This window comes from Micromonospora sp. B11E3 (assembly GCF_039871625.1).
Classification (GTDB): Bacteria; Actinomycetota; Actinomycetes; order Mycobacteriales; family Micromonosporaceae; genus Micromonospora.
In genome coordinates this window covers 1-56,216 of the sequence record NZ_JBDPMC010000010.1, presented here as the reverse complement: position 1 = coordinate 56,216, position 56,216 = coordinate 1, and the positions used below count along the sequence as shown (strand labels likewise).

Sequence of the window (56,216 nt, the reverse complement as noted above, 5' to 3'; positions counted from 1 at the left end):
ATGGACAGCAGGGTGAGGAAGCCCTTCGCGACCCCGGCGCCGGTGTTCATGGCGAACGGGTTGCTCGTCTCCGGCAGCGAGTACGGCGCCAGCACGGAGACGTACGCGTTGATGGCGAACCCCGCCCCGTAGGAGGCGACCAGGCCGCCGGCCATCACGCCCAGCCAGCCCGGCCGGCGCAGCAGCACCGCCAGGACGACGGCGGCGAGCCCGAGCACCCAGGCGCACCCGGCGTCGGGGCGCAGCAGCCCGACCGCCATCGACAGCGTGGTGGTCTCGCCGGCGCCGTTGGGGCCGAGCAGGCCCTAGAACGAGCCGGCCGGGACGTCGAGGTCGACGCCGGCCACCGCCGCCTTGCCGTCGAACCGCTTGGCCAGGCCACGCAGCGCCAGCGCGGGGTGCTCACCAGTCATGCCCCGACCGTATCCGCCCGTGACCGGCACCCGCTCCCGCCGCAGCACGATCCGGCGGCGCTTCCCCTGGACGGACGCCCCCATCCGCGGGCCCCACCCTACAAGCGGAGCGTCTCGGGGGCGTGCAGGCGGAGCATCGTCGCCCCGACGCCGGGCGGGAGGCGGCGGCGGGTCGCCACCGACACCGCCACCATGACGGTGAACGCGAGCGGGACGGTCCACGCGGCCGGCTGCGCGGTGAGCGTGGCCGGCCAGCCGGTCAGCGGCGCGCCCAGCACCGTGAGCAGTACCGCGCCGATCGCCGCGCCGCCGCCGACCAGCACCCCGGCGGCGGCCCCCACGTCGGTGAGCCCCCGCCACCAGATGCCGAGCACCAGCAGCGGGCAGAAGCTGGACGCGGCGACCGCGAACGCCAACCCGACGACCTGCGAGACGTCCATCCCCGAGACGTTCAGCGCGAGCACCGTCGGGACCCCGCCCGCGATCAGCGTGGCCAGCCGGAAGCCGCGTACGGAGCCGTGCCCGAGCACGTCGGTGGAGATCACCCCGGCGACGCTGGTGACCAGCCCGGACGAGGTGGAGAGGAACGCCGCGAACGCCCCGGCGGAGACGAGGGCGGCCAGCAGCCGGCCCGTCGGCCCGTCCCCGAGCGCCGCCCCGGGCAGCAGCACCACCACCGCGTCGGTCTGCCCGGCGACCAGCAGTTGCGGGGTGTAGATCCGGCCCAGCACCCCGTACAGGGTGGGCAGCAGGTAGAACGCGCCGACGAGGGCCAGCACGACCAGGGTGGTGCGGCGGGCCGCCGCACCGTCCGGGTTGGTGTAGAACCGCACGAGCACGTGCGGCAGCCCCATCGTGCCGAGGAACGTCGCCAGGATCAGCGAGTACGTGGCGAACAGCCCCCGGTCGTCGTCCCCGGCCACGTTCGGCAGCAGCCAGTCGGCGGCGTCGGTCGCCGTACCACTGACCTGCGGCACCGGGTCGCCGGCGGCGAAGTCGAGGCGGTCCCCGGGGCGTACCTCCCGGATGCCGCCGTCGCCGAGGGTGAGGGTCGCGCGGTGCTCGACCACGACGGTGGTCGCGGTCCGGAACGCCGGCCCGTCGGGCGGGGTCACCGCCGGGCGGCCGTCGGCCTGCCACTGCAGGATCAGGAAGATCGCGGGTACGGCGAGCGCGGTGAGCTTCAGCCAGTACTGGAACGCCTGGACGAACGTGACCGCCCGCATGCCGCCCAGCGCCACGTTCGCCGTGATCACCCCGGCCACCACCAGCGCCCCCACCGGGTACGGCGAGCCGGTCACCGTGGCCAGCGTCAGCCCCGCCCCCTGGAGCTGCGGCACCAGGTACAGCCAGCCGATGAAGATCACGAAGACGGTGGCGAGGGTGCGCAGCCGGCGCGAGCCGAGCCGCAGCTCACAGAAGTCGGGCAGGGTGAACGCGCCGGAGCGGCGCAGCGGGGCGGCCACGAAGAGCAGCAGGGCCAGGTAGCCGGCGGCGAAGCCGACCGGGTACCAGAGCACGTCCACGCCGTACTTGAGGATCAGGCCGGCCACGCCCAGGAACGACGCCGCCGACAGGTACTCCCCGCCGATCGCGGCGGCGTTCCAGGTCGGGCTGACCGTCCGGGAGGCGACCAGGAAGTCGGAGGTGGTCCGGGCCAGCCGCAGCCCGTAGAAGCCGATCCCGAGGGTGGCCAGGGTGACGGCGACGATCGCCGGGACGACGTACCCGTTGTGCATCTCAGCACTCCGGCCGCTGGACCAGGTCGGTGAAGTCCTGCTCGTTGCGCTCCGCCAACCGCACGTACGCCCAGCCGACCGCGATCAGGAACGGGAAGGCCGCCACCCCGAGCAGCAGCCAGGGCAGGTTCACCCCGAACGCGGTGACCCGGCCCACCGAGGGAGCGATGGCGAACAGCCACGGCAGGCCGCCGAGGCCGATCGCCACCACCAGGCTCAGCCGCAGCGCCAGCGCGAGCTGGGCCCGGACCAGGCCCCGGACCAGCGCCTCACCGACCTGGGTCTGCTGGGTCAGCTCGACGCGGGTGCGATCGGCGCCGGTGTCCCGCCGGGACACCTCGGCCAGCACGATCCGGGTGCGCCCCGGGGCGACGGCCGCCGGCCCGTCGGCCGGAGCCGTGCCGGCCGGCCTCCGGGGCGGGGCCGGTGGCGTGTCTGCCGGTGTCCGGCGTGGGGCTGGTGGCATGTCTGCCGGCGTTCCGGGCGGGGCCGGCGTGCGGGGGGCCGGTATGGGGTCGTCGGGTGCGGCCACCCCGGCAGTCTCGCCGGATTGCCGGGAATGTCAAGGGCCGGCGTCACCAGTAGAGGAAGCCGGGGCAGTCATGCGTGCTCGTCACGACGGGCCTCTGGACGAGCAGGTCGCGGGCGGTGGCGCGGCCCCGGTTGGCCGTCCGGAACCCGTCGTCCGGCAGTTCGGCGGCGATCTCCCGCAGCACGCAGGAGCGCATCGGCTCCGGCAGCCCGGCCAGCGCCGGCACGGCGTCGGCGGAGAGCCGGGAGAGGTACTGCACGTCGATTCGGCCCGTCTCCCGGTACCGGTCGACGTTGCGCTCGGCGATCAACCGGTCCGGGTTCACCGCCGCGAGGCCGAGCAGGGCGAGCACCGCCGTGCCCACGACCAGCCCGGGCAGCCAGCCGGCGCGCAGCCGTACGATCGCCGCCCCGACCAGCAGGAAGAGCACCCCGAGCCACACTTCGGCGGTCGCCACGACCAGCCGGAGCCGGGTCGCCCCGTACGCGTCGGCGTACACCTGCATCCGGTACAGCGCCGACGCGACGACGACCAGGCTGAGCGCGGTGAGCGTACCGAGCAGGAACCGGATCAGCAGCCGGTCCACCCAGGTGGACCGGGGCGCCCACCGGGCCGCCCCGGCCAGCACGAGCAGGGTGAGTGCCGAGACCGCGAGGAGCTGCCAGAAGCCGCTGCGGGCGTACTGGGCGTAGCTGAGGCCGGCGGTGTGCAGCACGTGGTCGGATCCGCCGAACAGCACGGTGAGCTGCACCAGCACGAACGCGGCGAAGAGCGCGTCCAGTAGGGCCAGCGGGACCGCCCACTCCAGCCGGCGGACGGGCCGGGCCGGGGCCGCCCGCAGCCCGTCCAGGTCGGCCGGCGCGGCCAGCAGGTACGCCCCGCCGAGCAGGCCGCCGCCGACCAGCCCGAAGCGGAACAGCCAGCCGATCGTGCCGCCGGCGGAGAACTCGGGCAGCGCGCTGGCGAGCAGGTCGGCGAAGACCGCGTCGGCCGAGGAGAGGAGCAGGCCGAAGACGGCCAGCAGGCCCACCGAGGCGGCGGCGGTCGCCAGCCCGCGCCCGAGCGCCGACGGGCCGGGCCCGGAGCGGGGCAGCCCGCGCTTCGCCCACGGGAGCGCCCGGAACGGCGCGGCCGGGGTGAGCACGGCCGCCGCCAGCATGCCGAGCGGCGTCCGGCCGCCCGTGACGGCGAGGGCGCCGGTGACCAGGGCGGCGAGCAGGCAGAGCACGAAGAGCCAGCCGGCGGCCCGGACGTACCCGACGGAGACCAGGGCGATCGTTGCGGCGGCCCAGACCAGCCGGCTCGCCGTCCGGCCCGGCACCCCCGTGGCGTCGGGACGGACCGCGACCCGGATGCCGCCGTTCTCCGCGCTGCTCCTGTTGGTGGATGCGATGTCGGTGCTGCCCGCGGTGATGGCTGCGATGTCGGTCGGCGAAGCCTTGTCCTGGCCGGTCTTGGTTGATGCGGTTCCGGCGGGCCCGGCGCCGGTCTTGGCCGACGCGGAGGCGCGGGCTGCCGGGATGAGGGCGGCGGTGGCGGCTAGCGCGGCCAGCAGCCAGCCGAGGCCGGGACGGTCGAGCGGAACGACGGACGCCGCCACCGCGGCGGCGACGGCCACCGCGCCGAGCGCGACGGGTCGGGCGGCTGCCGTCGGACCCGGCCAGCGGCGCTGCCAGACGGACGGTTGGCGCGGCGGCAGCCCCGGCCGGTACGGCCCCGGCGCGACCTGCCCGGCGGGCCACGGTGCAACCTGCGGGCCGGGCGGCGGTGCGACAGGCCCGGCCGGCGCGACCGGCCAGCCTGGCGGGTGCGCGACGGATCCGCCCGGCGGTGCCGGCGGTGCCTGCCCGCCCGGAACCCCTCCCACCTCACCGGTCCCGGCCTGGCGTGCGGGCGGCTCGGTCGACGAACTCGAATCTTGGTACGAAAGTGCCCCTCCAGGGGCCGTTTCGCACCAAGATCTCGCGCCCGCCTTGTCCGCCGCCGCCTGGCGGGAGGTGTCTCCCGGCCCGCTTTGCTCTGCACCCGTCGGCGCACCGGTTACCGCCCGTGCCTGCTGCATGGGTGGGTGCAGAGCAAAGGGGCTGTCGGTGGTGGGCTTCTCCGAGCCTGATTCTGCTGGCATTTCGCCTTTTTCGGGCACGACAACTCCTCGATGGGTCCACGGAAGGACGCGATCGGTCCACGGAAGGACGCGATCGGTCCAAGAAGGAAGGGAAGAGGAAGAAAGGAGGTCAGGCCGGGGTGGTCACGGGAAGGGTGACCTGGATGCGGCAGCCCGGGTGGGAGCCGCCGGCCCCCGGGTGAGGGTCGAGGACGGCGATGCTCCCGCCGTGCAGCTCGACCACCCAGCGCGCGATCGCCAGGCCCAGCCCGGTCCCGCCACCGCCGGATCGGTCGCCCCGGGTGAACCGCTCGAACACCCGGGACCGCTCGGCGACCGGGATGCCCTCGCCCTCGTCGTTCACCTCGAAGTGCAGTTGGCCGGCCCGCTCCTCCGCGCTGACCAGCACCGTCCCGCCGGCCGGGCTGTGCCGCGCGGCGTTGTCCAGCAGGTTGGCGAAGACCTGGTGCAGCCGCCACGGGTCGGCGTACACGGTGAGCGGGGCCGGCAGGGGCCGGAGCCGGAACCGGACGTCCCGCCCGACCCCGGTGGCGGTCGCCGCCGCCTGCTTCACCGCGTCCTCGAGGAAGTCGTCGAGGTCGATGGCCACCCGGCGCAGCGGCACCACCCCGGCGTCCAGCCGGGACAGGTCGAGCAGGTCGGCGACGAGGTGGCCGAGCCGCTCGGTCTGGGCCAGCGCGGCCCGCAGCGCGGCCGGCTCCGTCGGGGCGACGCCGTCGACCAGGTTCTCCAGCACGGCCTGCAACGCGGTGATGGGCGTACGCAGCTCGTGCGAGACGTTCGCGATCAGCTCGCGCCGGCGTTGGTCGGCCGCGGCGAGGTCGGCGGCCATCTTGTTGAACGCCTGGGCCAGCTCGCCCACCTCGTCCCGCGAGGTGGCCCGCACCCGCCGGGAGTAGTCGCCCCGGGCCATCGCCCCGGCCGCCGCCGTCATCTCCCGCAGCGGCGAGGTCATCCCGTGCGCCAGCACCTGCGAGGTCAGCAGCGCCACGCCGATCGCGGTCGCGGAGGTCATCGGCGGCAGCCAGCCGATGGCGTACCAGAAGTAGCCCATCCCGGCCGCGCCCGAGGCGACCAGCAGGAGGCCGAGCTTCGCCTTGATCGAGCGGACCGGGTCGAGGGGACGCGGCAGCACCCGGTTCAGCCACGTGACCTGGCGCTCGATCACGGCTGCACCTCCAGCGCGTAGCCGACGCCGTGCACCGTGCGGATCAGGTCGGCGCCCAGCTTGCGGCGCAGCGCCTTGACGTGGCTGTCCACCGTACGGGTGCCGGAGCCGTCGGCCCAGCCCCAGACGTCGGCGAGCAGCCGCTCGCGGGGCAGCACCGTACGGGGCCGGCCGGCGAGATGCACCAGCAGATCGAACTCGGTCGGGGTCAGGTGCACCTCGACGCCGGCCCGCAGCACCCGCCGTTCGGCCTGGTTGATCTCCACGTCGCCGACGGTAACCGTGGCGGGCGGGGCGGCGGCGGCCCGCTCGACCCGGCGCAGCAGCACGTGCACCCGGGCGGCCAGCTCGCGCATCGAGAACGGCTTGGTGAGGTAGTCGTCCGCGCCGACGGCGAGCCCGACCAGCAGGTCTGTCTCGTCGTCCCGGGCGGTGAGCATGAGGACGGGCACCGGCCGGTCGGCCTGGACGCGCCGGCACACCTCCAGCCCGTCGAACCCGGGCAGCATCACGTCGAGGACGACGAGGTCGGGCTGCCACGCCCGGAACCGGGCCACGGCGGCGGGCCCGTCCGCCGCGATCTCCACGGCGAAGCCCTCGGCCCGCAGGCGGGTGGCGACCGATTCGGCGATCGTCCGCTCGTCCTCGACCACCAGCACCCTGCGCTCCTTCATGGGAAGTGACTGTAGGCAGCGGCCGTGGAGATCGGTGGGGCGCGTTGTGAACAACCTGTGGAGAACTCTCCACACCTGTGGATAACCCGGTGGACAACGCTGTGGGTGGCCGGGAACGTACGCGGGTCAGCGGTTCCAGTCCTGCTTCGCGGCGCGGACCAGCTTGTCCTTCAGCTCCCGGGTGTGCCGGCGGCTGACCGGCAGCTCGGTGGAGTCGACCACCACCACGTACCCGGAGTTGACCAGCCGCAGCTCGGCGATCAGCTTCAGCTGCACCAGGTACGACCGGTGGATGCGGACGAAACCGGCGTCCGCCCAGCGCTCGGCCAGGGTGGCCAGCGACACCCGGACCAGGTGTGAGCCGTCGGCGGTGTGCAGGCGGGCGTAGTCGCCCTGCGCCTCCACCCAGCGCACCGCCGAGCGTGGCAGCATCCGGGTGGTGCCGGCCAGCTCGACCGGGATCGTCGGGTCCTCCTCCGCCCGGGCCAGCGCCGCCGGGTGCGTCGGCACCACCCGGGAGCCGATCACCCGGCGCAGCGACTCGGCCAGCCGCTCGGCCCGCACCGGCTTGCGCACGTAGTCCGTGGCGCCCAGGTCGAAGGCGTCCACCGCGCCGTCGTCGTACGCGGTGACGAAGACGATCGCCGGGGGCCGGGCGAACCGGCGCAGCACCCGGGCCAGCTCCATGCCGTCCAGCCCGGGCATCCGGATGTCCAGGAAGACCACGTCGATGTCGCCGTCGCGGAGCACCCGCAGCGCCTCGGTCGCGTCCCCCGCCGTGTGCAGCCGGGCCACCCGGGGGTCGGCGCGCAGGTGGTACGCCAGCTCGTCCAGCGCGGGCGGCTCGTCGTCGACCGCCAGCACCCGGAGGAAACCGGGCGGGGCCGCGGTCACGAACCGGCCCGTACGCCGGGGTGGAACTTCGGCACCCGCAGGCTCACCCGCGTACCGGAGCCGAGCCCGGTCTCGACGATCAGGCCGAACCGGTCCCCGAACGCCGAGCGGAGCCGCTCGTCGACGTTCGAGAGGCCGACGTGCTGGCCCGGGTCGTCGGTCGGGTCGCTGCCGGCGCCGGCCAACTCGGCGATGCCGGCGGTCAGCGTCGTCGGGTCCATGCCCACTCCGTCGTCCTCCACCGTGATGTGGCACTCCGCGCCCGCGTCCCGGGCCTCGATGCTCACCATGCCGGTGCCGGGCTTGCGTGACAACCCGTGCCGGACGGCGTTCTCGACCAGCGGCTGGAGGCAGAGGAACGGCAGCGTCACCGGCAGCACCTCCGGGGCGATCTGCAGCCGCACCTGGAGCCGGTCGCCGAACCGGGCCCGTTCGATGGTCAGGTAGCGGTCGATCGACCGCAGCTCCTCGGCCAGCGTGGTGAACTCCCCGTGCGCCCGGAACGAGTACCGGGTGAACTCGGCGAACTCCAGGATCAGCTCCCGGGCCCGCTCCGGGTCGGTGCGGACGAACGAGCCGATCGCCGTCAGCGCGTTGTAGATGAAGTGGGGGCTGATCTGGGCGCGCAGCGCGCGTACCTCCGCCCGGGCCAGCCGCTCGCGGGAGCGGTCCAGCTCCGCCAGGGCGAGCTGGTTGCCGGCCCAGTGCGCGGTTTCCAGGGTGGCCTGCACCAGCCCCGGGGCGGGGGGACCGTCCGCGACGGCGACCAGCGCCCCGACCACCCGACCGTCGGCGCGCAGCGGGGCCACCACCGCCCCGCGGACGGGGCAGTCGACCCGGTCGCAGTGCAGCTCCGACTCCCCCAGCACGGCCGACCGCCCGGCCGTCGCCGCCCGCCGGGCCGCCGCGAGCAGCTGGTCGCCGTGGTGCCCGCCGCGCCCGTCGAGGGCGAGCAGCCGGTCCCGGTCCGTCAGGGCCAGCCCGACCGCCCCCACCAGGGCCCGCAGGTGGCGTACGGCCTTCGCCGCGCCCGCCTCGGTCAGTCCGGCGCGTAGCGGATCGGCGGCCAGCCCGGCGGTGTGCAGCACCTCGTACGTGGCCCGCTGGGTGGCCGTGGCGATGCCCCGCCGGGCGCGCAGCCGGACGACCGCGTACACGGCTGCGGCCAGCGCCGTGCCGAGGGAGAGCACGCCGACGACGGCGGAGAGGTTGCCTGCCACCCAGCGATCCTGACGGCTGCGCCCCTCCGCGCGCTAGTACGCGCCCTTGCGCGCCAGCACCACGCCCACCGTGCGCCACAGGATGCTCAGGTCGTATGCGAGCGACCAGTTGTCGACGTAGTAGAGGTCCAGCCGGACCGCCTCGTCCCAGGACAGGTCGGAGCGGCCGGAGACCTGCCACAGGCCGGTCATGCCGGGCCGGACCAGCAGGCGGCGGCGCACGTCGCCGAGGAAGTCGCCGTCGTCGGCCGGCAGCGGGCGCGGCCCCACCAGCGACATCTCGCCCTTGAGCACGTTGATCAGCTGGGGCAGCTCGTCCAGCGACGAGGCCCGCAGGAAGCGGCCCACCGGGAACACCCGCGGGTCCTGTTTCATCTTGAACAGCATGCCGTCGGTCTCGTTCTGGTCGACCAGGCTGGCCAGCCGCTCCTCCGCGTCGACGTACATGGTGCGGAACTTCCACACCCGGAACGTGCGCCCCTCGTGGCCGACGCGCGGCTGGCGGAAGAAGACCGGGCCGCGGTCGGAGAGCCGGATCGCGATCGCGATCGCCAGGAACACCGGGATCAGCAGCACCAGGCCGAGGCCGGCGGCGATCCGGTCCATCAGGTTCTTGGCCAGCAGCGCCGGACCCGACAGGGTCGGCTCCTCGACGTGCAGCAGCGGCAGGCCCTCGATCGGACGGATGTGCACCCGGGGGCCGGCGATGTCCGTGAGCTGCGGGGCGACCACCAGGTCGACGCCGGAGCCCTCGAGCTGCCAGGCCAGTCGGCGCAGCTCGCCCGGCTCGGCGCTGGCCGAGCCGCAGACCGCGATCGTGTCGCCGCCGACCTCGCGGACGAGCGCGAGCACGTCCCGGCCCGCGTACACGGGAACGGGGGTCTGGATGCCGCGCGCCGCCGCGTACCCGTCGGTGATGTGGATGGCCACGGGCACCAGCCCGGCGGTCGGGTTGCGGGTGACCGCCGCGTAGACCTCCAGGCACTCCGGCAGGGTGCCCACGAGGACCATCCGGTGGCCGGCGTGGCCGGCCCGGCGGCGGATCAGGTGCAGCGTCAGTCGCGCCAGCAGCCGGCCGAGCAGGATCAGCAGCAGCGCGCCGAGCAGGGCGAAGCCGACTGTCCACCGGGAGAGGTCGGCTTTGAGGGCGAACGCGAGGAAGGAGACGGTGGCGGCGACGGCCACCCCGCCCCGGATCACCCGCTTGAACTCGTCGGGGCCGAGGCCGAGGTACCGCCGGTCGTACGCCCGGTTGCCCCACAGGATGATCAGCCAGCCGAGCGGGAGCAGCGCGAACGCCACCGTGTAGAACCACGACTCGTGTGAGCTGCTGAAGCCGGCGGCGGCCTGCTCGAAGATCTGGATGGCCAGGAAGCTGGCCAACGCCGCCGCGCCGAAGTCGAGCAGCAGCAGGACCGCGGTGTAGGGGCGGTGCCAGCGGGAGACGCGCCGGCGGGCACGGGCCCAGGCCGACCGGGGTACGCCGTTGTGCGACGGCGGTGTCGGCGGCTGGATCTCGAAGCTGTCGACGTGCCGCACGAGTTTGCTCCGGCCTGTGTTGGTTACCGGGCGCTGGAGGCTTGTCGTCACCTCACCCATGTCCTCCCGCATGACGCGCGCCGCTCACTCGCAGTGAGGGCCCGGGTCGCCCACCGTTCAGTTTCCCACGCGGAGCCCGCACCGGACGTCGACCCGAGGGACGCGGGCCGGTGTGGCCGCTGGGATCCGGCCGGCTCCACCTCAGGTGCGAAAGCCGGGGACCGAGCCACTATACCGATGGATGAGGGTCCGGGTAGAGGTGTCGACCGGGAGGATCGGCGCGCGACCGGTCATTCCGCGCCGTAACCCCCGAGTGGCGTTACTCACCGTACGAGTCGCGACAACCGTCGGTCAGCCAGCGGCTTGCCGCCCGTCTGGCACGTGGGGCAGTACTGGAGGCTGGAGTCGGCGAACGACACCTCCCGTACGGTGTCCCCGCAGACCGGACAGGGCAGCCCGGTCCGGGCGTGCACGGTCAGGCCGGAGCGCTTCTCGCCCTTCAGTTCGGCCGCCTTCTGCCCGAGCGACCGGGCCACCGCGTCCCCGAGCACCCGCCGGGTCGCCTCGTGCAGTGCGGCCAACTGCGCGTCGGTCAGCCGGTCCGTGAGCGCGAACGGCGACAGCCTCGCCGCGTGCAGGATCTCGTCCGAGTACGCGTTGCCCACCCCGGCGAGCACCGCCTGGTCGGTCAGCACGCCCTTGACCTGGCCCCGCCGGCTGCGGATCCGCTCGGCGAAGGTGGGCAGGTCGGCGGCGAGCGCGTCCGGCCCGAGCTTGGCCACCCCGGGCACCTGCGCCGGGTCGGTGACCAGGTACGCGGCCAGCTTCTTCTGGGTGCCCGCCTCGGTCAGGTCGAAGCCCGAGCCGTCGTCGAGCCGGACCCGCAGGGCGATCGGCCCCTTGCCGGGACGAAGCGGGGCGGCGGAGGGGAACGACTCCCGGTAGTGCAGCCAGCCCGCCCGGGCCAGGTGCACCACGAGGTGCAGCTCCCCGTCGAGGACCACGTCGAGGAACTTGCCGTGCCGCCGGGCGTCGGTCACCGTCCGGCCCGACGCGGCGCCGGGCGCCGGGTCGTACGTCTTCAGGGCACTGATCGCGGCGACCTCGATCCGGTCGACGCGCCGCCCCGCCGCGCGCTCACGCAGGTAGCCGGCGAGCGCTTCCACCTCCGGTAGCTCTGGCATCAGCCAACGGTAGCCTTTCCACCCGTGAAGATTGTGGTGGCGCACAACCGGTACCGGGAGGCTCAGCCGTCCGGCGAGAACACCATCGTCGACGTGGAGATCGCCCAGCTCACCGCCGCCGGGGTGGAGGTGCTGCCGTTCCTGCGCAGCTCCGACGAGATCCCCAGCCTGCCGAAGACGGCGAAGGCGCTGCTGCCACTCTCCCCGATCTACGCCCCGCGCGCCCAGCAGGAGCTGAGCCGGCTGATCACCGAGCACCGCCCGGACGTGCTGCACCTGCACAACCCGTACCCGCTGCTCTCGCCCTGGGTGGTGCGGACCGCGCACAAGCACGGCGTGCCGGTGGTGCAGACCGTGCACAACTACCGGCAGGTCTGCTCCTCGGGCCTGTACTTCCGGGACGGGACGATCTGCCAGGACTGCCGGGGTCGGGCGCTCGGCGTGCCGGCGATCGTGCACCGCTGCTACCGCGGATCGCGGGCGCAGAGCGCCCTCATGGCCACCACGCTGGCCGTGCACCGGGGCACCTGGCACTCGGTCGACCGGTACATCGCGCTCACCTCGGCGGTCGCCGACCACCTGCGCGACTACGGCGTACCCGCCGACCGGATCGTGGTGAAGCCGAACGGCATCCCCGACCCGGGGCGCCCGGCGCCGCTCGGCGACGGCTTCCTGTTCATGGGCCGGCTCACCCCCGAGAAGGGGCTCGGCCTGCTGCTGGACGCCTGGCGGCGGCACCCGGACGGCGCGCTCGGCCCGCTGCGGATCGCCGGGGACGGCGAGCTGCGGCCCCTGGCCGAGGCCGCCGCCGCGGAGCGCGCCGACGTGACCTTCCTCGGGCCGCTGGACCGCGCCGGGGTACGCGCGGCGATCGAGGCCAGCGCCGTGGTCGTGGCCGCCTCCACCTGGCACGACGTGCTGCCCACCGTGATCATCGAGGCGTTGGCGAGCGGCCGGCCGGTGCTCGGCACCGCCCTCGGCGGCATCCCGTACCTGGTGGGTATGGACGATCCGGCCGGCCCGGTCGGCTGGGTGATACCCCCGGAGCCGGCCGCCATGGCCGCAGCGCTGCCGGAGGCACGCGCCGGCGCCGCCGGCCTCTCGGTGGCCGCCCGTCAGCGCTACGAGCGCACCTTCCACCCCGACGTGACCACGGCCAAGCTCATCGACGTGTACGCCGGGGTCGTGGGCAGCGGCACCCCGACCCCACGCTGAGCTGACGCGTTCTCGCTACCACCGCCACTGTTCCCTTTTTCCGCCTTTGCTCTGCACCCACCCGCGCAGCGGGCACGGAATGTAGCCGCTGCTTCGATGGGTGCAGAGCAAAGGCGCGGGGCAGGGTGAGGCGGCCCCGGGGAGCGAGGGCTCGGGGTGACGGGGCGGGGCCGGGTAGGGCGGGGGTCAGCGGAGGGAGGCGCGGGCGGAGAAGGCGATGCTCGCCAGCAGGAAGCCGCCGTTGACGACCGTGAACGCCACGATCACCCAGAAGGTGAGGGCGGGCGCGAGCATCAGCACCAGGGCGGCGCCGAAGATCACCGCGCCGTAGTCGCGGACCAGCTTGACCAGCCGGACCGGCAGGCTGGTCGAGGTGACCATGCTGGCCGCGTTCGGGCCGGCCTGCATCACCGAGGTCACCAGGTTGACCATCCACGTGCCGGCGAAGACCGCGACCAGCCAGGCCGGGGTCGACGGGCGCTGGGCCACGGCCGTGGCGGCCAGCGCGGCCACCAGGGCGATCTGGGCGGCCACGTCGCAGAGCACGTCCACCCGGGCGCCGGCCGGGTTGCCCTGCCCGGTCACCCGGGCGAGCTGCCCGTCGGCGCAGTCCAGGGAGTACGCGACCTGCCAGCCGACCAGCGCGGTCAGCCCGACCACCCAGGCCGGTACGTCCCCCGCGGCGACCGGCCCGGCGAGGGCCACCACGGTCAGCGACGTGCCCAGACCGAGCACGAGGTTGGTGATCGTCAGCGCGGTGGGGCGCAGCCCGAGCCGCTGCGCGACCAGCGCGAACACGGCCCCCAGCCACTGGCTGAGCGACTCACTGAACAGGCCACCGCCCCGGTTGACCCGGTGGAAGTCGGCGACGGAGGGGCGGGACGGCTCAGCCAAGGTGGTCGCGGAGTGCATCGGCGTAGTCTGCCAGCCGCTCCCGCGTCTCGGAAGGCGACATCGCGAGGTGTTCGAGGATGGTGTAGCGGTCCGGCCGGGTACGCGGCGCGTACTGAACCGCCTCGATGAACTGCTCGTCGGCCAGTCCCACGTCGGCGGGCAGCCGGGGCAGGCCGTGCCGGGCCAGGCAGGCCGACATCTCGGCGAACCGCCGCCGCTCGCCGCGCAGGAAGGTGCAGAAGAGCGCCCCCAACCCGGCCAGCTCACCGTGCGAGGCGGTGCCCGGGTAGAGCGCGTCCACGGCGTGCATGATCTCGTGGCAGCCGCCGCTGGACGGGCGGCTGGTGCCGCAGACCGCCATCGCCAGGCCGCTGGAGACCAAGGCCTCGGCCAGCACCGTGACGAACCCGTCGTCGCCCATGTCGCCCTGGTGGGCGAGCACCGCCTCGGCGCCCATCCGGGCCAGCGAGGCGGCCAGCCCGTCGACCGGCTCGCCGCGGACCCGCCGGGCCAGCTCCCAGTCGGCCAGCGCGCTGATGTTGCTGATCACGTCGCCGATCCCGGCGCGGTTGTGCCGTTCCGGTCCGGCCTCCACGAAGTCCAGGTCCACGATCACCGCGATCGGGATGTGCACCCCGTACGAGCCCTTGATCCCGTCGGTGATCAGGCTGGCCACCGGGGACGCGATGCCGTCGTTGGCCAGGCTGGTCGCCACGGAGACCATCGGCAGGCCGCGCCGGGTGGCGGCGTACTTCGCCACGTCGATGGTCTTGCCGCCGCCGATGCCGACCACCGCGTCGTACGACCGGTCGCGCAGCTTGGCGCCCAGGTCGTCGGCGGCGTCGAGGGTGCCCCCGGCCACGGTGAACACGTCCGCCGAGCGCAGCGACGGGCGGATCAGCTCGGCGATCTGCTCGCCCTGCCCCGGGCCGACCACCACCGCCACGTCGCCCCCGGCGGAGATCCGCCCGTCGGCGAGGATCGCGGCGAGGTCGGCCACCGCGCCCCGCCGTACGTCGATGTGCAGCGGGGTGAGGACCGTCCGGGCTAGTAGCGGCACGCGATCTCCCGGGCGCGGGCCAGGTCGGCGTGGTTGTCGACCTCGACCCAGGGGACGTCCCCGATGGGCGCCGCCCGCACCTCCCCGCCCCGGTCGGCGAACTCCTGGTAGCCGTCCTCGTAGTAGAGGTTCGGGTCGCGGCGCCAGGTCGCCTCCAGCGCGTCGGCGAGCGCCTCGGCCGCCTGCGGCTCGATCAGCGTCGCGCCGATGTACTCCCCGTACGCCTCGGCCGGGTCCATCAACTTGGTGATCCGGGTGAGCTGGCCGGCGGCGTCGAAGGTGGTCTTCATCTCCTCCTCGGCCAGCACCTTGATCGTGTCGACGGCGAGCAGGATGGCCGGGCCGCGTTCGGCCAGCAGCGTCTTCTCCACGCTCACCGGGTGCACGGTGTCGCCGTTGACCAGCAGCACCCCCCGGGCGAAGTACTCGCGGGCCAGCCAGAGCGAGTACGCGTTGTTCCACTCCTCGGCCCGGTCGTTGTGCACGAGGGTGATCCGTACGCCGTGGCGCTTCTCCAGCGCGGCCTGGCGCTCGCGGACCGCCTCGGCGGCGTATCCGACGACGACCACGACCTGGGTCAGCCCCACCTCGGCGAGGTTGTGCAGCGCGATGTCGAGGATGGTGGTCTCGCCGTCCACCGGCACCAGCGCCTTCGGCAGTGTGTCGGTGTACGGGCGCAGCCGGCGTCCCGCTCCGGCCGCGAGCACCATCCCGATCATGCGGCGTCCTCCCTCGTACGACTCCGGGTCACCGGTGGAGGATAGCGCCGGGAGAGATGGCACCCGCCGTCAACCGGCGCTCGACGCCGCCGAGGGCGGAAACGTGACGGCCCCAGCCAGGGCGGAAACGCGACGGCCCGGCCCCCGCGCGGGGGCCGGGCCGTCGAGCTGTCGGGTCAGCGTGCGGGACCGGTGAAGATCGCCTTGGCCCGCCAGTCGACGGAGTCGAGCGTCGGGCCGCTGCGCACCGTCCAACTGCCCGACGGCGCCCCGTTGACCCAGCCGGTCGACGAGAGGTTGCCGGTGAGGCGGTTGACCAGGTAGAGGCTGGAGCCCGAGACGAACACCCCGGCGGAGTCGGCGAAGCCGGTCGAGCCGGCGACGGTGAACTTGTCCGCCCCGACGGCGCCGCTGTCCGGGTTGAACCAGCGCCAGTACAGGCCGCTGGAGCCGCTCAGCGTGTAGTAGAGCCGCCCGTTGCTGTAGAACATGGCGGTCACGTTCGCGATCTCGGCGTAGAAGCTCGTCGTCGAGCCCGCGTACGTCTGGCCCGCCGGCCCGGAGTCGGTCACCACCGTGTCCCAGAGCGCGTCGTGGTACGGGTCGACCTTCTTCGCCGTGCCGAAGGTGGTGCCGTCGAAGGTGCGCCGCCACAGCGCGCCGCTCATCCCGTAGAACAGCGTGCCGCCGACCCAGAAGCCGCCCCGGGCGGTCGACCAGGTGGTGCCGTCGGTGCTGGAGACCGTCGTGGCGGCGCCCACCGCGCGGACCCCGTCGTACGTCCGGGTGCGCACCGCGTTGACGGTGCCGGAGCTGAACCCGGCGAGGTAGACGTTGCCCGGCAGGGTGGCCGTGCTGGTGGAGTGCGGGGCGACGCCACCGGTCAGCGGGAAGAACGCGATCCGCTCGCGGCGGTACTTGAAGTTGCCGATCCAGGACTGGTCCGAGCCGAGCCAGAGGCCCGCCGGGGTGACCAGCAGCTTGGCCACGCCGTACCCACGGGGGTGCCGGCCCGGGTTCCAGGACAGCGGCAGGCCGCTGACCGGGTCGAGCGCGGCGATGCTGGGGCGGGCCACCGCGCCGGGGAACGCCGAGTTGGTGGCACCGGTGTTGTTCAGCCAGCGGAAGTGGCCGCCGACGTAGACGGCCCGCTCGCTGATGCCGACCGAGAGGAACGTGTCGCCACCGCTGTAGTTGACCCAGGTGGGCTGGACGGTGGTGCCGGTGGACGAGGTCTCCCATCGGGCGACCGCGTCGCAGAGCGTCCCGGCGTACGGCGCGCCCGTGGTGGCGACCACGAAGTACTTCCCGTCCGGGGAGAAGCTCACGTCCCGCACGTACGAGTCGAACGACGTCCACTTGCACCGGTCCTGGTAACGGGTGGTGTTCCAGGAGGAGACGGTCGCCGCGGTGCTGCCCAGGGTGAGCCGGACGATCTGGTCGTGCAGCGTCCCGTTGGCCTTCCGGAAGTTGCCGATCACCACGAGCTGGGTGCCGTCCGGCGAGACGGCCAGCTTCTCCGCCCCGACGCCGGCCTTCGCGCCGCCGGTCTCGGAGGAGCGGTAGTTGTGGTTCTCCGTCAGCGCGGCGGTGAGGAAGCTGTCCACCGCGCCGGTGGTGGCGTTCAGCGAGGCCAACCCGTTGCGCGGGAGCGTGGCGGCCTTGGTGAAGATGCCCCCCACCAGCAGCCGGCTGCCGACCTTCTCGATGTCGTTGACCAGACCGTCGAACGCCAGGTTGGGGAAGCTGGTGACCAGGCTGCCGTTGCTCACGTTGACCAGGGCGAGCTTACGGCGGGTGGTCGTGCCGACCGTGTTGAACTTGCCGGCGAGGTAGACCGTCCCGGCCGTGGGGCCGGCGGTGATGTCGAGGACCTCGCCGTCGACCTTGGGGGCGAACGCGGTGTCCACCGTCCCGGTGGCCTTGTCGAAGGCCAGCACGTACCTGCGGGAGATCGTGACGTCGGAGTTCCGGTTCTGCACGCCGGTGAACGAGCCGCCGACGATCACCTTGGTGCCCGCGTCGTGGATGGCGAAGACGGTGCCGTCGATGATGTCCGGGGTGAGGGTGGAGGGGACCGCGGCGACCACGGTGCCGTGGCCGGGAGCGGCCGATGTCGGGTCGGCGACGAGGACGCCGCCGACGGTGAGCGCGGCGCAGGTCAGGGCCGCGAGGGAGCGGCGGCCGAGCGCGGGAGAGTGAACCACGGGCAACTCCGGGGATACGACGGAGCGAACGATGTGAGCTGCCTCCACGCGACCGGACACGGGCCGGTCGGCTGCCCGCCGGCTGTGGAGGCGCGCGGCCGGGGACACGAACGTCAGGAAACCATGTCGCAGTCTACGCGCGGTGTCCACCCCCACCGGCTCCCCTTTGTCCGTCCATCTTGTCGCCGGTCCGACAAAAAGCAGGCACGGTCACCGCGGGCCGGGTGCCGGTACGGGCGGGGCGATCGGGCGTGGTCACCGCGGGCCGTGCGGCGGCACCGGCGGGGGCGGCGCGGCGAACCACGGGTCGGCGGCCAGTTCCCGGAACGCCGCCAGCCCCTCCGGGTCGGCGTCGAAGGTGCTGTCGTACGCCGGTTTCCTCGTCTGCTTCGCCGCGAAGTAGACCACCGCCTTGATCCGCGGGTGCCGCTTGACGTACTCGCCGGCCTCGCGCAGCCACGCGCCGCGCTGGCCGGGCGCGCCCTCGGTGGTGACCCCGAACTCGCCGATCACCACCGGCCGGGGCCGCTGGGCCGCGAACGCCATGAAGGTGTCCATCTGCGCGGCGAAGCCCTCGAACTCCCGCCCCGGGTACACGTCGGTGCAGAGCCAGTCGACCTGGTCGTCGCCCGGGTAGTACGCCGCCGCGTCGCGCGTGCTGTCGACGAACCCCTGCACGTGCGGGCACCACACGAAGGCGGCGTTGGTCGCGCCGACCTCGGTGAAGATGCCACGGATGCGCTTCCACGCCGCGACGTAGTCCTCCGGCGAGTGCACGCTCTGGGCCAGGTTGGGCCGGTCCATCTCCCACCGCCAGCGCAGCAGCAGCGGCACCCCGAACTGCTTGATCCGCTCGGCCCGCTGCCGGATCAGCTGGTCGTACACGCCGTTGCGGATGGACCGGGTGTCCGCGCCGGACCAGGAGATCATCTGGAGCCGCCCGCTGGCCTGGAACGCGTGCTCCGTCGGGCCGGGGAAGTCGTCCTCCCACTCGTGGAACATGTGCGCCAGCGTGATCTTCCCGCCGGTCTGCTCGGCGAACGCGGCCAGCGCGTCGACCCGGCCGGTCGGCGTCTGCCAGCCCGGCTTCACCCAGGCGCCCAGCCAGACGCCCCGCTCGGGCAGCTCCGGACCGCGCCCGGTGGTGCGCAGGCCGTCCGGTGGGCGGGGGCTGACCGTGGGCGCGGAGCCGGCCGTGGATGCGGAGCTGGCCGGGGCCGGCGGCGGCGCGGGTGCCGGCTCGGAGCACGCGGCCACCCCCAGCGCCGAGCCGAGCGCGAGGGCCAACGCTGTGTGGACCCGCTTCATCGTGCGTACCTCCCCATGCGATGGCCACCGGCCGGGCCGGTGGTGGACGTGTTCCGTGGCCGACCTCAGCGCCTGCGGGCTCGGCGCAGCGTCCGCAGCGCGTCGAGCTGGAGCACCCGGCGCAGCCGCCAGGCCGCGGCGGCGTAGCCGGCCGCGCCGAGCGTGGCCAGCGCCGCGAGCGTCAACGGCCCGACGTCCAGCAGCGTCCGGGCGAGCAGCGCGGGTACGCCGAAGCAGGCCAGCGCCAGCCCGGCCGCCGTGAGCGTGCCCCGGCCGAACGGGTGCAGCCGGTACGCGTGGTACAGCTGGGCCAGCGGCACCAGATTGGTGACGAGGATGGACGCGGACCAGGCCGTCGCCGCGCCCATGATGCCGAAGCGCGGGATGAGCAGCACGTTCAGCACCACGTTGAGCGCCGTGCCGGCCAGCGCGTTGTAGAACGTCCAGGACGTGCGCCCGGCCATGTTGAGGACCGTGTCGACCATTCCGCAGCCGGTCGCCACGAGCATGACGAGGGCGAGCAGGACGGTCACCCGCTGCCCGGCGGCGTACCCGTCGCCGAACAGGTGCAGCATCGGCCCGGCGAAGACCGCGAAGAGCAGGTACGCCGGCCAGGCCAACAGCACCAGCCAGCCGGTCGCGGCCTGGTACAGCCGGCCCGCCGCGGCCCGGTCGTCGCGGACGAGGTGCCCGGCCAGCCGGTGCTGCACGGCGGTCGACAGCGCCTGCCCGGAGAGCTGCCCGAGCGCCAGGAACCGGGTGGCGGCGGTGTAGAGCGCCGCGTCGGCGAGCCCGCGCAGCGCGCCGAGCAGCACGATGTCCAGCCGCTGCACCGCCATCTGGGCCAGTCCGCTGAGCGCGCGCGGCCCGCTGTAGCGCCAGTACGGGGCGAACTCCTCGCGCAGCCGCACGGGCGGGGCCTCGGCGGCCCGCTCGGCCCGCCGGACCAGTCGGGCCAGCCAGACCGTGCCGAGCAGGGCCGCGGGCAGGTAGGGCAGCGCCCAGGCCAGCGGCAGCGCGGTGGTGGCCGACAGGCCGAGCAGGGCGGCCAGGCCGACGCCGGCCAGTTGCAGCCCGGTCCGGCCGAGCCGCTCGACCAGCAGCAGCGGCCGCATCTTGCCGAAGCCCCGGCAGGCGGCCAGGGCGAAGTCGCAGAGCGCGGCGACCGGCACGAACAGCAGCAGCGCCCGCAGGGCTTCGACGGCGCCGGGCACCGGCTCGGTGAAGGTCAGCGCGACGATCCGCGGGGCGGCCCACCAGCCGGCCACCGCGATGACGGCGCCGACGAGCACCACGGGCAGCAGCCCCACCAGCACCGACGCCCGGATCCGCTCCGGCTGCCCGAGGGTGCGGTACCGGCTGATGAAGTACACCGAGCCGACGCCGGTGCCCAGCCGGGCCGCCGCGTACGTGATCATGAAGGCGCTGGTGGCGGCGAAGAAGAGGCCCGCGTCCGACATGGACCAGCCGCGGGTGACGACGATGTTCAGGCCGAACCCGGCGACCGCGGCGACGGCGACGCCGAGCAGGTTGGCCACCCCGTGCCGGGCGGCCCCGCCCAGCTCGGCGGCGTCCGACCGGGTCGCTACCGTCGCCACGACGGCACGCGTCCCCACCAGGTGCTCAACCGCTCGTCGTACGGGGCGAAGTGCTCCTCCAGCCGGGCGCGCAGCGCCGGGTCCATCGGCGAGCGGGAGCGCGAGTTGTGCTTGCCGAACGAGATGTCGGCCCAGTGCGGCAGGCCGAGGAAGTCGCAGACCGCGTCGAACGCCGGCCGGGGCTCGGCGAAGAAGTCGTCGGCGTCGATCACGTGCAGCCGCTCCCGGCCGAAGATCGACTCCAGCCGTTCGAGCTGCTCGACGTACCGCCCCCGGGTCAGGTACGCGTTGTGCTGGTAGTGGTGGCTGTGCGCGGCCGGGTCGGCGAGCAGCCGGTCCCGCTCCCCGGCGATCCGCTCCTCCTCCAGCTCCAGGGCCCGCTCGAAGCCCTCCGTCTCGAAGCCCCGGGCCAGCTCGTGCGCGTGCGCCGAGTACGCCCGCTCCACCGGGTCGCGCAGCAGCACCAGCAGCCGGACCTCGGGCAGGTCCTGCGCGATCCGCTCGCCGGCCAGCGGGTGGAACATGTAGTACGGGCTCGACTCGCCGGTCACCGCGCGCACCCCGATCCGGTCCCGGACGGCCTCCGCCCGCCGCACCGTCGGGAAGTGCCCGAGGTACCAGTCCATCCCCCGGTCGTAGGCGACGTCGAAGTAGTGCACGCCCTTCTGGTAGTTCGCCGGCAGCACGCCCGGGTGCTGGGACAGGGTCTTGAACAGGGACGTCGTGCCGCAGCGCTGGGCGCCCACGATGAGGAAGTCGGGCGCGAGCCGCGACCCGGACGTCCACCGCCCGTACGTCCGGCTCACCGACCGCACCGCGCGGCGCGCCTTCGTCTTGACCAGCGTCACTTCGCCATCCCTCCCGCGCCCGGCCGGCCGGCCAGGTGATCCTCGACCGCCGGCAACAGCCAGGCGGCCACGTGTCCCAGCCGGGCCCCCGCCTCGGCCTGCCGGTCGCGCAGGTACCGCGCCCCCAGCTCCACCAGATAGAGCACCGCCACCAGGTCGGCGACCCCGGCCGGCTGCCCGAACGGGGCCAGCGCCTCGCCCGCCCCGGCGATGAGCCGCGCCGCCGCCTCCCGGGGCTCGACCCCGGCCCGGGTGATCGCCGTCTGCACCCGGCGGTGCAGCGCGTCGAAGCCGACCGGCACGTCGCCGGCGAACCGCTCCCAGTCCCAGACCAACGTCCGGCCGTCGGCCAGGGTCGCGCTGTTGCCGCCGTTCCAGTCCCCGTGCCAGGCGCCCAGGTCGAACACCGGGTCGGCGCGGCGGACCGCGGCCAGCGCGGCGCGCAGCCGGGCCACCTCGGGCCGGTCGTCGAGCGCCGCCAACTCGTCGGCGAGCCGCCGGGCGTGCGGGCTGTCCGCGTACGGCACGCGGTCGACGCCGAGGCAGCGGCTGACCGCGACCATGGCGGCCCGTTCCGCCTCGGCGGCCCGCGGCGGCGCGGCCCGGGGCAGCCCCACCGGCAGGGCGCTCTGCACCAGCAGGGCGTGCCCGCCCCAGGCGCCGTGGTGCAGCACCTCGGCCACCTGCACGCCGGGCAGGTCGAGCGTCGCCAGCCGGGCCAGCGCCGCCGCCTCCGCGTCGACCAGGGCGCGGGTCAGCGGGTCGACGCCGAGCTTGGCGTACCCGATCGGGGCGCCGGCGTCGTCGAGGAGCTGGACCACCGGCTTGCGGTTGGCCCGGGCCGGGCCGATGTGGATGCTCAGCAGCGCCGGGCGGCCGAGCACGGCGGCCAGGTGCGCGTCGAGCGCGCCGTCCCCGCCGTCGACCACCAGGCGGTCCCGGAAGGCGAGCCCGCCCAGCCCGGCGCGGAACGCCGTCGCCAGCACCGCGCGCCGCAGCCGGGCCTTCGCCCCCTGGGCCTCCGTGGAGTGCCGCACCGCGCTCGCCGCCGCCCGCCGGGAGCCGACCGGGACGAGCAGCCGGGGCCGGGCCGCCGACGGGACCACCGCGAACCCGACCCGGCCGCCGCGCCGCAGGGCCGGTCGGCCCGGCGCCGGCCAGACCAGGCCGGCCAGCTCGGGCAGGTACGCGCCGCGCGCGTCGGCGCCGGGGGGCGGGGTGAACATCAGTGCGTCCGCCGTTCCGTCAGGGGGGCGTGCGGGGCCGCCGCCTCGGCGGCGAGCCGGGCCTCGCGGCGCTGCGCGCGCAGGTGTCGGTCGTTGCGGGCGAGCAGCGCGACGCTGATCAGCCCGTACGCCAGGGTGGTGTTCAGCGAGCCGTAGAGGAACTGGAAGAACAGCATCAGGATCAGCACCAGGCTGCCGGCGATGCCGATCGGGGTGTGGTCGTGGCGGAACCGCCACAGGCACCACAGGAAGAACGCGCTGTAGCAGAACGCCCCGACGTAGCCCTGGCCGACGAGCAGGTTCCACAGCTGGCCGTTGCTGCCCAGCTCCCGGTTGCCGCACTGGCGGCAGTCGGCCGACTTGCCGATCGCGATCGACCGGTTGCTGCCGATCAGGGCCCGGTTGCCGCCGTAGCCGAGCACCGGGGAGTGGTTCGCCGCCGCCACGGCGCCGCTGGACAGCGTGGCCCGGATGTCGTCGCTGTGTCCGTTGGACATCCGCTCGTCGAGCAGCGTGCCCAACGGCGAGGCGAGCACCGCCACCCCGACCAGCGCGGTGGCCAGCGACAGCCCGACCAGGACGACGATCCGTCCGCGCAGCGCCAGCCGCACCGCCACGTAGACCGCCCCGATGACCAGGCCGATCCACAGGCCCCGGTTGAGGGAGAAGACGATCGGGAACACGGCGGCGAGCACCACCACGTACCCGAAGAGCCGGCGCGTCCCGCGGCCGAGCACCACCCAGCCGACGATGAACCAGATGAGCAGGATGGCGAGGTTCTCGCCCCACGTGTTCGTGTACTCGAAGGGCGCGGCCGGGCGGGGCGAGCTGGCCTCGCCGGCGAGCACCGCCTGCACCTGGGCCACCTCGACGTGCATGAGCCGGTGGACGAACGGCTCCTTGGCGATCACGTCGGGGAGGATGTGGTTGAGCGGTGCGACGAACTTCAGCTGCGGCATCAGCGCGCCGACGTACCCGCCGATCACGGTGACCACGGCCATGAACCCGAACAACCGCAGCAGCCGCGCCCGGGGCAGCTCCCGCTCGCTCAGGTTCAGCACGTAGAGCATGGTCACGGTCAGCGCGGTGTAGTTCATCACCCGGATGCCCCAGCCGACGTACCGGCCGAACCCGTTCGGGGTGAGCGTGTTGGGGGCGGTGATGTCGAGCATCAGCCCGGACAGGACGACCCAGGCCAGCAGGATCAGCCAGAGCCCGAAGCCGGGGGGAACCCGGACGGTGCCGCGTCGGAAGAGCTGCACGGCCATCGGAACCGCCAGGATGGCGAAGATGAACGAGGGCAGGCCGAGCGCCCACCAGAGCGGGTAGAGCACGAAGAGCGCGGTCACCGGCCAGGCGGTGGGCAGCCGCATCGACCAGCGCCGGGTCGTCTCGGGCGGCGGGTCGGCCGGATGGCGTCCCGCTGGCTGCGGCTCCGGCCCCGGCGTGGGCCGGAGCGGGGCGACGGTGCTCATGCCACGTTGACCCGGGCAGTCTCGGGGGCGTAGATCACCCAGGCGGTTCCGGGCTGCGGCCGCACCTGGTAGCCGCCCGGGTCGATGACGTTGCAGACCAGTCGCTGCCCCGGCTTGCGCCACGTCGCCGCCACACTGGACGGGCCGGACACCACCACGGCGGTGCCGGAGCCGTAGACCTTGGCTCCCGGCAGTGAGCGTGGGCTGGGCTTGCGGACGTTCAGGGTGCGGTACTCCATGGTCAGCACCACGACCGCCGCCGCGCTCACGGTGGCCTTGCCGACCTTCCCCCGCCAGGTCGAGCTGGCCTCGTCGTACGTCCAGGTCTGCGTCGGGTGACCCGGCGCGGCGACGGTGAGCCGGCTGGCCGGCGTGACGCCCTGACTGGCCAGGGGCGTGCCCGCGTCGGCGTGGTCGAAGACCTGCGTCGGCGCCTGCCCGCCCTTCGGGGCGGCCTGCCGCAGCGCGGCGGTGGACGCCTGGCCGGACGGGAACGCGGCCTTGCGTTGCGCCGGGGTCACCCCCGGCACCCCGGCCCCGGCGAGCTGATCGAGGAAGCCGGTCGGCCCGCCCGCATACCCGACGAACGGGTGCAGCACGCCGACGGTACGGATGTCCACCGGCCGGATCTCGGCCACCGGCCCCACCCGGGCGGCGTCCCGGGACTGGTAGACGGCGGTCAGGTGCAGGCTCTCCGACTCGGCGAACTCCTGGTAGACCAGGTCGGCCTCGGCCAGCCCGACCGGGGTGGTCCGGGCGGTCACGCGCAGCGGCACCGCGACCGCCTGACGGGTGGCCACCGCCTCGGGAACGGGCTTCCCGGACAGGGGGGCCGCCGGCAGACTGGGGGTGGGGCTGGGCTGGGCCGCCGGGGACCCCGGGTCGACCACGTCGGTCGCCCCGGGCGGCTGGCCCTCGGTGCAGCCGGCCCCGAGCGCGGCGACGAGCGCTGCGGCGACCGTGGCTCCCAGGGCCCGGCGCCGGGTCACTCCCGGTCCTCGAACGTGTCGCGGCTCGTCGAGTACCGGCCGGGCTCCGCGCCGTCGGTGTCCCGGGCGGAGCGGTACACGGTGGACATGCCGCCCGCCCTCGCCTGGTTCGTCGGCTTCCCGGCGACGGGCATCCCGGTGTGGCCGGTCGGGGCGGAGCCGGCGGTGGGCATCCCGCTGTGGCCGGTCGGGGCCGGGCCCGCGGAGGGTGTCCCCGCGTTGCCGGGCGCGGCGGCCGGGACGCCGTCGCGGGCCGAGGCGGCGGTGCGGGGCAGGATCATCGTGGTGTCGATGTTCGGCACGCCGGGCTGGGGCTGACCGTTCGGCGTGGGCCGCGGCCGGGGCGACGGCGGGCCGTCGCGCCGCGCCGCCGGGGCGCTGCCGGAAGCGGGGGCGGACACCCGGGGAGCCAGCACCGAGCCGAGCACCGGCGCGTCGACCTGCTCGAACTGGCGCATGGCGACGGTGATCTCGCTGCTGCGGGTCTGCCCGCCCTCGATCACCAGGATCACCCCGTCGACGTGCCGGGCCAGTGCCTGCGCCTCCACGGCGAGGGTCGGCTGGGCCGTCTCGATCAGGACGTGGTCGAAGCGGGCGGCCAACTCGGCGAGGACCGTCAGCATGGTGGCGACCGGCAGCTCCACCTCGGTGTCGAGGTCGCCGGGGAGCAGGACCCGCAGCTGGCTCAGGCCGGGGACCGGGGTGAGCGCGGTGAGCGCCGACACGTCACGGCGCAGTACGTCGGCGAGGGTGTGCCGGGGCTTGGGGTTGCCGAGCATCGCGCCCAGCGGGGAGTCCGCCTTGGTGGTGACCACCGCGACCTGCGCGCCGGTGCGGGCGTACGCGGCGGCGAGGTTGCCGACCACGAAGCCGGCCGCGGGCCCGGGGGACGTGTCGGTGAGCAGCAGCTGCCGACCACGGTTGGGCTGCGGCTCGGGCATGGTGGACAGCAGCACGTTGCGCAGCCGGCCCAGCTCCCGGGAGACCTCGTGGGCCGCCGGGAGGACGGTCAGGTCGGCCGGGCGGGCCGGCAGCTCCAGCAGCATCGGCAGGCCCAGCCGGTCGGCGATGTCCCGCCCGCGCCGGACGCGGGTGTCCAGCCGGTCCAGCACCAGGGCGACGACGATGCCGAACAACAGCCCGGCGCCGATCCCGGTGGCCAGGTTCAGCGTGGTGTTCGGCGAACTGGGCTTCCGCGGCAGCGCCGCGTCCGAGATGATCTCGCCGGGGTCCAGCGCGGTGCTCAGCAGCGGGCTCAGCCGGCTGTTGAGGCTGGCGAGCTGGTTGGTCAGCACGTTCCGATCGGCCTCGGCCCGGGCGCGCTCCACCGAGTTGGCCGGGGTACCGGCGATCTTGCCGGCCACGGCGGCGAGCTGCTTGTTGGTCTCGGCGATCTGCTGCCTGAGCGCGGTCGTCTCGTTCTCCAGCGAGCGGGTGGCGGTCGCCAGCCGCAGGTCCAGGTACGCCTGGGCGAACGCGTGCGAGCCGGCCTGCGCCGCCTGCGGGCTCCCCGCCTCGTACGCGATCTGCAGCACCTGGCTGTTCGGTGGCACGGTGACCGACACGGACCGGACCAGGTCCTCCCCGGAGCTGCCGCTCTTCAACAGGGCCTGGGCCCGCTCGGCGACCACCAGGGAGCGGACCACCTGCGCCTCGGTGTCGAGGTTGACCTTGGTACCCGGATTGGCGTCCAGGCCGACCTGGCGGACCAGCAGCGACGTGGTCGAGACGTAGGTGCGGGTCTGCACCTGGCTGACCAGCAGGCCGGCGCCCGCGCCGAGCAGCGCGGCCACCGCGAGGATCCACCACCGGCGGCGAAGCCACTCGAGGTAGGCCATCAGCGTGGGACCGTCTGAATCGCGCAGATCGGCGTGGTGAGGCGAGGGCATCGGGCTGTGTCGCTCCCTTTGGACCGGACCGTCCAGTCGGCCGTGGACGAGGTCCCACGGCGGAAACCTGAGTCTCCCCGATACGGCCGGTCAGGGGAAGCGGACGGAAGGTCCGCTTGTCACCGGTCCGGCGGCCGGGTTCTCAGCGTTCCGTCGGCCGGGCAGGATGGGCCGGTGCGGTTTTGCTACCACATCCAGAGCCACCGGTCGCCCGAGCAGGTCAACCGGCTGGTCCACGCGGTCAAGCGGTACAGCCCGGGCAGCCTCGTCCACATCAGCCATGACGTGAACGGCACCCCGTTGGACCTCGCCGAGCTGCGTTCGCTGCCGGATGTCGTGATTCAGACACATGAGGGCGGCTACGGCGACTTCAGTCATGTGGATCGATACATGGCGGCGGTGGACTGGCTGAACGCCGAGGGCGTGTCGGTCGACTGGCTGGTCAACATCACCGGACAGGACTATCCACTCCGGCCGCTCGGCGAGTGCGAGGCCGAGCTGGTCGGCTCGGGCGCGGACGGGTTCATGGAGTACTGGGACGCGTTCGGGCCGGAGAGCCACTGGCCGCGCAGCCGGGTCCGCTCCCGGTACCACTTCCAGCACCGCCGCCTGCTCCCGCTCAGCCCGCGCGGCAAACGGCTGCTCCGCCCGATCCAGGCGGTCAACCGGGTGCAGCCCCTGGTCCGGGTGCACGTGTCGTACGGGCTGGCGGTCGGCCGGCGCGCCCGCACCCCGTTCGGGCCGGACCTGCGGCTGCACGGCGGGTCGGCGTTCTCGTCGCTGAGCTGGCCGGTGGTGGCCTACCTGCGGGAGTACTTCGACCGGCGGCCGGACGTGGTGGCGTACTTCCGGCGTTGCCTGTCCCCGGTGGAGGCGGTCTTCCAGACCATCGTGTGCAGCACCGACCGGTTCAACCTGGTGCCGGACTGCAAGCGCTACTTCGACTTCCGCGACAGCACGTTCAACCACCCGAAGTCGCTCACCGCCGAGGACCTGCCCCGCGCGCTGGCCAGCGGGGCGCACTTCGCCCGCAAGTTCGACTACGAGCGCGCCCCGGAACTGCTGGACACGCTCGACGCGCACCTGGCCGCCACCGCGGGAGGGTGAGGGCCCGTCAGCGGTAGCCGTAGCGGCGGCGCAGCGGCCAGGTCATCGCGCCGACCAGCCGGCGGCGGCCCGGGGCGTACTCGCGGCGCCACTTCTCGTCCAGCGCCAGGCTGATCGCGCCGGTGCGCATCCGGATTCGCCCGCCGGCCACCGCGTGCGAGCCGGCCTGCTCGAACTCGTTGTCCCGCAGGAACGCGAGCGGGTCCACCACACCGGTCACGTCGGCGGTGAGCGCGGCGATCCGGCCCAGCTCGCCGCGCGGGTCGCGGACCAGGTCCTCGTACCGAACGACGACCCGGGGCACGCCCGAGCGGCCGAGGGCGGCGACCATCGCGTTGACGGTGACCCAGCGCCGGGCGGTCAGCCGGGCCGAGCGCTGATTCATCCGGCCCTTGGCCGAGGTGCCCTCGGGCAGCTCGACCACCTGGCTCCACGAGTACGCGACCCCGCGCGGGTCGCGCAGCACGTGCACCAACCGCAGGTCGATCTTCGGGGCCCGGGCCAGGATGTACGCCAGCGACGGGCGCTTGGTCGAGTCGACCACCACCTTCGCCCCGGACACCTCGGCGACCGCCCGGTAGAGCCGGGTCAGCAGTTCGGTGTAGCGGTCCAGGTCCCGCCGGAAGGCCGGGGACAGCCCGGGGTTCAGGATCAGCGGCAGCCGGGCCGTCGCGTCCACCCGGCGTTGCAGCGCGCGTACGTCGGCCACGTCGATCCGCGACCATCCCCCGTACGCCCGCCGGCCGACCTCGCCCCAGAACGGGCAGGCGTCGAAGTGCTCCCCGCAGGCGCACCGGAAGTTGCGCTCGACGCCGGACTGCCACAGGTAGAACAGCTCGCCGACGTCGCAGTGCCCGACGAACTGGCCGAGCATCAGGTCGAGCAGCGTGGACCCGCTGCGCGGCATGCCGCAGACGTACAGGACGGTGACGGGAGCGGTGCCCGGGCTGCCGCCCGCCTGCTCTGCCTCGGACACCTGGCCGGTCATGCGCGATCCCTCTCGTCGGCGGCGGATCCCAGCGGCAGTCTAGGTGCGGCGCACGGAGCCGGGGACTGGCGAAGGGGCCCGCAGCCAACCATCCGACAGTCCCGATGATGGGGAGAGCTATTTATGTTCCCGGTCGCGCGTCGATACATTGTGGCGGCGTTGCGCGACCGTCCCCGTTGGCCGGTCGGACGGTGGCCGGGCGCCGGGGAGGCGGGTGGACGTGGATCCTGGTGAAGTCATGCTCGTCGGTTCCAGCGGTGGGCACCTCGCCCAGCTGGTGGCACTCGAACCGTGGTACCGCGACCGGTCCCGCTCCTGGGTCACCTTCGACACCCCGGACGCCCGCTCGCTGCTCGACGGCGAGGACGTCGTCTGGGCGTACCACCCCACCACCCGGAACGTGAAGAACCTCCTGCGCAACCTCTGGCTGGCGGTCCGGGTGTTCCGCGGGCGGGACGTGGCCGCGGTGGTCACCACCGGCGCCGGGGTCGCCGTCCCGTTCGTGGTGGTGGCCCGGCTGCGCCGCATCCCCACGGTCTACATCGAGGTGTACGACCGGATCGACACCCCGACGCTCTCCGCCCGACTCTGCCGGCCCTTCCTCTCCGCGATGCTCGTGCAGTGGGAGGAGCAGCGCCGGCTGTACCCGAAGGCGACCGTGGTGGGAAATCTTCTGTGACCCCGCCCATTCCTCGCCCGCGCCAGGCGTCCCCCGAGCGGCGCACCGTCCTCGCCATGGTCGGCACCGACGTGCACCGGTTCGATCGGCTGGTCGGGTGGCTGGAGCGCTGGCACGCCGGCCGCGCGGCCGGTGTCCCGGAGGTCCACCTCCTCGTCCAGTACGGCAGCAGCCGGACCCCCCGACTGCCGGACGCGGTGCCGTTCCTGGCCCACGAGGAGCTCCAGCGGGCGATGACCGAGGCGGATGTCGTCGTCTGCCACGGCGGCCCGGCCACCATCACGGAGGCGCGCCGGCACCAGCATCTGCCGATCGTGGTGCCCCGGGATCCGGCCCACCACGAGCACGTCGACAACCATCAGCAGCTCTTCGCCCGCCGGCTCGGCGCGGCCGGGATGGTCCGGCTGGCCGAGTCGGAGGCGGACCTGGTCGAGGCGCTGGACAAGGGCGTCGCCGACCCGCAGGCGTACGCCCTGGCCGCCGACCCGGACCGGCCCGACCCCCGGGTGGCGGCCGCGACGGCGGTCGGCCGGATCGTGGAGGACCTGGTCCGCGGCCGGCGGGTGCCGGCGCAGCGGAGGTGGTGGCGGTGAACGCCCGGGTGCTGTTCGTGGGCGGGCTGGGGCGCAGCGGCTCCACCCTGCTCGAACTGATCCTGGCCCAGCACCCGGACGTGTGCGCCGTCGGCGAGGTGGTGCACCTGTGGGAGCGGGCGCTCGGCGGCGACGAGCGGTGCGGCTGCGGTGAACGCTTCTCGGCCTGCGACTTCTGGCAGCGGGTCGGCGAGCACGCCTTCGGCGGCTGGTCGGCGGTCGACCGCGCCGAGGTGCTCGCGTTGAAGGACGCCGTCGACCGGACCAGGCACATCCCCCGGCTGGCCCGGGGCGACCTGTCGGCCGGGCAGCTCGACCAGGTGCGCCGGTACGCCCATCTCTACACCCGGATCTACGCCGCCGCGATGGCCGTGACCGGCGCGCGCACGGTGGTGGACTCCAGCAAGCACGCCTCGACGGCGTTCGCCCTGCGCTGGGCCGACGACCTCGACCTGCGGGTGGTACACCTGGTCCGGGACAGCCGGGCGGTGGCGTACTCGTGGGCGAAGCAGGTGCGCCGGCCCGAGGTGGTCGACGCCGAGGCGTACATGCCCACGTTCTCCCCGGTCACCGTGAGCAAGCTGTGGACGGCGCAGAACGCGGCGTTCCACCTGCTCGCCACCCGCGCCCCGGTCATCCGGCTGCGCTACGAGGACTTCACCGCCGACCCGCGCGGCACGGTCGCCCGGGTGCGCCGCTTCGCCGGCCTGGCCGACGACCCGGACGCGTTGCGGGTGCTGGACCCGTCGCCCCCGCCGCTGCGCCGGGCGCACAGCATCGCCGGGAACCCGCTGCGGTTCAACTCGGGACCGCTGCGGGTCCGGCAGGACGACGCCTGGCGGACGGCCCTGCCGTCGCGCAGCCGGGTGGTGGTGAGCGCCGCGACGTTGCCGCTGCGGCTTCGGTACGGATACGTCGGCCACGGCCGGCCCGGTTCCACGGAGGCACGATGACCGAGCCGGCGATCGGCGGCGCCCCGTCGGTGACCGCGGTGGTCCCCACCCGGGACCGCCCGGAGTTGCTGCGCAAGGCCCTCGACGCGATCCTCGGCCAGGACTACCCCGGCCCGGTCGACGTGGTGGTCGTCTACGACCAGTCCGAGCCGGACCGGTCGCTGGCCGACGACCCCCGGGTCACCGTGCTGGTCAACGAGCGTGCTCCGGGCCTGGCCGGCGCGCGTAACACCGGCATCCTGGCCGCCGGCGGCGAGCTGGTGGCGTTCTGCGACGACGACGACGAGTGGCTGCCCGGCAAGCTCGCCGCGCAGGTGGCCGCCGTCGACGCCGCGCCCGACGGCGCGTTCGTGAGCTGCGGCATCCGGGTCGACTACGACGGCCGCCAGGTCGACCGGGTGTTGCCGGTGAGCCGGGTGCCGCTGGCCGCCCTGCTGCGGGACCGGCACACCGAGTTGCACCCGTCGACCTTCCTGATCCGGCGGGAAGCCCTGCTCGACGGGATCGGGCTGGTCGACGAGGAGATTCCGGGCAGCTACGCGGAGGACTACGAGTTCCTGCTCCGGGCCGCCCGGCACGCGCCGCTGGTCAACCTGGCCCGGCCGTACGTGACGGTGCGCTGGCACAAGCGGTCGTACTTCGCCCAGCGCTGGGAGACGATCTCGACCGCGTTGCAGTGGCTGCTCCGCCGGTACCCGGAGTTCGCCACCGTGCCGCACGGCGAGGCGCGGGTCAGCGGACAGATCGCCTTCGCCCAGGCGGCCCTGGGCAACCGGGGGGAGGCGGTCCGCTGGGCCCGGCGCACGTTGTCCCGCAACCCCCGGGAGCCGCGCGCGTACCTGGCCCTGGCCGTGGCCAGCCGGGCCGTCGACCCCGACCGCGTCCTGCGTACGCTGCACAAGCGCGGCCGGGGGATCTGAGCCTCAGGCGGCGCACCAGGCCCGCCACGCCTCCCGGCTCGGCGCGTCGGTGAGCCGGAAGTCGCCGTCCGGGACCTGGTAGTCGTAGTACGCGACCCACAGCGGGCGCTGGTCGTTCAGGTATCGGCTCATCGTCCGGATCCAGGCGGCCCGCCCGGCGCCGGTGTCCCCCGGGATCCGGAGGCTGCCGGTCTCGGCGAGCCCCCAGGGCTTGCCCAGGGCCCGCGACTTCGCGATCATCGGGCCGAACACCTGTTCGGGGGCGGTGTAGCGGCCGTACTTCCCGCCGCTGTTGTAGCAGTCCCAGCCGAGCACGTCGACGGCGTCGCCGCCGGGCCAGTAGTGCTCGAAGGTGCGCCCGGAGCGGGGGTTCAGCGTCCAGCACATCAGGATCAGGGTGGACCGCAGCCGGGCGTTGCCGGCCCGGTCGGCCAGGCGGGCGAGCCGCTGCCACGCCGCCCGGTACTGCGCCGAGGTGTACGCGCCCCGGGCGATGTCGTCCTCCGGTTCGTGGAAGTACGACCAGTAGACGTCCAGGTCGCGGGGGACGGAGGCGAACCAGGCGGCCAGCCGCGAGTCGTGCCGTCCGGCGGCCACCTCGGCCGGGGCGGCCTTGAAGGAGACCACGACGGTCCGGTCGGCGACGTCGGCGCGGCTGTCGCGCCAGGCCGGCGGCAGGCCGGGGTAGAAGACCCGGACCATGCGCAGCGGCCCGTACGCCCGGTCGGAGCGGGCCAGCGCCGCCGAGAAGCTCTCCCCGGCGAGCAGGTGGATGCTCGCCCCCGGCAGGGTGGCCCGGCCACCCGGGAACCCGCCGCCCGGCGCGTCGCCGCTCGTGCCTGGGCTGGGCGAGGCCGACCGGTCGGGGTTGCTGCCGAAGCCCTGGGACCCGCTCGGGGTCGGCCGGGCGCCCGGCGCCGCCGGGCCGAGCCCCGCGTCGTGGCTGGCGGCGTCGGAGGCCACGGTGGCCGGCCGGCCGGGCAGGTCGCCGTTGGTGGCCAGGGCGACGGTGGCGCTCAGCACCACGGCCCCGGCGGCCACCGGCAGCAGCCACCAGCGGCCCGGCCGGCGACGTGGCGGCGGGCCGGGCTCGGCGGGCGCGGGGGCGAGGGCGGGTACGGCGGTGGGGCCCGTACTCATGGCCCTCCTCGGCTCGGGCGGCGTCGGGCGCACCGCCCCGGCGCTCCCTGGTACTGCAACGACCCGGCACCGGTCCCGGTACGGCGGTGCCGGGGTGCGGCAGCGGCGCCGGGCCGGCCGGTCAGCGGTAGCGGTCGATGGCGGCCAGCAGGGTGTCCGCGTGCTCCGGGCGGCAGACCAGCAGGTCCGGCAGGCGCGGGTCGTCCCGGTTGTAGCGCAGCGGCGAGCCGTCGATCCGGGAGGCGTGCATGCCGGCGCCGAGGGCGACCGCGACCGGGGCGGCCGAGTCCCACTCGTACTGGCCCCCGGCGTGCACGTACGCGTCGACCTCGCCGGTCACCACCGCGCAGACCTTCACCCCGGCCGAGCCCATCGGCACCGCCTGCGCGCCGATCCCCTCGACCAGGTCGCTGACGAACGCGGGCGGACGGGTGCGGCTCACCGCGATCCGCAGCGGCCCGTCGACGGGGGGCGCGGCGGTCTCCCGGGTGCCGAGGACCAGCGGCTCGCCGTGCGCGGTGGTCCGGGCCGGCATGCCGACCGCACCGGCGACCAGCGCGCCGTCCGGGGCGGCGGAGCGCTGCCAGAGCGCCACGTGCACCGCCCAGTCGGTCCGGCCGGCCTCGGAGAACTCCCGGGTGCCGTCCAGCGGGTCGATGATCCACACCCGGTCCGCGTCGAGCCGGGCCGGCCGCTCCCCACCCGCCCAGGCCCGCCGGCTGTCCGCCTGCTCCTCGGAGAGCACCGCGTCGGCCGGCCGCCACCGGGCAAGCGCCGACGTCATCAGGTCGTGCGAGACCTTGTCGCCGGCGTTCTTGAGCGCCGCCGGGTCGGCGAAGCCCTGCGTCTCGCGCAGCGCCGTCAGCGCGGCGCCGGCCCGCCCGGCCAGCCACTCGGCGAATGCCTGGTCGTCGCGGCGACCCGTCCCGTCATCGGTCACGTGAACCTCACCACTGTCTCGGCGGCACCAACGCTCCATCCTTCGGCGGCTGTCGGGACAAGGCCAGAGACCGGTCCGATTGCCGACAGACCAGAGTGTGGCTCAACTCCGTCCTCGCTGCCCCGGATGATCAGTTGCCCGCATGTTGAACTTGGCGTGTATGCCGGCCGGACCGCCCCGGCCAGGCCCTAGGCTCGTCCGCATGACCGCCGAGCAGCTGATCTCCTTCGCCCGTGGGGCTCCCTCGCTGGACATCGTGGATGTCGAGGGGCTCAAGGCCGCCGCCGTCCGCGCCTTCGACGCCGACCCCGCCGGGGTCACGGCGTACGGCACCTCCGTCGGCTACCCGCCCCTGCGGAAGTGGATCGCCGACAAGCACGGCGTCGATCCCGCCCAGGTGCTGATCACCAACGGCTCGTTGCAGGCCGACGCCTTCCTCTTCGACCACCTGGTACGCCCCGGCGACGCGGTCGTGGTCGAGCGCCCGACGTACGACCGGACCCTGCTGAACCTGAAGCGGATGGGCGGCGAGATCCACGGCGTGTCGATCCAGCCCGACGGCCTGGACACCGCCGAGCTGCGCAAGCTGCTGGAGTCCGGGATCCGGCCGAAGCTCGCGCACGTGATCCCGAACTACCAGAACCCGGCCGGGGTCACCCTGTCGCTGGAGAAGCGGCGGGAGCTGCTCGACCTGGCCGCCGAGTACGACTTCACGATCTTCGAGGACGACCCGTACGCCGACATCCGGTTCCGGGGCGAGCCGCTGCCGTCGATGCTCTCGCTGGACACCCGCGGCCTCGTGGTGCACGCGTCCAGCTTCACCAAGACGGTCTGCCCCGGCGTGCGGGTCGGCTACCTGATCGGGCCGGCGGACCTGATCGCCGACATCGCGAGGAAGGCCACCAACCTCTACATCTCCCCGGGGATGGTCTCCGAGGCGATCGTGCACCAGTTCTGCGTCTCCGGCGACATCGCCCGCTCGATCGAGACGGTCAGCACGGCGCTGGGCGAGCGCGCCCGGGTGCTCGCCGAGTCGCTGCGCCGGCACATTCCGCAGGCGCGGTTCGTGGAGCCGGACGGCGGCTACTTCCTCTGGGTCGAGCTGCCCGAGGACGTCGACGTCGACCGGCTCGCGCCGGCCGCCGCCGAGCGGGGCGTCGCGGTCGTCAAGGGCAGCGACTTCGTCCTCGACGGCGGGCGGCACGCGCTCCGGCTGGCCTTCTCGGCGGTCACGGCGGACCGTATCGACGAGGGCGTACGGCGGCTGGCGGAGGCGATGGAAGCCGTTCGGGGCTGATTTTCTGTCGGGTTTCTGACAGAACGGCGATGCCGGCCGGCTCAGGGCTCCCGCCCGGCCGGCCGGCGGCTCACAATGCTGCGAGCGCCACTCACCTCGGCCGGCGGGTCGACCTGCCTGAGTGCGGGCGATGCCCCGGCCCTGGTGACCAGTGGCGCGCTCAGCACAACCCCCGCCCCCAAAAGGCGCCGGGTGGGCCGTGTCGCCCCCTCACCCCCCTGACGCGGCCCGGCCCGCCCGGCGCCAACCAGCCGGCGCGACGCGGGCAGGCCGGCCGAGGCGGGCGTACCCTGCAACGCGCGGCGGTGTGGGGCCGTCGCGGCAGCGTGGGGAGGTGGTCGCCATGACGGACCGGGCGGAGCGAAGCCGGGACGCGTCGCCGGACGGGGCGCGGGTGACCAAGCCCCGCGCCTGGGCGCCGGTCAGGGCCATGACCCGCATCCTCAACACCGACGGCAGCCAGCGCACCCCCGAGCCGGCCGGCCCCGGCCGCAGCGCCGTGGTGGACTGCGGGCTCTACGTCAAGGGCAGGCGGCAGCCCGGCGAGTGCCACTACGCCGAGGCGCTCGCCGCCGCCCGCAGCCGGAACGGGTTCGTCTGGCTCGGCCTGCACGAGCCCGAGCTGGCCGAGATGACCGAGATCGCCGCGACCTTCGGCCTGCACGAGTTGGCCGTCGAGGACGCGGTCAAGGCCCAGCAGCGGCCCAAGCTGGAGCGCTTCGGCGACGTCAGCTTCCTCGTGCTGCGTACGGCGCGGTACTGCGAGCACGCCGAGCTGACCGAGAACTCCGAGGTCGTGGAGACGGGCCAGGTGATGCTCTTCATCGGCCCGCAGTTCCTGATCAGCGTCCGGCACGGCGACGCCTGCCGGCTCTCTCCCGTCCGGGCCGACCTGGAGGCCAGGCACGAGCTGCTGGCGCACGGCCCCTGGGCGGTGGCGTACGCGATCACGGACCGGGTGGTCGACCTCTACCTGGAGGTGGCCGACCAGCTGGAGGACGACCTGGACGTGCTGGAGACCGACGTGTTCGACCGGCAGAGCACCGGGCGCATCCAGCGGATCTACCAGATGAAGCGGGAGCTGGTCGAGTTCAAGCGGGCGGTGATGCCGCTGCAACGACCGCTGCTGACGCTCACCGCCGAGGCCAACCGGGAGGTCCCGCATGAGGTACGGCGCTACTTCCGGGACGTGCAGGACCACCTCAGCCGCACCGTCGAGCAGGTCAACTCGTACGACGACCTGCTGAACTCGATCCTCCAGGCGCGGCTGGCCCAGGTCACCGTCGACCAGAACAACGACATGCGCAAGATCGCGTCCTGGGCCGCCATCGCCGCGGTCTGGACCGCGATCGCGGGCATCTACGGCATGAACTTCGAGAACATGCCCGAGCTGCGGATGACGTACGGATATCCCGTCGTCCTCGCCCTGATGCTGGGCATCTCGCTCGCCCTCTACCGCTGGCTCCGCCGCAACGGCTGGCTGTAGGGAAGGGCCCCGTCGACGCCTGTGGTGGAGAAGGGAACCTTCTCCACCACAGGCGTCGGTCCCCGCGCCCCCGGGCGCGGCCCCGGAGATCAGCGTCGGCCGCCGGACTTGGTCGCGTCCTGCTTGCCCAGCGCCTTGCCCAGGTCGTCCGCCGGGCGGCCGGAGGTGTCCCGGGCGCCCTCGGCGACCGAGGGGACCTTGTCGTTCGGCTGGACGGCCGGCTTGCCGCCCGGCTTCGTGGTGGAGGCGCCGTCGCCGCCGGCCACCGCCGAGCTGCCGGTGCCGGCCGGGCCGCCGGCCGGGCCGCTCGCGGCGGGCGAGCCGCCGGATCCGGCGGGCGAGCCGGGCTTGTCGCCGTTGGCCGAGGGGGTCTCCACGACCAGGGTGTCCACCTCGTCGCGGACCGGCTCGACGGCCACGGTCGCGTCGTACTCGGTCCACTCGTGCCGGTCACGGCGGCGGCGCATCGCCATCGCGCCGGCCAGCCCGGCGACCGCCCCGGCGGCGAACAGGCCGGTCATCATCCGCCCGCCCTGGCGCGACTTCCGCTTCCGTGCCTTGAGGTTGCCGGCCTTGGCCCTCCGGGTCACCGCGGCCTGCTTCGCCGCGGCGGCCTTTTTGCCGGCGACGGCCCTGCCGGCCGCCTCGGCCTGCGCGTTGCGAACGGCCAGGGCCAGTGGCGCGAGCGCCGCGAACGTGGACGCGAGACCACTCGACGTCCGGTCGCGCACCCTGAGGGCGGTCGGCGCGACGGCGCTCCGGGCCGCCTGGACCCGCGGGCCCACCGAGGCGCCGGCACCCTTCGCCGCGTACGTGGCCGCCTGCCTCAGGTGACCGATGCCCTGGTTCAGCTCGGCCCTGGCCAACTGCCCCTGGGTCTTGCGCCGCCCGATTCCAAACACGGTCCCACCTCCTGGGAGTTGCTCCTTCGTCATCCTCCACCTTCGGATGCCTCCGCACTGCCAGAACGGGCACATGGGAGGATCCGCATGGAACTGACCGACGAGCGAGGAGTACCCGTGGCCGAGGCTGTCTACGCCACTTTGCACACCAACGCTGGCCCGATCCGGCTGGAACTCTTTCCGAACCACGCCCCGAAGACGGTCCGTAACTTCGTGGACCTGGCCGAGGGCAACCGCGAGTACGTCGACCCGCGTACGGGTCAGCCGGGCAACGGCCCGTACTACGACGGCACCATCTCGCACCGGGTGATCAGCGGCTTCATGATCCAGATGGGCGACCCGACCGGCACCGGTCGCGGCGGTCCGGGCTACAAGTTCGCCGACGAGTTCCACCCGGACCTGCGCTTCGACCGGCCGTACCTGCTCGCCATGGCGAACGCCGGGCCGGGCACCAACGGCTCGCAGTTCTTCATCACCGTCGCGCCGACGCCGCACCTGAACAACCGGCACACCATCTTCGGTCAGGTGGCCGACGAGGCGTCGGCGAAGGTGGTGGACTCGATCGCCAACACCCCGACCGGCCCGAGCGACCGTCCCCTGCAGGACGTCGTCATCGAGCGCGTCGAGATCGAGCGCACCCCGGCCTGACGAACCCGCGAGGTACCTTTGCTCGCATGACTGAGCGCCCCGCCGGCACCGGGAGGCCGCGGCCGTGAGCGAGTCCCCGCCGACCACCCCGGTCTGCTACCGGCACCCCGGCCGGGAGACGTACGTCCGGTGCACCCGCTGCGACCGGCCGATCTGCCCGGACTGCATGCGCGAGGCGTCGGTGGGGCACCAGTGCCCCGAGTGCGTGGACGAGGGACGCCGTAGCGTGCGGCCGGCGCGTACCGCCTTCGGTGGCGGTGCCGCCGGCCGCCACGGCTACGTCACCAGGGTCCTCATCGCGCTGAACGTGCTGATGATGATCCTGTCCATCGCCTCCGACCGGGGCGGGGACGCGGCGGCCGGCGGCGCGGGCTTCGGCGGCCTGCTGGGCGGCAGCACCCCGCTGACCGACTGGGGTTCGGTGCTCGGCCAGGCCCTGTTCCCCGACGGCAGCGTCCACGGCATCGCGCACGGCGAGTGGTATCGCCTGATCACCGCGCTGTTCCTGCACTACGGCGTGGTCCACCTGCTGCTCAACATGTGGGCGCTCTGGGTGCTCGGCCGGTCCCTGGAGGCCAACCTCGGGCCGCTGCGCTTCCTCGCCCTGTATTTGATCGCCGGGCTCGGCGGGAACGTGGCCGCCTACCTGTTCAGCCCCGAGAACGCCGCCACGGCCGGCGCGTCCGCCTCGACCTTCGGCCTCTTCGCCGCGCTGATCGTGATCGAGCGCAGGATGGGGCGGGACGTCTCGTCGGTCCTGCCGGTTCTGGTGATCAACCTGGTCTTCACCCTGACCGTGCCGGGCATCTCCATCCCGGGCCACCTCGGCGGCCTGGTCGTCGGCGGGGCGCTGGCCCTCGTGCTGGCGTACGCCCCCAGGTCCCGGCGCGGGCTGTTCCAACTCGCCGGGGGCGCGATCCTGGTCGTGGCGCTGCTCGGGCTGGTGCTCGTCCGCACGGCGATGCTGGTCGGCTGACCCGCGCCCGGGCCGGGGCGGCGACCGGCCGGCCCAGGGCAGCGACCCGGCGGCACCGGCCGGAGCGGCGACCTGATGAGGCCGGCCGGGTCGGCGCGGCCCGGGCTGCGCCGGGGGTCAGCGCCGCTCCGGGCGGGCCGCGCGCAGCGCCTCGGCCACCTCGCCCGGCGGGGCGTCCAGGTCGTACCGGCCGAACAGGTGCAGCGAGTCGCCCGTGTCGATCTCCAGGACCTCCGCGGCCAGCCCCAGCCGGGGCCGGCGGTCCACGGTGATCGCCTCGACCGCGTCCCAGTCGAGCCGCCGGCGGCCGGCGAACCCGCTGATCACCGTGATCCCCGCCGCGTCGACGGCGAGCCGTACCGGCGCCAGCAGGTCACGCAGCGCCGAGCCGACCAGCGCGGCGGCGGCCAGCCCGGCCAGCCCGAGCCGGATCTGGTCGCCCTCGGCGAAGAGCAGCCCGAGCCCGACCAGGGCCGCCGCGCCGGCCAGCTTCAGCACGGGCAGGGCGCGCGGCACCCGCCACTGCGCCGCCGACGACTCCGAGTCCGTTCCCGCCCGCACCGGTAAAGCATGCCCGACCCGCCGGGGCTCGCGGGTGCCGCCAGGGATTCGGGGCGGACGGGCGCGCGGAGAAGGACGTAGGATCGGGACAGCCAGGTTACCGGGGAGTAGATATGAGTGACGCGGTCATCGTCGGTGCGGTACGGACCCCGGTCGGGCGGCGCAAGGGCAGCCTCGCCGGCGTCCACCCGGTCGACCTCTCGGCCCACGCCCTGCGCGCCCTCGCCGAGCGCACCGGGATCGACCCCGAGCAGGTCGACGACGTGATCTGGGGCTGCGTGTCCCAGGTCGCCGAGCAGTCCTGGAACGTCGCCCGCAACGCCGTGCTCGCCGCCGGCTGGCCGGAGTCGGTCCCCGGCACGACGCTGGACCGGCAGTGCGGGTCGAGCCAGCAGGCGCTGCACTTCGCCGCCGCCACCGTCCTGTCCGGCCAGGCCGACCTGGTGGTGGCCGGGGGCGTCGAGTCGATGACCCGGGTGCCGATGGGCTCCAGCGTCGGCGCCGGGATGCCGTTCAGCGACCAGGTCCGCGACCGCTACCGCGGCGTCGAGGGCTTCGCCGAGGACGCGCCGCTGCCGTTCAACCAGGGCGTCGGCGCCGAGCTGATCGCGGCCCGCTGGCGCTTCTCCCGCGCCCAGCTCGACGAGTACGCCCTGGCCAGCCACGTCAAGGCCGCCGCCGCCCAGGACGCGGGCGCGTTCGACCCGGAGCTGGCTCCGGTCGCGCTGCCCGACGGGGCCAAGTTCGCCGCCGACGAGGGCATTCGCCGGGACACCTCGCTGGAGAAGCTCGGCGAGCTGGCCACCCCGTTCCGCCCCGACGGCGTGGTCACCGCCGGCTCCGCGTCCCAGATCTCCGACGGGGCGGCGGCGCTCGCCGTCACCACGTCCGACTGGGCCAGCCGGCACGGCCTGCGTCCGCTGGCCCGGGTGCACACCGCCGTGGTCGCCGCCGACGACCCGGTCACCATGCTCACCGCCCCCATCCCGGCCACCGCGAAGGCGCTGCGCCGCGCGGGGCTGGGCATCGAGGAGATCGGGGTGTACGAGGTGAACGAGGCGTTCGCCCCGGTCCCGCTGGCCTGGCTGGCCGAGACGGAGGCGGACCCGGAGCGGCTGAACCCGCGCGGCGGGGCCATCGCCCTGGGCCACCCGCTCGGCGCGTCCGGCGCCCGGATCATGACCACGATGCTCCAGCACATGCGGGACAACGGCATCCGCTACGGCCTGCAGACCATGTGCGAGGGCGGCGGCATGGCCAACGCCACCATCCTCGAACTGCTCTGACCCCGGCGGTCCGCCTCGCGAGCCCTGGGCCCCTCCATACACCAAAATCGGACCGGGAGTGCGACTCGGGGGCGTGGAAGTTCCGCAATCCGGCCGTGACCCATATCACTCCACCGTCGGGGTCGTTGGGCAGGTCATGGACGTCTTCTCCCGAACGTTCCTTCCCGCGGCCGCCGAGACCGGGCTGGCGGTGCAGACCGTCAGCCGGCACATGCCGATCTTCCGCCGGTGCGTGGGCTCCGGCGACGCCACGATCATGGTCACCCGGTGCAGCCGCCCGGAGCGGCCGGTCGGCGAGTACCTGCTGCTGCTCACCCACCGGCGGCTCGTGGTCACCTGGCAGTCCCGGGTGCTGCACCGGCTGCGCCTGCACCTCAACGCCGAACTGCGCGATCTCAGCGACGTCACGTGGAGCCCCGATCCCCGGCTGCCCGGGGTGGAGTTGGCCGCCACCGCCATCGACGGTGTGCGGGAGCGGTTCCTCATCCGCACCCAGCACCCGAAACAGGTGTGGCAGCTCGACACGCTGCTGCACCACGCGTTCCGCACCCGGCTGCGGACGGCGAACGAGCGGATCGTCGCCACGATCGGGAACCTGTCGGCCGCCTCGCGCACCGGTGCGCCCCGGCCCGTCGTGGTGCACTGACCCCCGCTGATCCTTACCTGATCCGAACACGCCCCGGCGATCCCCGTCGGTGCCGGTCGGCAATCATGGGTCGGTGACCGTCGACGCACCCGGACGCGGGCTGATCCTCGTCGTCGAGGACGAGCCGGCCATCGCCGACCTGGTCCGGCTCTACCTGAGCCGGGACGGCTTCGGCGTACACCTGGAACGCGACGGCGAGGCCGGACTGTCCGCCGCCCGCCGGCTGCGCCCGGTGGCCTGCGTCCTGGACATCGCCCTGCCGGGCCTGGCCGGCACCGAGATCTGCCGGCGGCTGCGCGAGGCCGGCGACTGGACGCCCGTCATCTTCCTCACCGCGCGCGACGACGAGGTGGACCGGATCGTCGGCCTGGAACTCGGCGCGGACGACTACGTGACCAAGCCGTTCAGCCCGCGCGAACTGGTCGCCCGGGTCCGCGCCGTGCTGCGCCGCGCCACCGGCGCACCCGAGGCCGCGGAGCGGACCCGGGTGGTCGGCCCGGTGACCCTGGACCCGACCCGCCGGACGGTGACCGCGGCCGGCGCCCCGGTCCAGCTCACCTCCACGGAGTTCGACCTGCTCGCCCACCTGATGGCCCGCCCCGGCCGGGTCTTCACGCGGGAGGAGCTGCTGGCCGGCGTCTGGGGGTACGCCGCCCACGCCGGCACCCGCACCGTCGACGTGCACGTCGCGCAGGTCCGGGCGAAGCTGGGTGCGGCGGCCGGGGTGATCCGCACCCACCGGGGCGTCGGGTACGCCGCCGATGGCTGAGCCTGCGCCGCCCGCGGGCGGGCCCGCGCCGGAGACGCCCGTCCCGGCCCAGCCGACCGTCGCGCTGCCGGTCATCGGCGCCCGCCCGGCCCCGCCGCCGCGCCGCCGCCCCGGCCGTACGCTCACCGCCCGGGCGGTGCTGGTCACCTGCGCCGTGGCGCTCGTGTCGGTGCTGGTCACGGCGCTGGTGGCGGTGCCGCTGGCGGTGCGCGGGGCGGAGCGGCGCGACCAGGAGGCCCTCGCCGCGCAGGCCCGACTCGCCGCCGACGTGCTGCGCGTATCCCGGGTGCGGCAGCGCGACGCGGCCGGCGACCGGCTGATCCGCCAGCTCCGCGCGCAGGACATCGACGTGTACGTCGTCCGGGCCGGCACGGTCGACCGCGCCGGCCTGCCCGGGCAGGTGGTGAACCGGGTCGCCGAGGGGCGCAACGTCTCCGGCCGGCGGCTGGTGGCTGGCGAGCGCGCCCTGGTCGAGGGGCGGGCGCTGCCCGGCGGGGACGGCGTGGTGCTCAGCAGCACCCGGCCGGCCATCCCCGGACTGTGGGGCCGGGTGCTGCTGAGCCTGTGGCTGCCGTTGCTCGCCGGGCTGGCCGCCGGGCTGGCCGCCGGGTCGCTGCTGGCCCGCCGGCTCGCCCACCCGATCCGTACGGCCGCCACCGCCGCCGCCCGGCTCAGCGCCGGCGACCGGAGCGTGCGGGTGCCGGTCGAGCCGCCCGACGAGGTCGCCGAGCTGGCAATCGCGCTGAACGGGCTGGCCGCCGCGCTGGCCACCAGCGAGGGACGGCAGCGGGAGTTCCTGCTGTCGGTCTCGCACGAGCTGCGCACCCCGCTCACGGCGATCCGGGGGTACGCCGAGGCGCTGGCCGACGGAGTGGTCGGCGCGGACGAGGCCCCGGACACCGGGCGGACCATGCTCGCCGAGGCGGAGCACCTGGACCGGCTGGTCCGCGACCTGCTGGCGCTGGCCCGGCTGGAGGCGGCCGACTTCCCGCTGGAGCCGGTGGCCGTCGACCTGGCCCGGCTGGCGGCGGACGCGGAGCGCACCTGGGCCGACCGCTGCGCGGCCGTGGGGGTGCCGTTCCGCACCGAGATCCCCGACCGGCCCGTGCCGGCGTACACCGATCCGGGGCGGATCCGGCAGGTGGTCGACGGGCTGCTGGAGAACGCGCTGCGGGTCGTACCCCCGGGGGCGCCGGTGGTGCTCGCGGCCCGGCCGGCCGGGTCCGACCCGGCCGCCGGCGGCGTGCTGGAGGTGCGCGACGGCGGCCCGGGCTTCACCGACGACGACCTGGCGGTGGCGTTCGAGCGCGGCGCGCTGCACCAGCGTTACCGGGGGGTGCGCAAGGTGGGCAGCGGGCTCGGCCTGGCGCTCGCCGCGGGGCTGGTCCGCCGGCTCGGCGGGGAGATAGCCGCCGGGCACGCGCCCGAGGGCGGGGCGGCGTTCACCGTACGGCTGCCGGCGGATCCTTACCTGATCCGAACATCGCGTTGACGTCACCTGAGCCCCGGTGCGCGACGCTGGGGCCAACCGACGGAAAGGGAGAACGATGGCACGTCACGGACTCGTCGCCGGCACCACCGCGCTGCTCGCGGCGCTCGCGTTCGGCGTGGCCGGATGCGGCCCGGCCGAGGTGACCGGCAGCCGCCAGCAGGAGACCGCGGTCGAGGTGTCCGCCGCGCTGGGGGCGGAGGGTCAGGCGCTGGCCGCGATGGGCTTCGACGCCGGGGACCTGGACCTGGAGCTGGTCGCCGCGCCCGCGCCCGCCGCCTCCGGCGAGCCGTCGCCGAGCGCCGGGGAGAAGACGAGGCGGGGCGAGCGGGCGGAGGAGTGGCGCAAGCGCCACCGGGCCCGGGTGCTGCTGCGCCGCGGCACGCTGCACGGCGAGGCGGTCGTCCGCACGAAGGACGGCGGTACGCGGACGGTGGCCGTCCAGCGCGGTGAGGTGACCGCGATCGACGGCGACTCGATGACCGTCAAGTCGACCGACGGCTTCACGATGACCTGGACCTTCGGCGAGAACCTGCGGGTGGTCGAGCGGCGTACGACGATCCAGCCGACCGCGGTCAAGGTCGGCACCACGGTCGGCGTGGCCGGCGCCAAGGACGGCGACACGGCCACGGCCCGCCTCGTCCTGATCAGGTGAGGCAGGGAAGGGGCCCCGGTGACCGAGGCCCCTTCTTGCCGGTCAGTAGACGCGTCTTGCCGGTCAGTAGACGCGTGAGCCGATGAAGTCGTCGTGGCCGTAGCCGACCGGGTTGGCGAAGCTGCGCGACTCGAACGACCACTGCTGGCGGGCACTGGTCGAGCAGGTGGCCAGCCACAGCCGGGGCGTGCCCAGCCACGGGTTGTCGAACGCCACGCAGAGGTTGCTCGCGCCGGCCGGCCGGAGCTGGTTGCCGACGAACACGAACTGCTGGTTGGCGCCGCCGTGGCAGTCGTGGATGTTGACCGTCGTGTCGACGGTCAGCGAACCGCCGGACACGTCGAGGCAGCGGTCGTGGGACAGCTCCGAGTGCAGTGACTGGCGCGTCGGGTCGTACCAGAAGCCCTGGTTACGGCCGCCGTGGCAGGCGTACGACTGCTGGACGGTGCCGTTGCGGGAGTCGTACCCCCTGCCGTCGACGCAGGTGCCGGTGGCCCCGTTGCGCAGTTGCCGGAACTCCATCAGCCCGCCGTACAGGATCCCGCTGCCGGTGCTGGCCGGGTCGGCGCAGGTCGCCTGCTGCTGCCCCGAGTTCCAGAACTGGGTGATGCACTGGGCGAACATGCCGTGGCCCCGGGCGTTGGGGTGGAACGACTGCCGGGCCGCGTTCTCGTCCCAGATACCGAGTTCGATGTACAGGCCCCGCACCGAGGTGTTGTCGGTGCACACCTCGTGACCGTGGAAGAGCCGGCTGGCGTCCAGGTACCGGGTGCCGGTGTTGGCGGCGGCGGCGCGCAGCGCCGACTCGAACAGCGGCACCGCCTTGTTCCGGGCGAACGCCGCGTCGGCCAGGTAGAGCAGGCAGCCGCCCGAGTACCAGCCGGGGAAGTTCGGGTTGTCCTCGACGTCCGGGCTGGCCGGGCTCGGGTACGACATCAACACCAGCTCGTAGTCGGAGCGCAGGTAGCCGGCGTTCGTCATGGTCTGCCGGATCGAGGCGAGCGCCTCCTCGACGGCCCGCCGGCTGCCGTCGGTGCGGATGGTCCACTGGTCGGTGTACGTCTGCCAGCAGGTGCCCAGGAAGAACACCCGGCGCAGCGCGCAGTCGGTGGCCACCGGGCCGAACTGGATCGTGCCGTCGCCGTTGGCGCCGACCACCACCCAGATCAGCTTGACGCGCGTGTTGCGGGCCTTGATCGCCAGGTAGTCGCCCTGGTTCAGCTCGTTGTGCTGGGTCGGGCCGCCCGCCACCAGGTTCCACGGCGTGGCCCCGGAGCAGGCCAGGTTGTACTGCGTGTCCGACGGGATGCCGGTACGGAACACGGCCTGGTCGTACGACCGGTCGCACCAGTTGCCGGGCTCGTGGGTGCCGGGGACGTAGTTGCCCACCCCCTCGCCGGAGATCTCGCTGTCGCCCATCGTGATCAGCGAGGTGCGGCGCTGCTCGATCGGCCGGATCTCGGGGCTGCCGTACAGGGCGGTGGCCTCGGCGGCGCGGACCGCTTCGAGGTTGGCGGGGAGCGGTTGGACGGGCGGGGGGTCGGCCGCGGCGGCGGGGGAGGCCGGCCCGGCGAGCATCGGCAGGACGAGCGCGGTGGCGAGGACGACGGTCAGGGCCCGTCGCGGGGACCTCCGGGCGCGCCTGGCGGGGGTACCAGACATCGACGTACTCCTTCCACTCGATCGCGGGACGTCGATCGAGTTAACCGACGGTAACGCTTCCGTCGAGATATGTGAATACGTCTCGGTAACGGGCGGTGAACCTGAGCGCGCTCCGGCCCAAGATCCGCGCAAGTTCGTGGAAGTTGCCCCCTGAGCAGCGACGGAGGGGACAAGTTCCAGGAAGTTGCGCGACCCGGAAGGCGGGCGGCGTCAGCGGCCCGGAGGCGGGCGGCGTCAGCGGAGCGGCGGGAGGGCGTAGCCGACGTAGCCGCGCCATTCCAGCGGCCAGCCGGGCGGCACGAGGTCCGCGCACTCCTTCCGGTTGCCGGTGCAGACGACCGCGTCCACCGAGGCCGGGTCGGCCGGCGGGCGGTCGGGCAGCACCGACTGGAGCGCCACCAGGTCCGGGGAGCCGCCGTCGGCGTCCCGCAGCAGCAGCCACCACGGGTACTCCCAGTTGTCGTTCTGCTGCACCAGCCCGATCCGCCGCGCCCCGGACGCCCGGACCGCGTCGGCCGCCCAGCGGAACTCCTCGGCCCACTGCGGCCGGCGCAGGAAGCGGGTGTCCCAGTCCGACGTGGTGAAGACCGAGCCGGCCCCGACCAGCCGGCGCGGGAAGCCGTACGACAGCGCGAGGACCCCGGCCAGCGCCGACGTGGCCAGCACGGTCACCGCCAGCCCGACCGCCACCGACCGCCGCCGGCCCGCCGCCGAGCCCGGTCCCGCCGTCGAGTTCGGCCTGACCGTCGAGCCCGGTTCCGCCGCCGCGCCCGGTTCCGCCGCCGGGATCGGCCTGGCCGCCGCGACCGGTTCCGCCGCCGGGATCGGCCTGGCCGCCGCGACCGGCTCGGTCGACGGTCGTGGGCCCGGCGCCGGGGCCAGCCGGCGGCGGAACAGCGCGTCCAGCCAGAGCCCGGCCAGCGGGGCCGCCAGGACCAGGGCGTAGAGCAGCAGCCGGTTTCCCCACGGCTGCCACTTGATCATCGCGGTGTGCAGCGCCACGGTGGTCACCACCACGACCGCGTACGCCCGCAGCGCGCCGGCCGCCGCCGGGCTGACCCGGGCCGGTCGGGCCACCGCCAGCGCCGCCCCGATCAGCGCCAGCACGCCGGCCAGCGGGAACGCCACCCGGTCCTCGTCGGGGTACCAGGCCGGCACCGGGAAGATCTCGCGGCCGAACGTGATGGCCCGGTCCTGCGGATCCACCCCGATCGCCCGGGCGCTGTCCATGATCGCCTCGGCCGTGCCGGAGCGCACCGGCGCGAGCGGGGTGTCCAGTGCGGTGTGCCCGATTCGCAGGGCGTTGACCAGCACGGACGCTGGGTCGTGCCGCTCCATCGGGATGGACTCGCGCAGCCGCGGTGGCCCCAGCGGGTGGCCGAACTCCGCCTGCACCCGGGCCAGGAACGGGCCGACCACCACCAGCGCCACCAGCAGCACCAGCAGGGAACCGGCCACCGTGCGGGCGACTCCGGCGACCCGTGCCGGCCGGGGCCGGCCCGTCGTTAGGTAGGCCAGTCGGAGCTGGCCGATCCCCCACAACAGCAGCAGCGGGCCGACCGCGATCAGCCCGCTCGTCTTCGTCACGGCCGTCAACCCGGTCGCCGCGCCGAGCAGCAGCACGGTGCCGACGCCGGCCCGCCGGCGCAGCCCGTCCAGCGCCAGGCTCGCCACGCAGGCGACCCACGCGGCGCAGACCAGGTCGGTCTGGGTGCTGGTCGCCTGGAGTGCCACCATCGGCGTGGTGGCCAGCACGAACGCGGTGAGCGCCTGGGCCCGTCGACCCCCGCCGAGCTGGGCGGCGATCCGGGCGGCGACCAGCAGGCAGCCCACCCCGGCGGCCCACTGGACCAGGTTGTGCAGCCCGTCCCCGCCGGTGAACAGTCGTAGGTGCAGCAGCAGGTACTCGGCCCCCGGCGGGATGGTCACCTGCCGGTGGATCGCCGTGGGCCAGAACTCCAGGCTCCGCTGGGCCACCCAGTGCTCCACCTTCGGCAGGTGGTAGGTCTGCGAGTCGAAGTTGTTCGGCTCGGCGATCAGGGCGATCAGCAGCTCGACCAGGACCAGCCCGCCGGTCGTGCCGAGGAGCAGGCGCTCCCCGCGTCCCGCCGTACGCCAGAAACCGGCCAGCCCGGCGCGGCGCGCGCGGACGGCGGCGGCCAGCGCGCCCACGGACGTGCCCTCGCGGCGCAGCCGCCACCCGGCCGCCGCCACCGCGACGGCGAGCAGCAGCAGCCAGGCCGCCGCGAACGCGGGCAGGGTCAACAGGCGCAGCGCACCGAGCAGCTCCACGGTCAGCACCGCGAACGCGTCGGTGACCAGCGCCGCCCGCAGCACGGCCAGCCGCAGCGGGGCGACCGTGTCCGCCCGGCGGGGGCGCAGCGCCACGGCGAACGACACGACGGCGGCCGGCGGGACCGCCACGAGCAGGGAGCCGGCTGCCGACATGGCGCGAAGTATTCACCATGCGTTTGAGAACGCGGCTCCGACGCCCGGCGGTGGCCAGCAGCACCTCGCTGACCTGCCAGGCTAGGCTTGGTCTGACGTGTCGTCGCCACCGTGGAGATTCCCGTGAAGCTCTCGATCCTCATGCCGGTCTACAACGAGGAAGAACGCATCGCGGATGCCCTCAAGCAGGCCCTGGCGGTCGACTACCCGTGCGAGATCGAGCTGGTGGTGGTCGACGACGGCAGCCGGGACGGCACAGCCGAGATCCTCGGCCGGGCGGACGACACACGACTGCGCGTGGTCACCCACCAGCGCAACGCGGGCAAGGGCGCGGCCATCAGAACGGCGGTCGACAACGCCGAGGGCGAATACATGGTCATCCTCGACGCCGACCTGGAGTACGACCCGCAGGACATCCCGAAGCTGCTCGACCCGGTGCTCGACGGCCGCGCCACGGTGGTCTACGGCAATCGCACCTTCGGCAGCCACAGCGCGTACAGCTTCTGGTACGTGATGGGCAACAAGGGCGTCACCATGGCGGCCAACATCCTGTTCAACTCCTACATCGGCGACCTGGAGACCTGCTTCAAGCTGATGCCGGTCGCCCTCTACCGCTCCCTCGACGTCCGCTCCCGCGGCTTCGGGATGGAGGCGGAGGTGACCGGCAAGCTGCTGCGCCGGCGCATCCGCCCGTACGAGGTGCCGATCAGCTACCGCGCGCGGGGCCGCGAGGAGGGCAAGAAGATCACCTGGAAGGACGGCGTCGAGGCGGTCTGGATCCTCGGCCGGGAGCGTACCCGCCGCCATCCCCTCGCCGGCTCGCAGCACTGACGCTACTCAGCCGCCGCTCAGCCGAGCCGCGCCGCCAGGAAGGCCTGCCCCCGCTCAGCCGAGCCGCGTCGCCAGGAAGGCGCTGACCCCGCTCAGCCGAGCCGCGCCGCCAGGAAGGCGCTGACCGAGCGGCGCAGGCCCGCCGGGTCCAGCCCGTGCCAGCGGGTGTGGTCCTCGGTGGAGCCGTACCGCCGCAGTTCCTCCCGCCCCACCCCCAGCGCCAGCAGCCGGTGCGGCCGGTCCGCCAGCGCATCGCCCACCACCCGCGCGGACGTGCCCGCCAGGTAGGGCTCGACCAGGATCACCTCGGTGCCCGCGAGCGCCCGCAGCCCGGCCACGTCGAACGGCCGGGGCCGGTGCGTGTACGCCACCGTCACCGCAAGCCCCTCGACGGCCGCGAGCGCCGCGTCCAGCGTCGGTCCCACCGCGACCAGCAGCGGTGCCCCCGGCCCCGCGTCCCGCACCACGTCCAGCGTGCCGTCGCCGCCGCGTGGCCGGGCGTTGGCCTGCGTCGACAGCCGCACGTACGTCGGCCCGTCGCCGTCGACCGCCGCGCGGAGCAGGGCAGGCACCTCGTCGGCGTGGCCGGGCACGTGCACCGTCCAGCGGGGCAGGGTGTCGATCAGGGCCACGTCGGCCGGGGAGAGGTGGGTACGGCCGGCGGCGGCCCGGTCGTACGACGCCCCGACGCTGACCAGCACCGCGCTCACCCCCTGGTGGTCGAGGTCGAGCTTGATCTGCTCGTACGCCCGCTCGACGAGGAACGGCGCGTAGCTGTGCACCACCGGCCGCAGCCCGGTCAGGGCGAGCCCGCCCGCCACCCCGAGCATCAACTGCTCCCGGATGCCGACGTTGAGCACCCGGTCGGGGTGCCGTCCGGCGGCCGGGGCGAACGCCGCCGCCGAGATGTCGGCGAGCACCAGCGCGGTGCGCGGCTGTTCGGCCAGCAGCGCCGTGGTGGTGTCGATGAAGGCTTCCCGCATCATGGTCACTTCCCGTCCCGTACGACCGCGACGACAACGTGCGGTCGGTTCCCGTCCTGCCCGGTGAGGGCGGCGTGCAGGGCGTCGTGGTCGCGCCCGTCCACGGTGGCGGCGGTCCACCCGTTGACGGTGAACCGGGCCGCCGCGCCGTCGCCGGGCCAGCCGTGGGTGGCCGAGCCGTTGTCGATCACCACGGCGGTCAGGTTCGCCAGCCCGACCGCGCCCGCGTACGCGATCGCCTCGTGGTTGGAGCCCTCGTCGAGTTCGGCGTCGCCGAGCAGGACGTACACCCGGGGGGTCAGCAGGCCCTGGGCCCGCAGCCCGAGCGCGGTGCCCACGCCCAGGCCGAGGCCGTGGCCCAGCGACCCGGAGCCGATTTCCACCCCCGGCACCAGCAGCCGGTCGGGGTGGTCGCCGAGCCGGCTGTCCGGGCCGCCCTGGTCGTCCAGCCAGTCCACGGGTACGAAGCCCTTGGCGGCGAGCACGGCGTAGTAGCCGGCGACCGCGTGCCCCTTGGAGAGCAGGAACCGGTCCCGGTCCGGATCGTCGACGGTCTCCGGGGTGATCCGCAGGACCCGGTCGTAGAGCACCCAGAGCACGTCGACCGTGGAGTACACGTTGGCGCCGAACTCCCGTCCGGCGCGGATCCGCTCCAGCAGCGGCGCGACGGGCCCCGGCGGGCCGGCGGGCGAGGCGGGTGGACCGCCGGCGGGGGTCGGGGCGGTGGCAGTCATGATTGTCATGCGGCTAGCCTGCAAGTTGAAGTCCACTTCAACTCAAGGCGAACGTGATGCAGGAGTCATTGACGATCGGGCAGCTCGCCGCGCGCAGCGGCGTGGCGCCCTCGGCGCTGCGCTACTACGAGCGCCTCGGCCTGATCCGGGCCGAGCGCACCGGTGGCAACCAGCGCCGGTACGCCCGCGGCGAGCTGCGCCGGGTGGCGTTCGTCCGGATCGCCCAGCAGGTCGGCATCTCCCTGGAGGAGATCCGCGCGGCCCTCGACTCCCTGCCCGCCTCCCGCACCCCGACCGCGGCCGACTGGGCGAAGCTGTCCACCGCCTGGCGGGCCCGCCTCGACGAGAAGATCCGGCTGCTGTCCAAGCTCCGCGACGACCTCGACGGGTGCATCGGCTGCGGCTGCCTGTCGCTGCGACGCTGCACCCTGTACAACCCCGAGGACAAGCTGTCGGGCGAGGGCCCGGGCGCCCGGTTGATGCTGCCCGAGGGCACCCCCGACTGAGGTCAGCCGACGGTGAGCAGCACCTTGCCGAAGTGCGCGTTGGACTCGACCAGCCGGTGCGCCTCGGCAGCCTCGGTCATCGGCATCCGCCGGTCGACCACCGGCCGCACCGCACCCGCCGACACCAGCGGCCAGACCTGCTCGCGTACGCCCGCCACGATCTCCGCCTTTTCCGCCGGCGGCCGGGACCGCAGCGCGGTGGCCGCCACCGTGGCCCGCTTGGCGAGCAGCGCGCCGAGGTCCAGCTCGGCCTTCCGGCCGCCCTGCATGCCGATCACCACGAGCCGGCCGCCGGTGGCCAGCGCCGCCACGTTCCGGGCCAGGTACGCCGCGCCCATGATGTCGAGGACGACGTCCGCACCCCGGCCGTCGGTGACCCGCCGTACCTCCTCGACGAAGTCCTGCTCCCGGTAGTCGATCGTGTGCGCCGCGCCCAGCTCGCGCAGCCGCTCGTGCTTCGCGGCCCGAGCGGTCACCACCACGGTCGCGCCGAGGGCCGTACCGAGCTGGACGGCGAACGTGCCGATCCCGCTGCCGCCGCCGTGCACCAGCAGGGTCTCGCCCTTCGCCAGCCCGGCCAGCCGCACCACGTTCGACCAGACCGTGCAGGCCACCTCGGGCAGTGCCGCCGCGTCGACCAGGCCGACGCCGTCCGGCACCGGCAGCAGCTGCCCGGCGGGCACGGCCACCCGTTCGGCGTAGCCGCCGCCGGCCAGCAGCGCGCAGACCTCCTGGCCGAGCTCCCAGCCGGTCACGTCCGGCCCGACCGCGCTGACCACCCCCGCGCACTCCAGACCCGGGTACGGCGACGCGCCCGGCGGCGGCAGATAGTGCCCCTGGCGTTGCAGCAGGTCGGCCCGGTTGACCGCGCTGGCCCGCACGTCCACGATGACCTCGTCGGGGCCGGGCCGCGGATCGGGCACCTCCGCCCAGACGAGTGCCTCGGGTCCGCCGGGTTCCGGGATCGTGATCGCGCGCATGGCCCAGTCTTACCCGATCGGGCCCGTCGTCCACGTCGGGGCCGGAATCTCCTCCACCGTCCGCTGCCGGAGCGGGCCGGCAGGGCCGGCCACTGTGGATCTTCCCGGCGGCCGCGACACCGGTGACCAGCAGGACGGCCGGGTGTCGCACTTCGGGCCGTCCTGGCGTCGACGGTGGGACGGCGGCTCGCCCGCCGACCGACTTCTGGCAGACTAGGCAGCGGTCGCGTCCCCCGGGGCGTGGCCCGGGAGGGTTCGCCTAGTGGCCGATGGCGCTGGTCTTGAAAACCGGTAGGGCGGCAACGTCCTCGTGGGTTCGAATCCCACACCCTCCGCTCACCCGAACAGCAAAAACGCCCCCTGACCAGCGCGAACGCCGGTCAGGGGGCGTGTCTATGAGTGGTGAGTCCGTCTCACTTCGTCCCGCTCGGGGCCGTCGCGTCTCACTGGTCGTGTCGTATACGTGTCGGCGTCTCCGGCTCGCTCTCGGCCGCTTCCGGTTGCTCGGTGCCCAACGCTCCCTCGATTCGCTTCCGCGCCGCCTCGTCCTGTCCGTCGATGCACGACGCGTAGACCTTCAACAGCACATGCACGCTGTGCCCGGCCCACTGGGCGACCTGGGTAGCCGGCACGCCGGCGTTGAGCCAGAGCGACACGGCAGCGTGCCGCAGGTCGTACGGCCGGTGCGCCAGTGGCGACCGCTGCTGAACTGGCGTCAGCGCAGCCTCCCGCGCTTGCCGCCATGCGCGTAGATACGTGCTCTTGGACACCGGAGCGACGCGAGCGCCAGCGGCGTTGAACATGCGGCCGTTGGCGTCCCGGCAGTGCGTCCGTAGGTGGTGCCGCAGGATGCGAACCAGTTCCGGGCAGGCCGGCACGTCGCGGGTCGCCTTCTTCGCCCGGTGCTTCAACTCGCGATCTTCCAGCGATTCGCCGCTGTCGCTCCAATCCTCGCCAACCTGCTGTGTGGAGCCGCTGAGGTGAAGCCACCCCCATCCCTGCTCGGGTAGCTCGCATTCATCGGCGCGTAGGTGGATCACCTCAGACGGCCGGAGGGCGGCAAAGTACATGCAGGCGAAAAAGCCTTCCAAGTGTGGATCGCGTTGGCCGACCGCCGTGAGCAGCGCACGGGCTTGTTTTGGGTTGACCACCACCTTTCGGTCGACCTGATCGGTGTTCTTCGGCGCTCGCCACTGGATGAAGTCCATTGGGTGGGCGTCGAGATAACGCAGTTCCACGGCGTACTTCAATGCGCTGTAAAAGACTGCGCGCTTTCTTGCGACGGTATTTGCGGCGGCCGGGCGGCCGTCAATCCGAGTCGTCAGCAAGTCGAGCGCCTTTCGGATGGTGGCCGGATTCGCCACCTCCGGCAGCGGCAGCGTGTTCGCGCCGAGCCACCGGACAACCGGCGCAAGGCGCTCGGGTGGCACGCCGTTGTCGCGGTCGCGCTGCAACTTGTTGAATACCCAGACGTAGAGCGCGTGGCGGATATCCGCTTCGGCCGGCGCTCCGCGCGATGTGGCGAGCAGCGCGGGCGTAACGGTGGTGAGCGCGTCAGCGATGCTCTTGCGCTGGGTAGCTGCCGCTCGCGGCCACTTCATGTCCACGAAAGCTACGGCCAGGTCGTACCAATTCCGGCTGTTCAGCTCTCGGGCCATCGGTTCGGGTAGCCCGTTCTTCTCATCGAACGCGGTTCCCTCGCGCTGCGCCACGACCAGCTTTGATCGGAAGCTCTCGGCCAGTGCGCGGGTGGCGAACGTCTTCCGGAACGGCTTATCAGCAACCTTCCATCGGACCGTGTATGACTTTTTCTTACCGGAGAGATCGTTAGCCAGGATCGCGTAAATTCGCACGCTGTAGCTGCTCAAGCGGCTGCCTCTTCCTCGTGGTCGGTAAGCCAGGCGTCTAGGTCGCGGCGGCGGACGTACAGGCTGCCGTTCGGGTACTTGATGGTTTTGGGGGCGCGGCCGGTGGCCTTCCAGCGGAAGAAGGTCGACCGGGGTACGCGGAGTTCGTCCAGGACTTCGGCGAGGGTGAGCAGGTTGCCGGTCGGGGTGCGGCGGGTAGTCATCGGCGGGCGTCCTTCCTCGGAGTGGCGTCGAGGTAGATGCGCTGGAACATCGGGGATCGGCGGTCGGGGTAGGGCCGGCTGACCTGCTGGATGTGCAGCACTTGGGCGATGGCGGCAAGCGCTGCGGCTGTTTCAGCGGGTGTGCCGTGCAGCCTGATTCGCACGGTGAGGGCCTTCCGGTCGATGCGGATCACTTGTGGAGGGATGGGGAGACGTCGCCGCAGAACGGCGTAGAGCGGACCGCTGAGAGCGCCGTAGAGCCAAGATCAGAGGCGGCCCGGTGTTAGGCCATGCGTCGAGCTGCCTGTGTGGCTCTCAGCGGGCCGGTTCTGCTTGGGGGCAGTGTGTGGCGCGGTGTGCGGGTGCTGCGCCGGGTGGGGTCGAGCCGGCAGAATGTGCTGATGAGTTATGAGATCTTCGATCCGTTTGAGGGCGCGCCGGACAACGTTGACGTGATTGAGTGGCTGGAGGGACAGGGGTGGTCCGGGTTCTTGGCGATAGGTGGCGATGAGTCACCCCTGCGTGTTGAGTCGTTCCGGCGGACTGTCGATGGGCGAGACGAGTTCCTTGTCGATGTCTGGGATGTCAACCAGGGCTCGCCGTATGTCAAGGTCGACAACTTCGGGGACTTGATGGACCTTTTGGCGCGGTGGGCTCCGGCGGTTCAAGCGGCTGCCCTGGTGTCGGCGGTGGACAGCCTGCGCTCCTACGGGCTTGACAAGGACGGCGTTGCCGAACTTGTGGGGGCGAAGGTGGCGTTCGGTGCGTCGGATGCTCTGCCCGCGCTCCAGCGGCACGAGCAGGAGCAGGCCGCATACCGCCGCCAGGTCGCGGAGCAGCGCAAGGCGGCGCGGGATGCAGCCGCGCGGCCGTCGTCGTAGTCGGGCCGCGCGGCGCGGGTTCAGCCCTTCTCGTTTGCGAGCAGGGCTGAACCATCTCGGCATCTCGGCATCTCGGCAAAGGTGCCGTTGAGCTGGGTAAACGTCTGCCGAGATCTTTTCCGGAGTGAGGGTCGATCTCGGCAGACGGCTTCCATCTCGGCAAGAGGTG

At 73.8% G+C, this 56,216-nt stretch carries 51 protein-coding genes, 1 tRNA gene and 2 pseudogenes (1 of these 54 running past the window's edge); 19 read left to right on the top strand and 35 right to left on the bottom strand.

What is annotated here, in order from left to right:
- The 11 genes and pseudogenes from ABGB16_RS07995 to ABGB16_RS07945 form a co-directional block, all read right to left on the bottom strand.
- Positions 1-203, bottom strand: a pseudogene (locus tag ABGB16_RS07995) (ABC transporter permease) (its annotated part extends 127 nt beyond the left edge of the window); the annotation flags it as partial.
- Between the two features lie 6 nt (positions 204-209).
- Positions 210-413: pseudogene (locus tag ABGB16_RS07990) on the bottom strand (ATP-binding cassette domain-containing protein); the annotation flags it as partial.
- Between the two features lie 98 nt (positions 414-511).
- Positions 512-2,152, bottom strand: coding sequence for a cation acetate symporter (locus ABGB16_RS07985; protein ID WP_347667321.1), 1,641 nt, complete (start codon positions 2,150-2,152; stop codon positions 512-514).
- A gap of 1 nt (position 2,153) precedes the next feature.
- A complete protein-coding gene (locus tag ABGB16_RS07980) occupies positions 2,154-2,618 on the bottom strand; it encodes a hypothetical protein (protein ID WP_347667320.1) in 465 nt (154 codons plus the stop codon).
- Between the two features lie 109 nt (positions 2,619-2,727).
- Entirely contained in the window at positions 2,728-4,302 is a 1,575-nt protein-coding gene (locus ABGB16_RS07975) for a DUF4173 domain-containing protein (RefSeq protein ID WP_347667319.1), read from the bottom strand.
- A 616-nt stretch (positions 4,303-4,918) separates the two neighbouring features.
- Complete coding sequence (locus ABGB16_RS07970; protein WP_347667318.1) at positions 4,919-5,977, bottom strand: HAMP domain-containing sensor histidine kinase; 1,059 nt, start codon at positions 5,975-5,977, stop codon at positions 4,919-4,921.
- The gene (locus tag ABGB16_RS07965; RefSeq protein WP_347667317.1) at positions 5,974-6,651 is read right to left on the bottom strand and encodes a response regulator transcription factor; all 678 of its coding nucleotides are present in this window, start codon (positions 6,649-6,651) and stop codon (positions 5,974-5,976) included. The genes ABGB16_RS07970 and ABGB16_RS07965 overlap by 4 nt, the downstream gene beginning before the upstream one ends.
- A gap of 126 nt (positions 6,652-6,777) precedes the next feature.
- Complete coding sequence (locus tag ABGB16_RS07960) at positions 6,778-7,545, bottom strand: LytTR family DNA-binding domain-containing protein (RefSeq protein WP_347667316.1); 768 nt, start codon at positions 7,543-7,545, stop codon at positions 6,778-6,780.
- Positions 7,542-8,765, bottom strand: a complete 1,224-nt coding sequence (locus ABGB16_RS07955; RefSeq protein ID WP_347667315.1) for a histidine kinase — start codon at positions 8,763-8,765, stop codon at positions 7,542-7,544. Before ABGB16_RS07955 ends, ABGB16_RS07960 begins: the two co-directional genes overlap by 4 nt.
- Positions 8,766-8,798: 33 nt before the next feature.
- The gene (locus ABGB16_RS07950; protein ID WP_347667401.1) at positions 8,799-10,364 is read right to left on the bottom strand and encodes a sugar transferase; all 1,566 of its coding nucleotides are present in this window, start codon (positions 10,362-10,364) and stop codon (positions 8,799-8,801) included.
- A 263-nt stretch (positions 10,365-10,627) separates the two neighbouring features.
- Positions 10,628-11,488, bottom strand: coding sequence for a DNA-formamidopyrimidine glycosylase family protein (locus ABGB16_RS07945; protein WP_347667314.1), 861 nt, complete (start codon positions 11,486-11,488; stop codon positions 10,628-10,630).
- Positions 11,489-11,512: 24 nt separating this feature from the next.
- Between ABGB16_RS07945 and ABGB16_RS07940 the strand changes: the two genes are divergently transcribed.
- The gene (locus ABGB16_RS07940) at positions 11,513-12,703 is read left to right on the top strand and encodes a glycosyltransferase family 4 protein (RefSeq protein ID WP_347667313.1); all 1,191 of its coding nucleotides are present in this window, start codon (positions 11,513-11,515) and stop codon (positions 12,701-12,703) included.
- Positions 12,704-12,889: 186 nt separating this feature from the next.
- Here the strand turns inward: ABGB16_RS07940 and ABGB16_RS07935 are convergent, their stop codons facing one another.
- From ABGB16_RS07935 to ABGB16_RS07885, 11 genes are all read right to left on the bottom strand, one after another.
- Positions 12,890-13,615 (bottom strand): CDP-alcohol phosphatidyltransferase family protein, encoded by a 726-nt coding sequence (locus ABGB16_RS07935; RefSeq protein WP_347667312.1) that lies wholly within the window; start codon positions 13,613-13,615, stop codon positions 12,890-12,892.
- The gene (locus ABGB16_RS07930) at positions 13,590-14,657 is read right to left on the bottom strand and encodes an iron-containing alcohol dehydrogenase family protein (RefSeq protein ID WP_347667311.1); all 1,068 of its coding nucleotides are present in this window, start codon (positions 14,655-14,657) and stop codon (positions 13,590-13,592) included. Before ABGB16_RS07930 ends, ABGB16_RS07935 begins: the two co-directional genes overlap by 26 nt.
- Positions 14,645-15,376: a phosphocholine cytidylyltransferase family protein gene (locus ABGB16_RS07925; protein WP_347667310.1), complete on the bottom strand. Its 732-nt coding sequence runs from the start codon at positions 15,374-15,376 to the stop codon at positions 14,645-14,647. Before ABGB16_RS07925 ends, ABGB16_RS07930 begins: the two co-directional genes overlap by 13 nt.
- Positions 15,377-15,552: 176 nt before the next feature.
- Complete coding sequence (locus ABGB16_RS07920; protein ID WP_347667309.1) at positions 15,553-17,583, bottom strand: hypothetical protein; 2,031 nt, start codon at positions 17,581-17,583, stop codon at positions 15,553-15,555.
- Between the two features lie 255 nt (positions 17,584-17,838).
- Positions 17,839-18,891, bottom strand: coding sequence for a glycosyl hydrolase (locus ABGB16_RS07915; protein WP_347667308.1), 1,053 nt, complete (start codon positions 18,889-18,891; stop codon positions 17,839-17,841).
- 65 nt (positions 18,892-18,956) lie between these two features.
- Positions 18,957-20,489 (bottom strand): polysaccharide biosynthesis C-terminal domain-containing protein, encoded by a 1,533-nt coding sequence (locus tag ABGB16_RS07910; RefSeq protein WP_347667307.1) that lies wholly within the window; start codon positions 20,487-20,489, stop codon positions 18,957-18,959.
- Positions 20,477-21,337, bottom strand: coding sequence for a sulfotransferase domain-containing protein (locus ABGB16_RS07905; protein ID WP_347667306.1), 861 nt, complete (start codon positions 21,335-21,337; stop codon positions 20,477-20,479). The genes ABGB16_RS07910 and ABGB16_RS07905 overlap by 13 nt, the downstream gene beginning before the upstream one ends.
- Positions 21,334-22,563 (bottom strand): hypothetical protein, encoded by a 1,230-nt coding sequence (locus ABGB16_RS07900; protein ID WP_347667305.1) that lies wholly within the window; start codon positions 22,561-22,563, stop codon positions 21,334-21,336. The genes ABGB16_RS07905 and ABGB16_RS07900 overlap by 4 nt, the downstream gene beginning before the upstream one ends.
- A complete protein-coding gene (locus tag ABGB16_RS07895) occupies positions 22,563-24,038 on the bottom strand; it encodes an O-antigen ligase family protein (RefSeq protein WP_347667304.1) in 1,476 nt (491 codons plus the stop codon). The genes ABGB16_RS07900 and ABGB16_RS07895 overlap by 1 nt, the downstream gene beginning before the upstream one ends.
- On the bottom strand, positions 24,035-25,027 hold the full coding sequence (locus tag ABGB16_RS07890; protein WP_347667303.1) for a DUF3048 domain-containing protein: 993 nt from the start codon (positions 25,025-25,027) through the stop codon (positions 24,035-24,037). Before ABGB16_RS07890 ends, ABGB16_RS07895 begins: the two co-directional genes overlap by 4 nt.
- The gene (locus ABGB16_RS07885; RefSeq protein WP_347667302.1) at positions 25,024-26,865 is read right to left on the bottom strand and encodes a lipopolysaccharide biosynthesis protein; all 1,842 of its coding nucleotides are present in this window, start codon (positions 26,863-26,865) and stop codon (positions 25,024-25,026) included. Before ABGB16_RS07885 ends, ABGB16_RS07890 begins: the two co-directional genes overlap by 4 nt.
- A gap of 225 nt (positions 26,866-27,090) precedes the next feature.
- Between ABGB16_RS07885 and ABGB16_RS07880 the strand changes: the two genes are divergently transcribed.
- Positions 27,091-28,023, top strand: a complete 933-nt coding sequence (locus ABGB16_RS07880) for a hypothetical protein (protein WP_347667301.1) — start codon at positions 27,091-27,093, stop codon at positions 28,021-28,023.
- Between the two features lie 7 nt (positions 28,024-28,030).
- Here the strand turns inward: ABGB16_RS07880 and ABGB16_RS07875 are convergent, their stop codons facing one another.
- Positions 28,031-29,011, bottom strand: coding sequence for a sulfotransferase (locus tag ABGB16_RS07875; protein ID WP_347667300.1), 981 nt, complete (start codon positions 29,009-29,011; stop codon positions 28,031-28,033).
- A 238-nt stretch (positions 29,012-29,249) separates the two neighbouring features.
- Between ABGB16_RS07875 and ABGB16_RS07870 the strand changes: the two genes are divergently transcribed.
- The 4 genes from ABGB16_RS07870 to ABGB16_RS07855 are packed head-to-tail and all read left to right on the top strand — an operon-like array spanning position 29,250 to position 32,156.
- On the top strand, positions 29,250-29,690 hold the full coding sequence (locus ABGB16_RS07870) for a UDP-N-acetylglucosamine--LPS N-acetylglucosamine transferase (RefSeq protein WP_347667400.1): 441 nt from the start codon (positions 29,250-29,252) through the stop codon (positions 29,688-29,690).
- Positions 29,687-30,283: a glycosyltransferase gene (locus ABGB16_RS07865; protein ID WP_347667299.1), complete on the top strand. Its 597-nt coding sequence runs from the start codon at positions 29,687-29,689 to the stop codon at positions 30,281-30,283. The genes ABGB16_RS07870 and ABGB16_RS07865 overlap by 4 nt, the downstream gene beginning before the upstream one ends.
- The gene (locus ABGB16_RS07860) at positions 30,271-31,236 is read left to right on the top strand and encodes a sulfotransferase (RefSeq protein WP_347667298.1); all 966 of its coding nucleotides are present in this window, start codon (positions 30,271-30,273) and stop codon (positions 31,234-31,236) included. The genes ABGB16_RS07865 and ABGB16_RS07860 overlap by 13 nt, the downstream gene beginning before the upstream one ends.
- A complete protein-coding gene (locus tag ABGB16_RS07855; protein WP_347667297.1) occupies positions 31,233-32,156 on the top strand; it encodes a glycosyltransferase family A protein in 924 nt (307 codons plus the stop codon). Before ABGB16_RS07860 ends, ABGB16_RS07855 begins: the two co-directional genes overlap by 4 nt.
- Before the next feature lie 3 nt (positions 32,157-32,159).
- Here ABGB16_RS07855 and ABGB16_RS07850 read toward each other — a convergent pair whose 3' ends face one another.
- Positions 32,160-33,296 (bottom strand): hypothetical protein, encoded by a 1,137-nt coding sequence (locus ABGB16_RS07850; protein WP_347667296.1) that lies wholly within the window; start codon positions 33,294-33,296, stop codon positions 32,160-32,162.
- A gap of 121 nt (positions 33,297-33,417) precedes the next feature.
- A complete protein-coding gene (locus ABGB16_RS07845) occupies positions 33,418-34,275 on the bottom strand; it encodes a 3'(2'),5'-bisphosphate nucleotidase CysQ (RefSeq protein WP_347667295.1) in 858 nt (285 codons plus the stop codon).
- Between the two features lie 163 nt (positions 34,276-34,438).
- Here ABGB16_RS07845 and ABGB16_RS07840 point away from each other — a divergent pair, with 163 nt between their 5' ends.
- On the top strand, positions 34,439-35,533 hold the full coding sequence (locus ABGB16_RS07840; protein ID WP_347667294.1) for a PLP-dependent aminotransferase family protein: 1,095 nt from the start codon (positions 34,439-34,441) through the stop codon (positions 35,531-35,533).
- Between the two features lie 343 nt (positions 35,534-35,876).
- Positions 35,877-37,019, top strand: a complete 1,143-nt coding sequence (gene corA, locus ABGB16_RS07835; protein WP_347667293.1) for a magnesium/cobalt transporter CorA — start codon at positions 35,877-35,879, stop codon at positions 37,017-37,019.
- 89 nt (positions 37,020-37,108) lie between these two features.
- Here the strand turns inward: corA and ABGB16_RS07830 are convergent, their stop codons facing one another.
- Positions 37,109-37,954: a hypothetical protein gene (locus ABGB16_RS07830; protein ID WP_347667292.1), complete on the bottom strand. Its 846-nt coding sequence runs from the start codon at positions 37,952-37,954 to the stop codon at positions 37,109-37,111.
- A gap of 84 nt (positions 37,955-38,038) precedes the next feature.
- On the opposite strand from ABGB16_RS07830, the gene ABGB16_RS07825 reads away from it, so the two are divergent.
- Positions 38,039-38,569: a peptidylprolyl isomerase gene (locus tag ABGB16_RS07825; protein ID WP_347667291.1), complete on the top strand. Its 531-nt coding sequence runs from the start codon at positions 38,039-38,041 to the stop codon at positions 38,567-38,569.
- 64 nt (positions 38,570-38,633) lie between these two features.
- Positions 38,634-39,545: a rhomboid family intramembrane serine protease gene (locus tag ABGB16_RS07820; RefSeq protein ID WP_347667290.1), complete on the top strand. Its 912-nt coding sequence runs from the start codon at positions 38,634-38,636 to the stop codon at positions 39,543-39,545.
- A gap of 117 nt (positions 39,546-39,662) precedes the next feature.
- Here ABGB16_RS07820 and ABGB16_RS07815 read toward each other — a convergent pair whose 3' ends face one another.
- Positions 39,663-40,106 carry a PH domain-containing protein gene (locus tag ABGB16_RS07815; RefSeq protein ID WP_347667289.1) on the bottom strand — a complete coding sequence of 148 codons (444 nt, stop codon included), beginning with the start codon at positions 40,104-40,106 and terminating at the stop codon, positions 39,663-39,665.
- A 113-nt stretch (positions 40,107-40,219) separates the two neighbouring features.
- Here ABGB16_RS07815 and ABGB16_RS07810 point away from each other — a divergent pair, with 113 nt between their 5' ends.
- The 5 genes from ABGB16_RS07810 to ABGB16_RS07790 all read left to right on the top strand — a co-directional run bounded on the left by ABGB16_RS07810 (position 40,220) and on the right by ABGB16_RS07790 (position 44,951).
- Positions 40,220-41,392, top strand: coding sequence for an acetyl-CoA C-acyltransferase (locus tag ABGB16_RS07810; RefSeq protein WP_347667288.1), 1,173 nt, complete (start codon positions 40,220-40,222; stop codon positions 41,390-41,392).
- 136 nt (positions 41,393-41,528) lie between these two features.
- Positions 41,529-42,038, top strand: a complete 510-nt coding sequence (locus ABGB16_RS07805; RefSeq protein ID WP_347667287.1) for a hypothetical protein — start codon at positions 41,529-41,531, stop codon at positions 42,036-42,038.
- A 73-nt stretch (positions 42,039-42,111) separates the two neighbouring features.
- The gene (locus ABGB16_RS07800; protein ID WP_347667286.1) at positions 42,112-42,807 is read left to right on the top strand and encodes a response regulator transcription factor; all 696 of its coding nucleotides are present in this window, start codon (positions 42,112-42,114) and stop codon (positions 42,805-42,807) included.
- Positions 42,800-44,299, top strand: a complete 1,500-nt coding sequence (locus tag ABGB16_RS07795; RefSeq protein ID WP_347667285.1) for a HAMP domain-containing sensor histidine kinase — start codon at positions 42,800-42,802, stop codon at positions 44,297-44,299. The genes ABGB16_RS07800 and ABGB16_RS07795 overlap by 8 nt, the downstream gene beginning before the upstream one ends.
- Positions 44,300-44,354: 55 nt before the next feature.
- A complete protein-coding gene (locus ABGB16_RS07790; RefSeq protein ID WP_347667284.1) occupies positions 44,355-44,951 on the top strand; it encodes a hypothetical protein in 597 nt (198 codons plus the stop codon).
- 63 nt (positions 44,952-45,014) lie between these two features.
- Here the strand turns inward: ABGB16_RS07790 and ABGB16_RS07785 are convergent, their stop codons facing one another.
- Both ABGB16_RS07785 and ABGB16_RS07780 read right to left on the bottom strand, forming a co-directional pair.
- Positions 45,015-46,613 carry a ricin-type beta-trefoil lectin domain protein gene (locus ABGB16_RS07785; protein ID WP_347667283.1) on the bottom strand — a complete coding sequence of 533 codons (1,599 nt, stop codon included), beginning with the start codon at positions 46,611-46,613 and terminating at the stop codon, positions 45,015-45,017.
- A 234-nt stretch (positions 46,614-46,847) separates the two neighbouring features.
- Complete coding sequence (locus tag ABGB16_RS07780; RefSeq protein ID WP_347667282.1) at positions 46,848-49,061, bottom strand: hypothetical protein; 2,214 nt, start codon at positions 49,059-49,061, stop codon at positions 46,848-46,850.
- Between the two features lie 123 nt (positions 49,062-49,184).
- Here ABGB16_RS07780 and ABGB16_RS07775 point away from each other — a divergent pair, with 123 nt between their 5' ends.
- The gene (locus tag ABGB16_RS07775; RefSeq protein ID WP_347667399.1) at positions 49,185-49,892 is read left to right on the top strand and encodes a glycosyltransferase family 2 protein; all 708 of its coding nucleotides are present in this window, start codon (positions 49,185-49,187) and stop codon (positions 49,890-49,892) included.
- 92 nt (positions 49,893-49,984) lie between these two features.
- Here the strand turns inward: ABGB16_RS07775 and ABGB16_RS07770 are convergent, their stop codons facing one another.
- Positions 49,985-50,875, bottom strand: coding sequence for a transketolase (locus ABGB16_RS07770; RefSeq protein WP_347667398.1), 891 nt, complete (start codon positions 50,873-50,875; stop codon positions 49,985-49,987).
- A gap of 5 nt (positions 50,876-50,880) precedes the next feature.
- Positions 50,881-51,609, bottom strand: coding sequence for a transketolase (locus ABGB16_RS07765; protein WP_347667397.1), 729 nt, complete (start codon positions 51,607-51,609; stop codon positions 50,881-50,883).
- 56 nt (positions 51,610-51,665) lie between these two features.
- Between ABGB16_RS07765 and soxR the strand changes: the two genes are divergently transcribed.
- On the top strand, positions 51,666-52,115 hold the full coding sequence (gene soxR / locus ABGB16_RS07760; RefSeq protein WP_347667281.1) for a redox-sensitive transcriptional activator SoxR: 450 nt from the start codon (positions 51,666-51,668) through the stop codon (positions 52,113-52,115).
- A gap of 2 nt (positions 52,116-52,117) precedes the next feature.
- On the opposite strand, the gene ABGB16_RS07755 is transcribed toward soxR, so the two are convergent.
- Positions 52,118-53,095 carry an NAD(P)H-quinone oxidoreductase gene (locus tag ABGB16_RS07755; RefSeq protein ID WP_347667280.1) on the bottom strand — a complete coding sequence of 326 codons (978 nt, stop codon included), beginning with the start codon at positions 53,093-53,095 and terminating at the stop codon, positions 52,118-52,120.
- A gap of 248 nt (positions 53,096-53,343) precedes the next feature.
- On the opposite strand from ABGB16_RS07755, the gene ABGB16_RS07750 reads away from it, so the two are divergent.
- Positions 53,344-53,430, top strand: a tRNA-Ser gene (locus ABGB16_RS07750).
- A 108-nt stretch (positions 53,431-53,538) separates the two neighbouring features.
- Here the strand turns inward: ABGB16_RS07750 and ABGB16_RS07745 are convergent.
- Genes ABGB16_RS07745 through ABGB16_RS07735 form a run of 3 tightly spaced genes read right to left on the bottom strand, consistent with a single transcriptional unit; the run spans position 53,539 to position 55,360 of the window.
- A complete protein-coding gene (locus tag ABGB16_RS07745) occupies positions 53,539-54,963 on the bottom strand; it encodes a tyrosine-type recombinase/integrase (RefSeq protein ID WP_347667279.1) in 1,425 nt (474 codons plus the stop codon).
- The gene (locus ABGB16_RS07740) at positions 54,960-55,166 is read right to left on the bottom strand and encodes a helix-turn-helix domain-containing protein (RefSeq protein WP_347667278.1); all 207 of its coding nucleotides are present in this window, start codon (positions 55,164-55,166) and stop codon (positions 54,960-54,962) included. Before ABGB16_RS07740 ends, ABGB16_RS07745 begins: the two co-directional genes overlap by 4 nt.
- Positions 55,163-55,360 (bottom strand): hypothetical protein, encoded by a 198-nt coding sequence (locus tag ABGB16_RS07735; RefSeq protein ID WP_347667409.1) that lies wholly within the window; start codon positions 55,358-55,360, stop codon positions 55,163-55,165. The genes ABGB16_RS07740 and ABGB16_RS07735 overlap by 4 nt, the downstream gene beginning before the upstream one ends.
- Positions 55,361-55,567: 207 nt before the next feature.
- On the opposite strand from ABGB16_RS07735, the gene ABGB16_RS07730 reads away from it, so the two are divergent.
- Complete coding sequence (locus ABGB16_RS07730; protein WP_347667277.1) at positions 55,568-56,047, top strand: hypothetical protein; 480 nt, start codon at positions 55,568-55,570, stop codon at positions 56,045-56,047.
- Positions 56,048-56,216 lie beyond the last annotated feature (169 nt).

Bases quoted from the DNA above. Each gene is read 5' to 3' on its own strand.
- ABGB16_RS07805 (WP_347667287.1), top strand. From the start codon at position 41,529: ATGGACGTCTTCTCCCGAACGTTCCTTCCCGCGGCCGCCGAGACCGGG.
- ABGB16_RS07790 (WP_347667284.1), top strand. From the start codon at position 44,355: ATGGCACGTCACGGACTCGTCGCCGGCACCACCGCGCTGCTCGCGGCG.
- ABGB16_RS07935 (WP_347667312.1), bottom strand. From the start codon at position 13,615: ATGCACTCCGCGACCACCTTGGCTGAGCCGTCCCGCCCCTCCGTCGCC.
- ABGB16_RS07885 (WP_347667302.1), bottom strand. From the start codon at position 26,865: ATGGCCTACCTCGAGTGGCTTCGCCGCCGGTGGTGGATCCTCGCGGTG.
- ABGB16_RS07965 (WP_347667317.1), bottom strand. From the start codon at position 6,651: ATGAAGGAGCGCAGGGTGCTGGTGGTCGAGGACGAGCGGACGATCGCC.
- soxR (WP_347667281.1), top strand. From the start codon at position 51,666: ATGCAGGAGTCATTGACGATCGGGCAGCTCGCCGCGCGCAGCGGCGTG.
- ABGB16_RS07855 (WP_347667297.1), top strand. From the start codon at position 31,233: ATGACCGAGCCGGCGATCGGCGGCGCCCCGTCGGTGACCGCGGTGGTC.
- ABGB16_RS07755 (WP_347667280.1), bottom strand. From the start codon at position 53,095: ATGCGCGCGATCACGATCCCGGAACCCGGCGGACCCGAGGCACTCGTC.
- ABGB16_RS07840 (WP_347667294.1), top strand. From the start codon at position 34,439: ATGACCGCCGAGCAGCTGATCTCCTTCGCCCGTGGGGCTCCCTCGCTG.
- ABGB16_RS07770 (WP_347667398.1), bottom strand. From the start codon at position 50,875: ATGCGGGAAGCCTTCATCGACACCACCACGGCGCTGCTGGCCGAACAG.
- ABGB16_RS07795 (WP_347667285.1), top strand. From the start codon at position 42,800: ATGGCTGAGCCTGCGCCGCCCGCGGGCGGGCCCGCGCCGGAGACGCCC.
- ABGB16_RS07730 (WP_347667277.1), top strand. From the start codon at position 55,568: ATGAGTTATGAGATCTTCGATCCGTTTGAGGGCGCGCCGGACAACGTT.
- ABGB16_RS07980 (WP_347667320.1), bottom strand. From the start codon at position 2,618: ATGCCACCAGCCCCACGCCGGACACCGGCAGACACGCCACCGGCCCCG.
- ABGB16_RS07740 (WP_347667278.1), bottom strand. From the start codon at position 55,166: ATGACTACCCGCCGCACCCCGACCGGCAACCTGCTCACCCTCGCCGAA.
- ABGB16_RS07785 (WP_347667283.1), bottom strand. From the start codon at position 46,613: ATGTCTGGTACCCCCGCCAGGCGCGCCCGGAGGTCCCCGCGACGGGCC.
- ABGB16_RS07830 (WP_347667292.1), bottom strand. From the start codon at position 37,954: ATGACGAAGGAGCAACTCCCAGGAGGTGGGACCGTGTTTGGAATCGGG.
- ABGB16_RS07870 (WP_347667400.1), top strand. From the start codon at position 29,250: ATGCTCGTCGGTTCCAGCGGTGGGCACCTCGCCCAGCTGGTGGCACTC.
- ABGB16_RS07810 (WP_347667288.1), top strand. From the start codon at position 40,220: ATGAGTGACGCGGTCATCGTCGGTGCGGTACGGACCCCGGTCGGGCGG.
- ABGB16_RS07875 (WP_347667300.1), bottom strand. From the start codon at position 29,011: ATGACCGGCCAGGTGTCCGAGGCAGAGCAGGCGGGCGGCAGCCCGGGC.
- ABGB16_RS07985 (WP_347667321.1), bottom strand. From the start codon at position 2,152: ATGCACAACGGGTACGTCGTCCCGGCGATCGTCGCCGTCACCCTGGCC.
- ABGB16_RS07780 (WP_347667282.1), bottom strand. From the start codon at position 49,061: ATGTCGGCAGCCGGCTCCCTGCTCGTGGCGGTCCCGCCGGCCGCCGTC.
- ABGB16_RS07850 (WP_347667296.1), bottom strand. From the start codon at position 33,296: ATGAGTACGGGCCCCACCGCCGTACCCGCCCTCGCCCCCGCGCCCGCC.
- ABGB16_RS07765 (WP_347667397.1), bottom strand. From the start codon at position 51,609: ATGACTGCCACCGCCCCGACCCCCGCCGGCGGTCCACCCGCCTCGCCC.
- ABGB16_RS07900 (WP_347667305.1), bottom strand. From the start codon at position 22,563: ATGTTCACCCCGCCCCCCGGCGCCGACGCGCGCGGCGCGTACCTGCCC.
- ABGB16_RS07895 (WP_347667304.1), bottom strand. From the start codon at position 24,038: ATGAGCACCGTCGCCCCGCTCCGGCCCACGCCGGGGCCGGAGCCGCAG.
- ABGB16_RS07945 (WP_347667314.1), bottom strand. From the start codon at position 11,488: ATGCCAGAGCTACCGGAGGTGGAAGCGCTCGCCGGCTACCTGCGTGAG.
- ABGB16_RS07845 (WP_347667295.1), bottom strand. From the start codon at position 34,275: ATGGAGCGTTGGTGCCGCCGAGACAGTGGTGAGGTTCACGTGACCGAT.
- corA (WP_347667293.1), top strand. From the start codon at position 35,877: ATGACGGACCGGGCGGAGCGAAGCCGGGACGCGTCGCCGGACGGGGCG.
- ABGB16_RS07925 (WP_347667310.1), bottom strand. From the start codon at position 15,376: ATGATCGGGATGGTGCTCGCGGCCGGAGCGGGACGCCGGCTGCGCCCG.
- ABGB16_RS07915 (WP_347667308.1), bottom strand. From the start codon at position 18,891: ATGAAGCGGGTCCACACAGCGTTGGCCCTCGCGCTCGGCTCGGCGCTG.
- ABGB16_RS07950 (WP_347667401.1), bottom strand. From the start codon at position 10,364: ATGGGTGAGGTGACGACAAGCCTCCAGCGCCCGGTAACCAACACAGGC.